The organism is Cellulomonas timonensis, assembly GCF_900046455.1.
Lineage (GTDB): Bacteria > Actinomycetota > Actinomycetes > Actinomycetales > Cellulomonadaceae > Cellulomonas_A > Cellulomonas_A timonensis.
Window position 1 is genome coordinate 57,197 of the sequence record NZ_FCOT01000011.1, and the last position, 56,614, is coordinate 113,810.

At 73.0% G+C, this 56,614-nt stretch carries 50 protein-coding genes, 1 pseudogene and 2 riboswitches (2 of these 53 cut by a window edge); of the genes and pseudogenes, 23 read left to right on the forward strand and 28 right to left on the reverse strand.

Annotated features, from left to right (window positions below; genetic code table 11):
* On the reverse strand, window positions 1-388 hold the 5' portion of the coding sequence (locus BN3788_RS05790) for an ABC transporter ATP-binding protein (protein WP_066582973.1). Its footprint begins 422 nt before the window's first position; the window shows 388 of its 810 coding nt (coding positions 1-388); its start codon is at window positions 386-388; the stop codon falls past the left edge of the window.
* 243 nt (window positions 389-631) lie between these two features.
* Between BN3788_RS05790 and BN3788_RS05795 the strand changes: the two genes are divergently transcribed.
* Window positions 632-1,114 carry a hypothetical protein gene (locus tag BN3788_RS05795; protein ID WP_066582979.1) on the forward strand — a complete coding sequence of 161 codons (483 nt, stop codon included), beginning with the start codon at window positions 632-634 and terminating at the stop codon, window positions 1,112-1,114.
* A gap of 59 nt (window positions 1,115-1,173) precedes the next feature.
* Here BN3788_RS05795 and add read toward each other — a convergent pair.
* The 3 genes and pseudogenes from add to BN3788_RS05810 all read right to left on the reverse strand — a co-directional run bounded on the left by add (window position 1,174) and on the right by BN3788_RS05810 (window position 3,944).
* Window positions 1,174-2,163 (reverse strand): annotated as a pseudogene (gene add / locus BN3788_RS05800) (adenosine deaminase).
* Window positions 2,160-2,900, reverse strand: a complete 741-nt coding sequence (locus BN3788_RS05805; RefSeq protein WP_066582983.1) for a glutamine amidotransferase — start codon at window positions 2,898-2,900, stop codon at window positions 2,160-2,162. Before BN3788_RS05805 ends, add begins: the two are co-directional and overlap by 4 nt.
* 9 nt (window positions 2,901-2,909) lie before the next feature.
* Entirely contained in the window at window positions 2,910-3,944 is a 1,035-nt protein-coding gene (locus BN3788_RS05810) for a LacI family DNA-binding transcriptional regulator (RefSeq protein ID WP_159066858.1), read from the reverse strand.
* A gap of 136 nt (window positions 3,945-4,080) precedes the next feature.
* On the opposite strand from BN3788_RS05810, the gene BN3788_RS05815 reads away from it, so the two are divergent.
* Entirely contained in the window at window positions 4,081-5,010 is a 930-nt protein-coding gene (locus BN3788_RS05815) for a nucleoside hydrolase (protein ID WP_066582985.1), read from the forward strand.
* A gap of 54 nt (window positions 5,011-5,064) precedes the next feature.
* Here the strand turns inward: BN3788_RS05815 and BN3788_RS05820 are convergent, their stop codons facing one another.
* Window positions 5,065-6,081, reverse strand: coding sequence for a LacI family DNA-binding transcriptional regulator (locus BN3788_RS05820; protein ID WP_066582986.1), 1,017 nt, complete (start codon window positions 6,079-6,081; stop codon window positions 5,065-5,067).
* A gap of 275 nt (window positions 6,082-6,356) precedes the next feature.
* Between BN3788_RS05820 and BN3788_RS05825 the strand changes: the two genes are divergently transcribed.
* The 12 genes from BN3788_RS05825 (at window position 6,357) to BN3788_RS05880 (ending at window position 20,274) form a co-directional block, all read left to right on the forward strand.
* On the forward strand, window positions 6,357-7,310 hold the full coding sequence (locus BN3788_RS05825; protein ID WP_066582987.1) for a ribokinase: 954 nt from the start codon (window positions 6,357-6,359) through the stop codon (window positions 7,308-7,310).
* Window positions 7,311-7,358: 48 nt separating this feature from the next.
* A complete protein-coding gene (locus BN3788_RS05830; RefSeq protein ID WP_159066859.1) occupies window positions 7,359-8,399 on the forward strand; it encodes a BMP family lipoprotein in 1,041 nt (346 codons plus the stop codon).
* A 90-nt stretch (window positions 8,400-8,489) separates the two neighbouring features.
* Entirely contained in the window at window positions 8,490-11,396 is a 2,907-nt protein-coding gene (locus tag BN3788_RS18535; protein ID WP_082812635.1) for an ATP-binding cassette domain-containing protein, read from the forward strand.
* On the forward strand, window positions 11,396-12,340 hold the full coding sequence (locus BN3788_RS05840; RefSeq protein WP_066582991.1) for an ABC transporter permease: 945 nt from the start codon (window positions 11,396-11,398) through the stop codon (window positions 12,338-12,340). Before BN3788_RS18535 ends, BN3788_RS05840 begins: the two co-directional genes overlap by 1 nt.
* Window positions 12,341-12,433: 93 nt before the next feature.
* Window positions 12,434-13,381: a nucleoside hydrolase gene (locus BN3788_RS05845; protein WP_066582993.1), complete on the forward strand. Its 948-nt coding sequence runs from the start codon at window positions 12,434-12,436 to the stop codon at window positions 13,379-13,381.
* A 2-nt stretch (window positions 13,382-13,383) separates the two neighbouring features.
* The gene (locus tag BN3788_RS05850; protein WP_066582994.1) at window positions 13,384-14,325 is read left to right on the forward strand and encodes a nucleoside hydrolase; all 942 of its coding nucleotides are present in this window, start codon (window positions 13,384-13,386) and stop codon (window positions 14,323-14,325) included.
* Window positions 14,326-14,380: 55 nt separating this feature from the next.
* Window positions 14,381-15,328: a nucleoside hydrolase gene (locus tag BN3788_RS05855; protein WP_066582996.1), complete on the forward strand. Its 948-nt coding sequence runs from the start codon at window positions 14,381-14,383 to the stop codon at window positions 15,326-15,328.
* A 40-nt stretch (window positions 15,329-15,368) separates the two neighbouring features.
* Window positions 15,369-16,358 (forward strand): nucleoside hydrolase, encoded by a 990-nt coding sequence (locus BN3788_RS05860; RefSeq protein ID WP_066582997.1) that lies wholly within the window; start codon window positions 15,369-15,371, stop codon window positions 16,356-16,358.
* Complete coding sequence (locus BN3788_RS05865; RefSeq protein ID WP_066582998.1) at window positions 16,355-17,164, forward strand: mycofactocin-coupled SDR family oxidoreductase; 810 nt, start codon at window positions 16,355-16,357, stop codon at window positions 17,162-17,164. Before BN3788_RS05860 ends, BN3788_RS05865 begins: the two co-directional genes overlap by 4 nt.
* A gap of 68 nt (window positions 17,165-17,232) precedes the next feature.
* On the forward strand, window positions 17,233-18,420 hold the full coding sequence (locus BN3788_RS05870) for an MFS transporter (protein WP_066582999.1): 1,188 nt from the start codon (window positions 17,233-17,235) through the stop codon (window positions 18,418-18,420).
* Window positions 18,417-19,346, forward strand: coding sequence for a pseudouridine-5'-phosphate glycosidase (locus BN3788_RS05875; protein WP_066583002.1), 930 nt, complete (start codon window positions 18,417-18,419; stop codon window positions 19,344-19,346). The genes BN3788_RS05870 and BN3788_RS05875 overlap by 4 nt, the downstream gene beginning before the upstream one ends.
* Window positions 19,297-20,274, forward strand: a complete 978-nt coding sequence (locus BN3788_RS05880) for a carbohydrate kinase family protein (RefSeq protein ID WP_082812637.1) — start codon at window positions 19,297-19,299, stop codon at window positions 20,272-20,274. Before BN3788_RS05875 ends, BN3788_RS05880 begins: the two co-directional genes overlap by 50 nt.
* An 81-nt stretch (window positions 20,275-20,355) precedes the next feature.
* Here the strand turns inward: BN3788_RS05880 and BN3788_RS05885 are convergent, their stop codons facing one another.
* From BN3788_RS05885 to BN3788_RS05935, 11 genes are all read right to left on the reverse strand, one after another.
* Window positions 20,356-23,475 (reverse strand): AAA family ATPase, encoded by a 3,120-nt coding sequence (locus BN3788_RS05885; protein WP_066583007.1) that lies wholly within the window; start codon window positions 23,473-23,475, stop codon window positions 20,356-20,358.
* Window positions 23,475-24,701, reverse strand: coding sequence for an exonuclease SbcCD subunit D (locus tag BN3788_RS05890; protein ID WP_066583008.1), 1,227 nt, complete (start codon window positions 24,699-24,701; stop codon window positions 23,475-23,477). Before BN3788_RS05890 ends, BN3788_RS05885 begins: the two co-directional genes overlap by 1 nt.
* 57 nt (window positions 24,702-24,758) lie before the next feature.
* Complete coding sequence (locus tag BN3788_RS05895) at window positions 24,759-25,106, reverse strand: STAS domain-containing protein (RefSeq protein WP_066583009.1); 348 nt, start codon at window positions 25,104-25,106, stop codon at window positions 24,759-24,761.
* A 117-nt stretch (window positions 25,107-25,223) separates the two neighbouring features.
* The gene (locus BN3788_RS05900) at window positions 25,224-25,736 is read right to left on the reverse strand and encodes an aminoacyl-tRNA deacylase (RefSeq protein ID WP_066583014.1); all 513 of its coding nucleotides are present in this window, start codon (window positions 25,734-25,736) and stop codon (window positions 25,224-25,226) included.
* 10 nt (window positions 25,737-25,746) lie between these two features.
* Window positions 25,747-26,001: a helix-turn-helix domain-containing protein gene (locus BN3788_RS05905; protein WP_066583015.1), complete on the reverse strand. Its 255-nt coding sequence runs from the start codon at window positions 25,999-26,001 to the stop codon at window positions 25,747-25,749.
* The gene (locus tag BN3788_RS05910; RefSeq protein WP_147525064.1) at window positions 25,998-26,729 is read right to left on the reverse strand and encodes a DUF2975 domain-containing protein; all 732 of its coding nucleotides are present in this window, start codon (window positions 26,727-26,729) and stop codon (window positions 25,998-26,000) included. Before BN3788_RS05910 ends, BN3788_RS05905 begins: the two co-directional genes overlap by 4 nt.
* Before the next feature lie 83 nt (window positions 26,730-26,812).
* Window positions 26,813-28,684, reverse strand: a complete 1,872-nt coding sequence (locus BN3788_RS05915; protein WP_066583023.1) for a hypothetical protein — start codon at window positions 28,682-28,684, stop codon at window positions 26,813-26,815.
* A gap of 137 nt (window positions 28,685-28,821) precedes the next feature.
* Window positions 28,822-29,199 (reverse strand): type II toxin-antitoxin system HicB family antitoxin, encoded by a 378-nt coding sequence (locus BN3788_RS05920; protein WP_066583025.1) that lies wholly within the window; start codon window positions 29,197-29,199, stop codon window positions 28,822-28,824.
* Window positions 29,180-30,817 (reverse strand): ABC-F family ATP-binding cassette domain-containing protein, encoded by a 1,638-nt coding sequence (locus BN3788_RS05925; RefSeq protein ID WP_066584286.1) that lies wholly within the window; start codon window positions 30,815-30,817, stop codon window positions 29,180-29,182. The genes BN3788_RS05920 and BN3788_RS05925 overlap by 20 nt, the downstream gene beginning before the upstream one ends.
* Before the next feature lie 172 nt (window positions 30,818-30,989).
* The gene (locus tag BN3788_RS05930; RefSeq protein ID WP_315969740.1) at window positions 30,990-31,379 is read right to left on the reverse strand and encodes a type II toxin-antitoxin system death-on-curing family toxin; all 390 of its coding nucleotides are present in this window, start codon (window positions 31,377-31,379) and stop codon (window positions 30,990-30,992) included.
* Window positions 31,376-31,570 carry a ribbon-helix-helix domain-containing protein gene (locus BN3788_RS05935; protein WP_066583027.1) on the reverse strand — a complete coding sequence of 65 codons (195 nt, stop codon included), beginning with the start codon at window positions 31,568-31,570 and terminating at the stop codon, window positions 31,376-31,378. The genes BN3788_RS05930 and BN3788_RS05935 overlap by 4 nt, the downstream gene beginning before the upstream one ends.
* Window positions 31,571-31,676: 106 nt before the next feature.
* On the opposite strand from BN3788_RS05935, the gene BN3788_RS05940 reads away from it, so the two are divergent.
* Window positions 31,677-32,471, forward strand: a complete 795-nt coding sequence (locus tag BN3788_RS05940) for a YwiC-like family protein (RefSeq protein ID WP_234346508.1) — start codon at window positions 31,677-31,679, stop codon at window positions 32,469-32,471.
* Between the two features lie 55 nt (window positions 32,472-32,526).
* On the opposite strand, the gene BN3788_RS05945 is transcribed toward BN3788_RS05940, so the two are convergent.
* From BN3788_RS05945 to BN3788_RS05960, 4 genes are read right to left on the reverse strand one after another with little or no spacing between them, the layout of a single operon-like run.
* On the reverse strand, window positions 32,527-33,249 hold the full coding sequence (locus tag BN3788_RS05945; RefSeq protein WP_066583043.1) for a hypothetical protein: 723 nt from the start codon (window positions 33,247-33,249) through the stop codon (window positions 32,527-32,529).
* On the reverse strand, window positions 33,246-33,869 hold the full coding sequence (locus tag BN3788_RS05950; RefSeq protein WP_234346509.1) for a SigE family RNA polymerase sigma factor: 624 nt from the start codon (window positions 33,867-33,869) through the stop codon (window positions 33,246-33,248). The genes BN3788_RS05945 and BN3788_RS05950 overlap by 4 nt, the downstream gene beginning before the upstream one ends.
* The gene (locus tag BN3788_RS05955; RefSeq protein ID WP_066583045.1) at window positions 33,866-34,954 is read right to left on the reverse strand and encodes an amidoligase family protein; all 1,089 of its coding nucleotides are present in this window, start codon (window positions 34,952-34,954) and stop codon (window positions 33,866-33,868) included. The genes BN3788_RS05950 and BN3788_RS05955 overlap by 4 nt, the downstream gene beginning before the upstream one ends.
* Window positions 34,955-35,013: 59 nt before the next feature.
* Window positions 35,014-35,607, reverse strand: a complete 594-nt coding sequence (locus BN3788_RS05960; protein ID WP_066583046.1) for a hypothetical protein — start codon at window positions 35,605-35,607, stop codon at window positions 35,014-35,016.
* A 149-nt stretch (window positions 35,608-35,756) separates the two neighbouring features.
* Between BN3788_RS05960 and BN3788_RS05965 the strand changes: the two genes are divergently transcribed.
* The 4 genes from BN3788_RS05965 to BN3788_RS05980 all read left to right on the forward strand — a co-directional run bounded on the left by BN3788_RS05965 (window position 35,757) and on the right by BN3788_RS05980 (window position 42,761).
* Complete coding sequence (locus tag BN3788_RS05965) at window positions 35,757-36,611, forward strand: alpha/beta fold hydrolase (protein ID WP_066583048.1); 855 nt, start codon at window positions 35,757-35,759, stop codon at window positions 36,609-36,611.
* A gap of 599 nt (window positions 36,612-37,210) precedes the next feature.
* Window positions 37,211-41,752 (forward strand): ATP-dependent RNA helicase HrpA, encoded by a 4,542-nt coding sequence (hrpA, locus tag BN3788_RS05970; RefSeq protein WP_187138363.1) that lies wholly within the window; start codon window positions 37,211-37,213, stop codon window positions 41,750-41,752.
* A gap of 133 nt (window positions 41,753-41,885) precedes the next feature.
* Window positions 41,886-42,098 (forward strand): hypothetical protein, encoded by a 213-nt coding sequence (locus BN3788_RS05975; RefSeq protein ID WP_147525065.1) that lies wholly within the window; start codon window positions 41,886-41,888, stop codon window positions 42,096-42,098.
* A gap of 54 nt (window positions 42,099-42,152) precedes the next feature.
* Entirely contained in the window at window positions 42,153-42,761 is a 609-nt protein-coding gene (locus tag BN3788_RS05980) for a DNA-3-methyladenine glycosylase I (protein ID WP_066583051.1), read from the forward strand.
* A gap of 4 nt (window positions 42,762-42,765) precedes the next feature.
* Here BN3788_RS05980 and BN3788_RS05985 read toward each other — a convergent pair whose 3' ends face one another.
* Entirely contained in the window at window positions 42,766-43,179 is a 414-nt protein-coding gene (locus BN3788_RS05985; protein WP_066583053.1) for an arsenate reductase ArsC, read from the reverse strand.
* Window positions 43,180-43,381: 202 nt separating this feature from the next.
* Window positions 43,382-43,479: riboswitch (SAM riboswitch) on the forward strand.
* A gap of 67 nt (window positions 43,480-43,546) precedes the next feature.
* Between BN3788_RS05985 and BN3788_RS05990 the strand changes: the two genes are divergently transcribed.
* Window positions 43,547-44,596, forward strand: coding sequence for a methylenetetrahydrofolate reductase (locus BN3788_RS05990; protein WP_066583055.1), 1,050 nt, complete (start codon window positions 43,547-43,549; stop codon window positions 44,594-44,596).
* Window positions 44,597-44,598: 2 nt separating this feature from the next.
* Window positions 44,599-46,950, forward strand: a complete 2,352-nt coding sequence (gene metE / locus BN3788_RS05995) for a 5-methyltetrahydropteroyltriglutamate--homocysteine S-methyltransferase (protein WP_187138364.1) — start codon at window positions 44,599-44,601, stop codon at window positions 46,948-46,950.
* A 60-nt stretch (window positions 46,951-47,010) separates the two neighbouring features.
* On the opposite strand, the gene BN3788_RS20055 is transcribed toward metE, so the two are convergent.
* From BN3788_RS20055 to BN3788_RS06010, 3 genes are all read right to left on the reverse strand, one after another.
* Window positions 47,011-47,622, reverse strand: a complete 612-nt coding sequence (locus BN3788_RS20055; RefSeq protein WP_082812640.1) for an Hsp20/alpha crystallin family protein — start codon at window positions 47,620-47,622, stop codon at window positions 47,011-47,013.
* Window positions 47,623-47,799: 177 nt separating this feature from the next.
* A complete protein-coding gene (locus tag BN3788_RS06005; RefSeq protein ID WP_066583061.1) occupies window positions 47,800-48,222 on the reverse strand; it encodes a (deoxy)nucleoside triphosphate pyrophosphohydrolase in 423 nt (140 codons plus the stop codon).
* Between the two features lie 85 nt (window positions 48,223-48,307).
* Complete coding sequence (locus tag BN3788_RS06010; RefSeq protein ID WP_234346510.1) at window positions 48,308-49,339, reverse strand: YeiH family protein; 1,032 nt, start codon at window positions 49,337-49,339, stop codon at window positions 48,308-48,310.
* Window positions 49,340-49,473: 134 nt separating this feature from the next.
* On the opposite strand from BN3788_RS06010, the gene BN3788_RS06015 reads away from it, so the two are divergent.
* Window positions 49,474-50,463 carry a LysR family transcriptional regulator gene (locus BN3788_RS06015; RefSeq protein ID WP_082812641.1) on the forward strand — a complete coding sequence of 330 codons (990 nt, stop codon included), beginning with the start codon at window positions 49,474-49,476 and terminating at the stop codon, window positions 50,461-50,463.
* Here BN3788_RS06015 and BN3788_RS06020 read toward each other — a convergent pair.
* The 4 genes from BN3788_RS06020 to gcvP form a co-directional block, all read right to left on the reverse strand.
* Window positions 50,394-50,627 carry a helix-turn-helix domain-containing protein gene (locus BN3788_RS06020; RefSeq protein ID WP_066583064.1) on the reverse strand — a complete coding sequence of 78 codons (234 nt, stop codon included), beginning with the start codon at window positions 50,625-50,627 and terminating at the stop codon, window positions 50,394-50,396. The two genes, BN3788_RS06015 and BN3788_RS06020, sit on opposite strands and share 70 nt — an antisense overlap.
* 250 nt (window positions 50,628-50,877) lie before the next feature.
* Window positions 50,878-51,249: a glycine cleavage system protein GcvH gene (gene gcvH / locus BN3788_RS06025; protein ID WP_066583066.1), complete on the reverse strand. Its 372-nt coding sequence runs from the start codon at window positions 51,247-51,249 to the stop codon at window positions 50,878-50,880.
* Between the two features lie 79 nt (window positions 51,250-51,328).
* Window positions 51,329-52,471, reverse strand: a complete 1,143-nt coding sequence (gene gcvT, locus BN3788_RS06030; RefSeq protein WP_066583068.1) for a glycine cleavage system aminomethyltransferase GcvT — start codon at window positions 52,469-52,471, stop codon at window positions 51,329-51,331.
* The gene (gcvP, locus tag BN3788_RS06035; protein ID WP_082812642.1) at window positions 52,471-55,578 is read right to left on the reverse strand and encodes an aminomethyl-transferring glycine dehydrogenase; all 3,108 of its coding nucleotides are present in this window, start codon (window positions 55,576-55,578) and stop codon (window positions 52,471-52,473) included. The genes gcvT and gcvP overlap by 1 nt, the downstream gene beginning before the upstream one ends.
* 152 nt (window positions 55,579-55,730) lie before the next feature.
* Window positions 55,731-55,828: riboswitch (glycine riboswitch) on the reverse strand.
* A 150-nt stretch (window positions 55,829-55,978) separates the two neighbouring features.
* On the opposite strand from gcvP, the gene BN3788_RS06040 reads away from it, so the two are divergent.
* Window positions 55,979-56,614 carry the 5' portion of a hypothetical protein gene (locus BN3788_RS06040; RefSeq protein ID WP_066583076.1) on the forward strand. 336 nt of this gene lie beyond the right edge of the window, so 636 of the gene's 972 nt are visible here — the first part of the coding sequence; it begins with the start codon at window positions 55,979-55,981; its stop codon lies off the right edge, out of view.

The following is a 56,614-nucleotide window of genomic DNA, read 5'->3' on the forward strand; positions in this document are numbered from 1 at the left end:
TGTCCAGGGGCAGCGTGATGTTCTCCGCCGCGGTCAGCGTCGGCACCAGGTTGAACGCCTGGAACACGAAGCCCAGCCGGGTGCGCCGCAGCTTGGTGAGCTGGCGCTCGTTCATCTGGCCGACCTGGTCGCCGTCCACCTCGATCGAGCCCTCGGTGGGGCGGTCCAGGCCCGCCATGCAGTGCATGAGCGTCGACTTGCCCGAGCCCGACGGGCCCATGATGGCGGTGAGCTGACCGCGCCCGAACTCCACGTCGACGCCCGCGAGCGCGTGCACCGCCGTCTCGCCCGAGCCGTACGTCTTGACCAGGCCGCGTGCGGTGGCGATCGGCCGGGCTGCGTCATCGTGCGTGACGCTGGCCGTGGCGCCTGTCGGGGCGGAGCTCATGTGACTTCCCATCGTGAGGCTGAAAGGTGTGTGCCATGGGACATCCTTGCTGGTCGCAGGCTTGCGAGGCGATCAGTTATCGCCCTGATCGCACCCCGAGTCGCCTCGGGGGCGAGTGAGGGTCGCCCCTTGGTCCCCTACGTCGGATTCGGGGCCCGCGTGTGGCCCATCTGGCCGAGCGTGCCTAGCCTGAGAGGACACGACGATGTGGCTTTCGCTGGTCTCGGGTAAGAGGTAGCGCTGATGCCGTGGTCGCTTCTGGTCGTCCTCCTGGTCCCCGCAGCGTTCTTCTGCGTGCTGTGGGCCGTGTTCCCCAGCCCTGACGAGCCGCCGCGCTGGCGCAGGCGACTCGGGGCCGCACTGGGACGGATCGGTGAGCGGCTCCATCCACGCCGTCGTCGCGCCCGGCGCCGGGCGCGACGCCTCGCCGCCGAGGTGCGGCTCGACGACGTGGGCGACGGGAAGGTCGCCGTGCCGGACCCGTTCCTCGCGCTGCGCGTGCAGACCCGGTTGGGCAAGGTCGCGGAGCTGGCCCGCACGATCGAGGACGAGCCGCGCTCGATGGCGCGGGCCGAGCGCCTCATCGCCACCCAGCTCGCCTACGACGACCTGCTCGCGGAGGCCTGCGAGCTGGCCGGGGTGCAGCTCCGCAACCGGGCCAAGGGCGACCCGCAGGAGCGTTTCCGCAAGGAGGTCGAGCTCGCCGAGCGCGGCTGGACCTGGTGACGCGCCGCCCACCGCATGCGCCAGGTCCAGCCGTTCCCCCGCTCAGAGGGCGATCGCGCTCACCAGAGGCGGTCGCGCACCAGGTCGCGGTCGGGGCCGGTGAGCCAGGACGCCTCGAGTGCGGCCCGGTTCTGCGCCGTGAAGTCCGCGAGGGTGAACCCGAGCGCGTCGGCGACGGCGACGTAGTCCCCGGCCAGGTCGGTGCCGCCCATGGCCGGGTCGTCGCTGCCCATCGACAGGGACAGCCCCGCATCGCGCAGCAGGCGGAACGGGTGCTCGGCCATCGGGCCGTGGAAGTTGTACGTCGTGGACAACCACGCGTAGGTGACGTGGATGCCCTCGGCCTTGACCCGGGCCGCGAGGCCGGGGTCCCGGGTCAGGGCATACCCGTGGTCCAGCCGGGTGCAGCCCAGCAGGTCCAGGCAGTCGGCGACCTCCTGCGCGTCGAACCGCTCCCCCGCGTGGGCGGTGACGTGCAGCCCGCCGTCCCGGGCGATGGCGTAGGCCTCGACGAAGTCCGCCGGGGGCCCGGCCAGCTCGTCGCCGTCCATGCCGAGCCCGACCACCAGGTCGCGCGGGCCGGCCACGACGTCCCGCGCCATCGCCGCCGCCTGCGCCGGGCTGTGCGCCCGGTACACCGAGGGGATGAGGCGCGCGACGATCCCGGTGTCCGCGCGCGCGTCGTGGACGCCGGCCGTCAACCCGTCCAGCAGCTCGGGGTAGGTGAGCGTGGGGTGCAGGGTCGGGTTGACGAACATCTCCCGGTAGACGACGTTCGAGCCGCGTGCGGCGTCGACGAGCGCCTCGTAGGTGATCCGGGCGACGTCGTCACGGGTCACCACGGCGGCGCACAGGCGCTCGAAGACCTCCATGAAGCTGGCCATGTCGTGTTACGCGTACACCTGGGCCGGATCGTCGGAGGGCAGGTCCACGCCGTGGCGCCGGGCCAGGTCGATGAACGTCTCCGGGCGGACGCAGCCCTCCAGGTGGCAGTGCAGCTCCACCTTGGGCATCTCCCGGAGTTGGCGTGCGAGGACCGCGGCGCTCATCCGGCGAGCCAGGTGACGAGGCGGTCCCACAGCTCGGCGTACCCGTCCCAGTCGAGGAACTCCGGCGGCGCCCAGTGCGGGGCGATGTCGGAGGTGAACGCGCCGGTGCGACCGGCGCCGTAGCCGCCGACGACGAGCAGCGGGTGCTCGGCGCAGGTCGCCAGCACCTGCGCGTCGTCCTTGGCGACGACCTCGTTGAGGCCGAGTAGCACGGGCCAGGTGGGCGCGAGGCCGGCCACGACGTCGTGCTCGGCGATGACCCGGGGCTGCGCGCCGTAGGGCAGCTCGACCCGGTCGTCGCGGTCCAGCACGCTCACGGGCAGCGCCTCGCCCAGCGGCGATCTGCCCCAGCGGGCCTTCGCGTCGATCCCGCTGAACGTCATGTACCCGCCCACCATGAGCAGTCCGGCGCCGCGCTCGACGTGCGCGCGCACCAGCTCCGACTTGTCGGGGGACGGCACGGAGGCCGAGAACGTCTGCGGCGGGAGCTGGAAGCTGTTCGCGCCGACGTCGGAGATGACCACCACGTCGTACGGCGCGTAGCCCTCGACGGTCACGGGCAGCCGCTCGTGGATGGTGTGCGACGGCACGTACGTCACCTCGTGGCCGCGCTCGCGCAGGGCGGCGAGGAAGGCCCCGCCGCCCTCCTCGTACTCGGAGGTGGTGAAGGTGTCGAAGCCCTTCTGGTGGATGGAGTGGACGAACCAGGACTCTCCGATGACGAGCACGTGGGACATGGGGGCCTCTCAGGACGGGACTGTGGACGTGGACCCGCCGACGACGAGCTCGCCGGCCAGGCTCAGGACATGCGGGGCGGAGCGGCTGCGGGGCAGCGGGCTGCCGCTGTCGACGGCGTCGAGCACCAGGGTCACCGCCCGCTGGGCGATCTCCGCGATGGGCTGCGCGTACGTGGTCAGGGTGGGGTGCAGGTAGCGGCCGAGGCGGATGCCGTCGAAGCCGGCCACGCTGATCTCCTCGGGCACGCGCACGCCACGGGCGCGGAACGCGGCGAGCGCGCCGATCGCCATCAGGTCATTCGCCGCGAAGACGGCGGTGGGCCGCTCGGGGCCGTCGAGCAGGCGCAGCGCGGCGGCGTACCCGGACTCCTCGCTGAAGTCGCCCTCGACCTCGAGGCGGGCGTCGAGCCCGAGCTCGAGCAGCGCCCGACGATGGCCGCGGGCGCGCTGGTCGGCGACGTCGAGCCCCCGGGGGCCGCGCAGGTGCGCGATGTGCCGGTGCCCCAGCCCCGCGAGGTGCGTGACGACGGCCCGGGCGCCCGCCGCGTTGTCGCACTGCACCACTGTGGTGCGCAGCGAGGCGGCGGCCCGGTCGAAGGCCACGACGGGGAGGTCCAGATGCGGTGTGCGCTGCCGGGCGCCGCTCCGCTCCATCGCGCCGACCAGCAGGATGCCGTCGGCGAGCCGCGACTGCGCGACCCGCGTCGCCTCGCCCTCCGGGTCGTCGGTGCTGAGCAGCAGCAGCAATGACCCGCGGCGGGTGATCTCCGGGGCCACCCCGGCCACGAGCTCGGGGAAGAACGGGTTGGTGATCGTCGGGACCACGAGGGCGATGTTGCGGGTGCGCTGCTGGCGGAGGTTCTGCGCGGCGGGGGTGGGGCGGAAGCCCAGCTCATCGATGGCGTGCTGCACCCGGTCGAGCGTCTCCTGGGCGACGCGGGCCGTGCCGTTGACCGCACGCGAGACGGTGGCCGTGGAGACGCCCGCGCGCCGCGCCACGTCCTCGACGGTCACCCGACCTGCGGGGAAAAGTCCTGCTGACACCGTGCGACCTCCTTGTCGCCGTGGGATGTAAAGGTTTACATCCCACGGCGCTGTGTCTAGCAGCAGTCGAAAGCCCAGGTCAACGCACACGGAGCGGCGCGTTGCGTACATGGCCTTACATGCCTACGAACTGCACATGGCACAGAAGATGATCATCGACACCGACACTGCCTCCGACGACGCCGTCGCTCTCGTCCTCGCGCTCACCGATGCGCGCGTGGACGTCCTGGCGATCACCGTCGTCTCCGGCAACGTCCCCCTCGACATGGGCGTGCAGAACGCCCTCTACACCCTCGAGCAGTGCGGCTCGAGCGTCCCCGTCCACCTCGGCGCCGACCGGCCGCTGATCCGCGAGCACGTGTTCGCGCACAACGTCCACGGCGCCGACGGCATGGGCGACATCGGGCTGCCCCTTACCGGCCGCACCCCCGCCGACGGCCACGCCGTGGACCGCATCATCGAGCTGGCTCGCCAGAACCCCGGCGAGATCACCCTGGTGACCCTCGGACCGCTGACGAACATCGCACTCGCGCTGCGCAAGGCCCCGGACATCGCCGGGCTCTTCCACCGCGTCGTGATGATGGCGGGCACCGGCGACCACACCGGCAACGTCACCCCCACCGCGGAGTTCAACATCTACGTCGACCCCGACGCCGCGGACATCGTCTTCACCTCCGGCATGCCGCTGGAGATGGTGGGCTGGGATGTGTCCCGCAACGACGCCACGATCACCCCGGCCGACTCGGCGCGGCTCGCGGCGACGGGCCCGCTCGGCGAGTTCTGCACCAGCATCCAGCGCCAGCTCGTGGAGTTCTGCCGCGACGTCACCCACATCGACGGCTTCGACCTGCCGGACCCGGTCACGGTGGCGGTGGCGATCGACCCGACGATCGGCACCCGCTCGATCGACGCCTATGTGCGCGTCGAGACCACCGGCACGCAGACGCTGGGGATGACAGTCGTCGACCACCTCGGCGTCACGCGGCAGCCGGCCAACACGAAGGTGGTGCTGGCCGCCGATCGCGAGCGGTTCGTCGAGATGCTGCTCACGGCCTGCGCCGGCTGACGCGGCGAGGGACGGGCGCCGTGCCGGGAGCGGCTCGGCGCCCGTCAGCGCACGTCAGCGCCCGGTGGACTCCCGCACCACGAGCGACGGCATGAAGATGCTCTTGCGCACCGGCGCGTCGGTCCGGCCGGAGCGGTCGTCGAGCAGCCGCACCGCCTCGGCGGCCATCGCGTCGATGGGCTGGCGCACAGAGGACAACCGCGGCATGGTCAGCCGTCCCAGGAACGAGTCGTCATAGCTGACGACCTTCACCTGGTCGGGAACGACCACTCCGGCCTCGCGCAACGTGCTGAGCACCCCGACGGCGATGATGTCGGCGCCGCAGACGATGCCGTGCGGCAGCACGTCGCCGGCCAGGAGTTGGCGGGTGGCCTCCACGCCCCACTCGAAGCTGAACTCGCCGAGCAGCGCGGACCCGTGGACGCCGGGGCCGTCCGCGCCGCTATCGGGCTCCATGAGCTCGCGGAACGCCTTGTGCCGCTCGTAGGCGGTGCTGGTGCGGGGCTGGGCGCCCACGTAGACGATCGACGAGCAGCCCTGCTCGCGCAGGTGGACGACGCATTGGCGCAGCCCGTCGGCGTTGTCGCCGCCCACGTAGTCCGCCCCGGCGGCGTCCGCCCAGCGGTCGAGGAGCACCACGGGACCCTGTTGGACGGCCTGCTCGATGGCCGGCACGGAGTCGAACGCGGTCACGGGCACCACGATGAGGCCGTCGACCATGCGCTGGACGAGCAGCTCGATGCGCTGGGCCTCGGTCTCCACGGACTCGCGCGCGTCGCACAGGATGAGCGAGCGCCCGCTGTCGGCGAGCTCCTTCTCGACGGCCTCGACGGCCGCGGTGAAGTAGTCGTTGTTGATGGAGGGGACCACCATGCCGATGGTGTCGGTGCGCTGGGTCCGCAGCGCGCGGGCGAAGACGTTGGCGCTGTAGCCGAGGTCGCTGCTGGCCTTGAGCACGCGCCGGGCCATCTCGGGGTTCACGGACGGGCTGTGGGTCAGGGCGCGCGAGGCGGTCGCTGTGGAGACGCCCGCGGCTGCCGCGACGTCGCGCACGGTGACCTTGCGTGCCATCAGCGTTCCTCGTCCCTGCGTGTGGCCGCTTGTGATGCCGGGAATGCTACCGGCGCCGCGTTCGCGGTCTTTCGCCCCTCCGAGGGCGGTCCGGGTGGTGGCATCACTCTCAGTAATGGATTACTGAGACGGAACTGTAACCAGGCCGAGATCGCGGCGCAATGGCGGGAGCGGTCCCACGAGGGAGGCTTGACAAAGGCGAACACAGGGCCTTTGATCAAGCCCACATCGAGAGAACGATCTCTCGTGTGACTCCGAAGTAAAGGGTCGAGGCAATGAAGCCTGAGCGGTTCGACGTCACAGTCGTCGGGAGCGTCAACATCGACCTTGTCGCGTCCGTCGACGACCTCCCCCGACCCGGCGAGACCGTCTCCGCCACCGGCTACGCGCAGTTCCTCGGCGGCAAGGGCAGCAACCAGGCCATCGCCGCCGCCCGCCTCGGTCGTCGCGTCGCCTTCGTCGGCCTCACGGGCGACGACGCGGAGGCCGCAGAGGTCCGCACCGCGATGAGCCGCGAGGGCATCGACACCCGCCACCTCGGCGCCGCGTCCGAGACCCCCACCGGCCGCGCGCTGGTGCTGGTCGACTCCGCCGCCGAGAACAGCATCGTCGTGGTGGCCGGCGCCAACGGGCATGTCTCCGCGCGGCACGTCGAGGACGCCGGGGACACCGTCGCCGACGCCGCAGTCGTCGTCGCCCAGCTCGAGATCCCGCTCGCCGCGGTGCTCGCTGCCAGCCGGGCCGCGCGTGGCGCCTTCGTCCTCAACCCGGCGCCCGCACAAGCCCTCCCGGCCGAGATCCTCGACCAGGTCGACGTGCTCGTCGTCAACGAGATCGAGTACGAGGCCGTCACGGGGCGCCCGCTGCCCGCTGACATCGACGCCCTCGCCCGCGAGCTCGCCGCCGACACGACCCTCACCGCGTCCGTCGTGGTGACCGTCGGCGAGCGCGGCGCTTTCGTCTGGGACGGCCACGAGCTGACCCACGTGACAGCGCCCCGCGTCGCGGTCGTCGACACGACAGGCGCCGGCGACACGTTCATCGGGGCCCTCGCCGACGCGCTCAGCCGCGGCGAGGACCTCGTCACCGCGGCCCGCTGGGCCGCCCACGCTGGCGCGGTCTCGGTGGGATCCCTCGGGGCCACCACCGGGATGCCGCGACCCGAGGCGGTCCACGCCTCGCTCAGCCAGAGCGCGGAGCCGCCCAGCCCGCCGTCCGAGGCGCCCTGAACCACCCGTAATTCCCCCGCAATGAACACCAGTGCAAAGGAGCACGACATGAAGCAGCGACTGATAAGCGGGGTGGCGATCGCCGCAGCGGCCACCCTCACCCTCGCAGCGTGCGGAGGCGGAGGCGAAGCCGCCGAGGAAGGCTCGGGCGGCGTCGACGGCGCGCTTTCCGTGGTGAACGTCATCAACGGCCCCCTGGGCGACCAGGGGTTCTTCGACGACGCCGCCCGTGGCATGGCTGCCATGGAGAAGGCCGGCAGCAAGATCCAGAACATCCAGAGCGACGCCGAGAACCCCGCGCAGTGGCGGTCCAACCTCGAGTCGGTCTCCGGTGGCGACTGGGACGTCGTGATCGTCGGCACCTCGCAGTTCATCGACATCCTGGACGAGACGGCCCCGAAGTACCCCGAGCAGAAGTTCCTCATCTACGACTCCGTCGTGGAGCAGCCGAACGTCGCCTCGATCGTCTACCGCCAGAACGAGGGCGCGTTCCTCGCCGGCGTGCTCGCCGCGCAGGCCACGGTCAACCCGGACAAGTTCCCGCTCGCCACCGGCAGCAAGAAGGTCGGCATCGTCGGCGGCATGGACATCCCGGTGATCAACGACTTCGTCGTCGGGTTCAAGAAGGGCGCGGAGTCCGTGGACCCGGCCATCGAGGTGCTGGTCTCCTACGTTGGCGACTTCGTGGACTCGAACCGCGGATTCGACCAGGCCACCGCCATGTACGAGCAGGGCGCTGACGTCGTGTTCCAGGTCGCGGGCGGCGCCGGCATCGGCGTGCTGCGCGCAGCCGAGGACAGCGGCCGTTACGCCATCGGCGTGGACTCGAACCAGAACCCGCTGCACAAGGGCCACATCCTCGGCTCGATGCTGAAGAACATCGGCGTCTCGCTGCAGGGCGCCGTGGACGCCCACGCGGCCGGCACGCTCAAGTTCGGGGAGACCACCGAGTACGGCCTGCACAACGACGGTGTCAGCCTCACCTTCGAGGACAACGGCGACATCGTCCCGAAGGACATCCAGGACGAGATCGCGGCGTACTCGAAGAAGGTCGTCGACGGCGAGATCAAGGTCCCCACGGCGTACTGACGCCCCCACGGTGGCCGCCGCCCCGCCCCCTGTGGGCGGCGGCCACCGCACCTCCTTGAAGGCCACGACCCGAAGAGAGACGTCCCCCTCATGGCCACACCCCTGCTGGAGCTCCGCCACATCACCAAGGCCTTCGGGCCCAAGGTGGCGAACGATGACATCTCCTTGTCCGTGCTCCCCGGGCGGATTCACGCCCTCGTCGGCGAGAACGGCGCCGGCAAGACGACACTCATGACGATGATCGCGGGGACGGCCCAGCCCGACTCCGGCTCGATCCTGTTCGACGGCCGCGAGGTGCGGATCACCAGCCCCCAGAAGGCCTCCGCCCTGGGCATCGGCATGGTGCACCAGCACTTCAAGCTCGTGCCGTCCCTCACGGTCGCCGCCAACGTCTTCCTCGGGCGCGAGCTGCGCAGCAAGAGCGGCACCCTCGACGCGAAGCGCATGGAGGCCGAGGTCGCCGCGCTGAGCGAGCGCTTCGGGCTGGAGATCGACCCGCAGGCGAAGGTGTCGACGCTGTCCGTCGGGCTGCGCCAGCGGGTCGAGGTCCTCAAGGCGCTCAGCCACGACACCCGGCTGCTCATCCTCGACGAGCCCACCGCCGTGCTCACCCCCGGTGAGTCGGAGGAGATGTTCGCCGTCATCCGGTCGCTGGCCCAGAAGGGCTGCGCCGTCCTGTTCATCTCGCACAAGCTGGGCGAGGTGCTGGAGATCGCGGACACCATCACCGTGATCCGCGACGGCCGGTCCATCGACACCCGCCCGGCGGCGGGGCTCTCCCAGGCCGACATCGCGCAGATGATGGTGGGCCGTGAGGTGCTGCTGCGCATCGCGCACACCCCCGCGAATCCCGGCGCCACAGTGCTGGGCGTCGACGGGCTCACCGTCGTGGACGACCGCGGCGTCACCGTCATCGACGGCCTGTCGCTGCAGGTCCGCTCCGGCGAGATCGTCGGCATCGCCGGCGTGGAGGGCAACGGGCAGTCCGAGCTCGCCGCCGCCGTCGCCGGCATGCAGGGCATCGACGCGGGCCGCATCGCGCTGGCCGGCAAGGACGTCTCCGGCGCCACGGTCGCCGCCCGACGCGCCGCCGGCCTCGCCTACATCCCCGAGGACCGCCACGAGGTCGGCACCGGCCCCTCGTTGTCGGTCACCGAGAACCTCATCCCCACCCACCTCACCGCGCCGGTCGCCACGCACGGCTGGGTCAGCGCCAGCCGGTCCAACGCGTTCGCGCGGCGCATGATCGCCAACTTCGACGTGCGCGGCGCCCAGCCGTCCACGCCGATCCAGACGCTGTCCGGCGGGAACATCCAGAAGGTCGTCATCGCACGCGAGTTCGAGAGCGACCCGAAGCTGCTGATGGTCAGCCAGCCGACCCGCGGCGTCGACGTCGGCGCCATGGAGTTCGTGCACAACGCGATCGTGTCGCAGCGCGACCAGGGCGCCGGCGTGCTGCTGCTGTCCGCCGACCTCAACGAGGTCATGTCGCTGTCCGACCGCCTGCTGGTGATGTTCCGCGGCCAGATCGTCGCGGAGTTCACGCAGGAGAACATGAGCGAGGCGGCGGTGGGCCTCGCGATGGCGGGCATCGCCCCCGACCCGCAGGACATGGCCCGCGCGGAGGCGTCGCATGCCGCGATCGCCGCCGAGCGCGCCCAGGCCGACGCGGCAGCCACCGCGGCACTGGCCGCCGGCGGCGACGCCCCCGCGGCGCCGCATGAGGCGGCGCCCGCGGAGCAGGCTCCGGAGAGCCTCCAGCAGCGCCTGGCCCGAGCGGGCGGGGCAGCCCTGCGGGGATCGGCCCAGCCCGTGATGGCCATCGTGTTGTCGCTGCTCATCGGCGCCATCGTCATCTTGGCGCTCGGGCAGAACCCGATCGCCGCCTACAACGAGCTGTTCTTCTCGAACTTCCGCGCCCCGTTCGGGGTGGCCTCGTTGATCTCGCAGTTCATCCCGCTGGCCGTGCTCTCGGCGGCGGTGATCATCTCGTTCCGCGCCGGCTTCTTCAACATCGGCGGCGAGGGCCAGCTCTTCATCGGCGCGTTCTGCGGCGCCTGGGCGGGCTTCACGTTCACGGACCTGCCGGCGCCGCTGCTCACCGTGGTGATGATGGTGTGCGGGATGCTCGGCGCGATGATCTGGGGCGCGATCCCCGGCGCGCTGCTCGCCTTCTGGCGGGTGGACATCATCGTCACGACGCTCATGATGAGCACCATCGCGACGCTGCTCACCGCCTACCTGGTGACCGGCCCGTTCCGGGACCCGGGCGCCGGCCTGGCCGCCTCGCCGAAGATCCTCCCGGGCGCGCGATTGCCCATGTTCAGCGCGCCGTACGGGCTGGGCATGGACCTCGTGGTGGCGATGCTCATCGTGGTCGCCCTGGGCCTGGTGCTCACGCGCTCGGTGTGGGGCCTGCGGGTCCGCCAGCTCGGCGAGATGAACCGCTTCGCGGAGTACACGGGCGTCAACCCGAAGATGATGAGCATCCAGGTGATGGCCATCTCCGGCGCCGTCGCCGGGCTCGCCGGGACGCTGTTCGTGCTCGGCCCCAACGGCGGCCGGTTCCTGCAGACGTTCTCCCCCGGCTACGGGTTCCTCGGCATCACCGTGGCGCTGCTCGCCCGCCTCAACCCGTGGGCGGCCGTCCTGGCGGCGGCTTTCTACGCCAACATGATGGCCGGCTCGAACGCGATGCAGATCAACACCTCAGTGCCGTTCCCGCTGGTCAACGTCCTGCAGGGCCTGATCATCCTGTCGATCACCGCCGTGTTCCTGGTGGACCGCCGCACCCGTGACCGGATCCTGGCGATGCTGCCGGGCCGCCGCCGCGCGGCCGTGGCCACCGCCGGGGCCGGCTCCGCCGCCGTCGACACGGCCCCGCACAAGGAGCCCGTGCTGGCTGGCAGCCCCAGCGGCGCCACACCGCCAGACCCTGGTGGCACACCCCCCACGTCGCACCGCGGCGCCGACGCCGAGTCCCGAGGAGACCTCTGATGGACGTCCTGGAGCAGATCTTCACCGCGTCCATGCTCTTCGTCATCCTGATGAAGGTGGCCCCGCTGCTGCTCGCCGCGATCGGCGGCGCGTTCACCCAGCAGGGCAACATCCTCAACATCGGGCTCGAGGGCATGATGCTGATCGGCGCGTTCACGTCGATCGCCGTGGGCTCCGCCACGGGCAGCGCCCTGGTCGGGGTCGGCGCGGCAGTGGCCGCCGCACTCGTGCTGGCCATGATCTACGCAGGGGCGACCCTGTGGCTCAAGGCCGACTTCATCGTGGTCGGCATCGGTGTGAACCTGCTGGCCGCGGGTCTGTCGGTGTTCTTGCTGCAGGTCTTCTACGGCAACCCGGGCGTCACGCCGCCGCATGCCAGCATCCGGCTGCCGCGCATCTCCCTTGGCCCGCTCGCGGAGATCCCGGTGCTCGGCCCCGCGCTGCACAACCAGACAGCGCTCGTGTGGTTCGCGCTGCTGGTGGTGCCGATCGCCTCGATCGTGCTGTACCGCACCAAGTACGGCGTGCACCTGCGGGCGGTGGGCGAGGACGAGGCCGCCGCCGAGGCCGCCGGCATCGGGGTCCGCAAGGTCCGGTTCCAGAGCATCCTCATCTCGGGTGTCCTGTGCGGCATCGCCGGCGCACAGCTCGCGATGGCGACGCTCGGCTCGTTCACCGCGAACATGACCTCGGGCCGCGGGTTCATCGCGGTCGCGGCCCTCACCTTCGGACTGGGCAAGCCGGTGCGGACGATGGTCGCGGCGTTCATCTTCGGCGCGGCAGACGCCATCGCCGACCAGCTCGGCATCGCCGGGTTCAACTCCAACCTCGCGTTGATGACGCCGTACGTCATCACGATCATCGCGCTGGTCCTCGTGGGCATCCGGTTCCACAAGGTCCGCACCAAGGCGCCGTCAGCGACGCCGGCCCCGCAAACCGCCTGACCCCACCCCTCGCACCGCACGTCCCCACGGCGACGGCACGGCAGACGCCGTCGCTGTGGGCCCGTGCGCCCAGATCGCGCAAGGAGCACCACCATGACCGAACGCATCATCCTCGACTGCGACCCCGGGCACGACGACGCCCTGGCGATGATCCTCGCGGCGGGCAACCCCGGCATCGAGCTGATCGCCGTGACGACCTGCGCCGGGAACCAGACGCTGGCGAAGGTCACCCGCAACGCCCTGTCGGTGTGCGCCATCGCGGGCATCGACGTGCCCGTCGCGGCCGGCTGCCAGGGCCCGATGGTGCGCCCGCAGATGGTGGCGCCCGACATCCACGGCGACTCGGGCCTCGACGGCCCGGTGCTCCCCGCGCCGGTCCGCGAGCTGGACCCCCGGCACGCGGTGGACCTCATCATCGACGAGGTGATGGCCGCCGAGCCCGGCACCATCACGCTGGTCCCCACGGGCCCGCTGACCAACATCGCCCTGGCGATGAACAAGGAGCCGCGCATCGTCGAGCGGGTCAAGCAGGTCGTCCTCATGGGCGGCGGCTACACCCGGGGCAACCGCACCCCGGCGGCGGAGTTCAACATCATCGCCGACCCGGAGGCCGCACAGGCCGTGTTCGCCGGGGCCTGGAAGGTCGTCATGGTGGGGCTGGACCTCACGCACCAGGCGACCGCCGACGCGGAGGTCGTGGAGCGGATCGCGGCCATCGGCTCGCCGCTCTCGGAGTTCGTGGTGGAGATCCTCAAGTTCTTCGGCAAGACGTACCGCGAGCACCAGGGCTTCGACGCCCCGCCCGTGCACGACCTGTGCTGTGTGGCCTGGCTCGTGGACCCGAACGTGTTCACCACCCGCAGCGCGTTCGTCGCCGTGGAGCTCACCGGGACGTGGACCACCGGTATGACGGTCACCGACTTCGAGTTCCTGCTGGGCCAGGCGCACAACACCGACGTGGCCGTCCAGCTCGACAAGCCGCTGCTGTGGGACATGACCGTCGACGCCATCGCCACGCTCTCCGCCCAGAAGGCCGGCTGACCATGACCGAGATCATCTTCGACTGCGACACCGGCGTCGACGACGCCATGGCGATCATGTACGGCGCCGGCAACGGCGCGCAGTTCGTCGCGTGCACCGTCACGCACGGCAACGTGCCCGTGCACGTGGGCGCCCGCAACACGCTGACCATCCTCGACGCGGTGGGCCTCACCGACGTGCCGGTGCACCAGGGGGCCGCGCGCCCGATGGCGCAGCCGCTGCTCACCGCCGAGTTCGTGCACGGCCACGACGGACTGGGCGACGCCGGGCACCCGCAGTCGTCACGCGAGCTGGCGGGCACGCTGGCCGCCGCGGAGATCGTCCGGCTGGCCCGCAGCCGCCCCGGCGAGCTCACGCTCGTGGCCGTCGGCCCGCTCACCAACATCGGGCTGGCGCTGCTGCTTGAGCCCGAGCTGCCGCGCCTGATCCGCCGCGTGGTGGTGATGGGCGGCGCCGCCGGGGTGCCCGGGAACGCGTCGGAGACCGGCGAGGCGAACATCTGGCACGACCCGGAGGCCGCGCAGCTCGTCCTCGACGCGCCGTGGGACCTGGTGCTGGTGGGCCTCGAGATCACGATGAGCACCGCCATGCCGCCCGAGGTCGTGGCCCGGCTGGAGGCCGTCGACACCCCGCACGGCCGGATGCTGTGGCAGTCGATGCAGCACTACATCGACGTGTACGAGCCGCTGGTGGGCATGCGGACGTGTGTGCTGCACGACCCGCTGGCCATGGCCCTGGCCCTGGACCCGGACCTGGCGACGTACCGCCTGGTGCGGGCCAGCATCGAGCTGCGCGGCGAGAAGACCCGCGGCCAGGTCGTCGCGGACCTGCGCGGCTACGAGGCCGACCCGGTCGACCCGCTTGAGCCCGGCGTGGTGCGCCTCGTCGACACGCTCGACCTCCCCGCCTTCCACGAGAAGTTCCTGCGCGCGCTCGGCGCCTGACCCGCCGACCGCCTGACCGCCTGACCGGCCTCACCGCCGAGACGAAGGAGTGACCATGGCCATCCCCGTCATCATCGACACGGACCCGGGCATCGACGACGCCCTGGCCCTCATGCTCGCCGTGGCGAGCCCCGAGCTGGACCTGCGGGCGGTCACCACCGTCGGCGGCAACACCGGCCTGGCCCACACCACCGAGAACGCGCTGCGGCTCATGCACCTGCTCGGCCGGGACGACGTGCCGGTGGCCGCGGGCGCCGATGTGCCGCTCGTGCGCCGCGACTCCGCCCCCGACCCGAACACCCACGGCGAGGACGGGTTCGGCGGCGTGCGGCTGGCTCCCGCGCCGCGCGGCGTGGACGCCCGATCGGCCGTGCAGCTCATGGTCGACGTGATCGAGGGCTCGGCGGAGCAGGTGACGCTCATCGCGCTGGGCCCGCTGACGAACGTCGCGGTGCTGATCGCCGCGTTCCCGGACGTCGCCGCGAAGCTCGAGCGCATCGTCCTCATGGGCGGCGGCGCCCGGGTGATCGGCAACATGACGCCCGCCGCCGAGTTCAACATCTGGTACGACCCGGACGCCGCGGCGCGGGTCTTCGCTGCGGGCATCCCCGTGACGATGGTCGGCCTGGACGTCACGCACTTCGCGCTCACCGCCCCCGAGGACTGGGACGGCCTGCGCGGCGGCGGGCCCGTCGCCCAGGCGGTGCTGGGGATGGTCGAGTTCTACACCGCCTACCACCTGGCGATGTCGGGCAACCCGTCCACGGCGCAGCACGACTCGCTGGCGGTGGCGGCGGTCATCCAGCCGAGCCTGGTGACGACTCGCAGCCTCTACGTCGATGTGGAGTGCGCCGGGGCCCTCACGCGCGGCATGACGGTCGTGGACGTGGACAACGTCGCCAAGGCCGCCCCCAACGCCGACGTGGCCCTCGAGGTGGACGCCGACGCCTTCAACCGGCTGTTGGTCTCCCGCGTCGTCGAGCTCGACGCCCGCCTGCGCTGACGCCCGGACCAGCACCACCAGCACGACAGGAGAGCACCACATGGCACTGAAGATGATCCTCGACTGCGACACGGGCGTCGACGACACCCTCGCGATCCTCTACGCGTCGCTGCACCCCGAGATCGACCTGATCGGCCTCGGCTCGGTGTGGGGCAACGTCGACGTGGCGACCGCCACCCGCAACTGCCTGCACACCGTGCACATGGCGGGCCGCCCGGACGTTCCCGTGGCCGCCGGCGCCGCGGGCCCCATCGCGGGCGGCGAGGCCGTGTTCGCGTACCACGTGCACGGCGACGACGGCCAGGGCAACGCGGGCTCCGGCCGTGAGGTCGGCGCCGTCGTCCCCGGCAGCGCCGCCGAGCAGATCGTGCGGCTCGTCACCGCGAACCCGGGCGAGGTGGAGATCGTCGCGGTGGGCCCGCTCACCAACCTGGCGATCGCCCTGGGCCTGTGCCCCGAGCTGCCGAGCCTGGTGCGGGGCGTGACCATCATGGGCGGCGCCGCCGACGCCCCCGGCAACGTCACCGAGGTGGCCGAGGCCAACATCTGGTGCGACCCGGAGGCCGCCGCTGCCGTCTTCCACGCCCCGTGGCGGCTGACGATGGTGGGCCTGGACGTCACGATGCGCACCACGCTCGACGACTCGCACCGCGCGCGGCTCGACGCGGGCGGCACCCTCGGCCAGTACGTGTCGCGGATCCTCGACTTCTACTTCGAGTTCTTCGCCGGGGCGGCGTTCGGCGAGCGCCGCAGCTGCATGCACGACGCGCTGGCCGTGGCCATCGCCGCCGGCACGCTCGTGCCGGACCTCGCCCCCACCGTGAACGCCTACGTCGTCACCGGCGACGGCCCCACCCGTGGGCAGACCGTCTGCGACACGCGCGGCAAGTACATGGGCTTCCCCGCCCAGGAGGGCGCGCACTGCCAGGTGGTGCTGGAGAGCGACCCGCACTTCGGCGACCAGGTCGTCGCCCTTATCGCCGCCGCCGGCGACTCCGCCATCCCGCTCGACAAGGAGACCTCCCAGTGATCGATCTGACAGACCAGGTGGCGCTCGTCACCGGAGCCGGCCGGGGCATCGGCCGGTCCATCGCGGTCTCGCTCGCGGAGGCGGGGGCGGCTGTCGTCGTCACCGACCTCGGGCGCCCCGTCGAGGGCCTCACCTATGACCTGGCCTCGAACGACGACCTCGCCGAGACGGTCCGGCTCATCTGCGACGCGGGCGGCCGGGCGGAGAGCGTCTACGCCGATGTCCGCGACCACGCGGCGCTCGAGGCGGCGGTGCGCACGGCCACGGACTCCTACGGGCGGCTCGACCTGGTCGTCGCCAACGCCGGGGTCGCGAGCTGGCCCGAGCTGACGTGGAAGGCCACCCCCGAGCAGTGGCAGACGATGATCGACGTCGTCCTCACCGGCACCTGGAACACCGTGCGGGCCGCCGTCCCGGCGATCCTCGAGGGCGGGCGCGGCGGGTCCCTCGTCTTCGTCGGCTCCACAGCCGCCGTGAAGCCGCTGCCCACCATCGGGCATTACGCGGCGGCGAAGTACGGGACGGTGGGCCTGCTCAAGAGCCTCGCGCTCGAGCTCGCGGGCGACAGCATCCGGGTCAACGCCGTCCACCCGGGCGGCACCGGCACCGACATGACGCAGAACCCGGCGGCCGAGCACTGGCAGGCCACCGCCAAGGGCGTTGGCGGCGCCCTGGAGCTGCCGCTGCCCATCCACCGCATGGAGCCCGTCGACGTGGCGCACGCCGTCCGGTGGCTGTGCTCCTCGGAGGCCAGGTACATGACCGGCGCCGAGCTGGTGCTGGACGCCGGGGCGACGCTGCGTTGAGCCACCACGACAGCGAGCGGCCAGCCCGTCGCGCCGGACCCCGCCACCCGGGGCCACGGCGTGACGGGTTGACCCTCGCTGTCTTCGTGCTCGTCCTGGTCAGCGCGCTGCTGCAGGGCAGCCTGGGCGGCCTGATGCCGTTCCTCCAGGCGGACATCCCGATGTCGCACACCATCGGGAGCCTGCACATCACGGCGCTGGCCGTGGGCGGGCTGCTCGCGGCGACCGTCGCCGAGCGGGTCCGACGACGGCACGGGCGGATGCCGATCCTCATCGGCGCGGCAGTGCTCGGCGCCACGGGGGCCGCGCTGATCTCCACCGCGCAGACCGCCGTGATGAGCGTGGGCGCGCTCGTGCTGGTCGGGTTCGCCATGAGCTCCACCCTCATCGCGGGCCAGGCGCTGCTGGTCGCCCTGCACGGGCGGCATGGCGCGCAGATGATCGGCGAGCTCAACGTGGCCTACAGCATCGGGGCCGTGGCCGCCGCCGCCGCCCTCCCGGTGGTGGCGGCCACGGCCCTGGGCTGGCGCGGGTTCCCCGCTGTGCAGGCCGCGCTGCTGCTCGTGGTGGTGGTGCCCCTGCTGCTGCGGGGGCGCGCCGCCATGGACGCCGACTCCACCGGGGCCGCCGGTCGCCAGGCGGCGTCCACCCTGCGCCGGCCCCGGGCCGCCTACGCGGCCATGTGCCTGAGCGTGGCCGTGGAGTGGTCCTTCATCTTCTGGACGGCCACCCACCTGGTGGACGTCGGCGGCTTCTCGGCGCCCACCGCCGCCGGGGCCGCGTCGGTGATGTGGGCGGCCATCGTGGCCGGCCGCGTGCTCGGCAGCAGGCTCGTCGGGGTGCTCGGCGCGCCGCCTGTGCTGGTGGCCTCGCTGCTGGTGGGCCTGGCGGCAGTCGCCGTCCTCACCTTCGCGACCACCCCGTTCCTCGCCGTGCTCGCCGCCGGCCTGGGCGGGCTCGCCGCCGCCAACCTCTACCCGGCGTCGATCGCCCTGGTCGTCAGCGGATTCCCCCACCGGCCCGATGCGGCCGTCGCGCGGGCCTCGCTGCTCACCTCGGCCACCTCGATCGCCTTCCCGCTGATGCTCGGCGCCCTCGCCGACGTCGCGGGCCTCCAACTCGCGTTCATGGCCGTCCCCGTGACGGCCCTGCTCGCGCTCGGCGCCATCCGGATCGCCGGACCGGCGCCCACCGCGAAACCGAATGTCGCGGCTTCCGACCAGACCGACCAGAACTACCAAGGAGCCACCACATGAGCACCACCCCTGTCGTCCTGTCCGAAGCCGTCGCCGACGCCCTCGCCGAGGGCCGCCCGGTTGTCGCCCTCGAGTCGACGATCATCAGCCACGGCTTCCCGCGCCCGCGGAACCTCGGCGCCGCCCGCCACTTCGAGCAGCTGCTCGTCGACGACGGCGTCACCCCCGCCACCATCGCCGTGATCGACGGCGTGCTGCGGGTGGGCCTCGAGGACGAGCACATCGTCCGCATCGCCGAGGACACCTCCGTCATCAAGGTGTCCAGCCGCGACCTCGGCATCGCCATGGTCAAGAAGGTCACCGGCGCCACCACCGTCGCGGCGACGGCCCTGCTCGCACACGCCGCGGGCATCCGGGTCTTCTCCACCGGCGGCCTGGGCGGCGTGCACCGCGGCGCCCAGGAGTCCTTCGACGAGTCGGCCGACCTGACCATGCTGTCGAAGCTGCCGATCACCGTGATCTCCGCGGGCGCCAAGTCGATCCTCGACATCCCGGCGACCCTCGAGCGGCTCGAGTCCCTCGGCGTCACGGTGCTCGGGTACCGCACCCAGCGGTACCCGGGCTTCTACCTGACCGACTCGGGACACTCCATCGACTGGCAGGTCGAGACCCCGGAGGAGATCGCGGGCGTCATGGCCGCGCACGACTCGATTGGCTCGACGCACGCCGTCCTCGTGGCCAATCCGCTGCCCGTCAGCCAGCAGCTCGACCCCGAGCTGCACGACCGCGTCCTCGCCGCCGCGTTCGAGGCCGCCGAGGCGCAAGGTGTGGGCGGCAAGGAGGTCACCCCGTTCCTCCTCGCGTACCTGGTGCAGCACACCGAGGGCAAGAGCCTGGACGTCAACATCGACATCGCCAGCAACAACATCACCCTCGGTGGCCAGATCGCGACCGCGTGGGCCGGTCGTGGCGCCGCGCAGCGCTGACGGCGCCCCGACGGGCGGGCCGGGAGGTGTCCTCGTCGTCGGGGACGTCATCAACGACATCCTGGTCCGCCCGCTCGCCGGGGTGACGGTCGACTCCGACACGCGTGCGGAGATCGTCCGGAGCCCCGGCGGGTCCGCCGCCAACCAGGCGTGCTGGCTGGGGCGCCTGGGCAACCAGGTCACGTTCGTGGGCCGTGTCGGGGCGTTCGACCACGCGTTCCACACGGACTTCCTGGCGGGGTTCGGGGTCGACGCGCGGCTCGCTGTCGACACAGCAGCCGAGACGGGGACCATCGTCATCATGGTCGACCCCGAGGGCCGGCGGACGATGCTCACGGACCGCGCGGCGAACCTCAACCTCACCGCGGACGACGTCCCCGCCGATCTGCTCGGCTCGGCGTCGATGCTGCATCTCACCGGATACTCGTACTTCGAGACCGGGGTGCGCGGCGCCGCGATGACCCTCATGGACCGGGCCCGGATCCTGGGCACCCCGGTGTCCGTGGACCCGAGCTCGGTGTCGTTCCTGCGCGAGGTGGGGGCGGAGCAGTTCCTGCGCTGGACGGCGGGGGCGCAACTCTGCTTCCCGAACCGGGACGAGGCGGAGGCCCTCACGGGGACTTCCGACCCGATGCTCGGCGCGGCCCGGCTCACTGAGCACTATGGGACGGCGGTGGTCACCCTCGACGGCGACGGCTGCGTCGGGGCGAGCGCCGGGTCCGAGCCGGTGCACGTCCCGGCGGACCGGGTCGCCGCCGTGGACACCACCGGCGCCGGCGACGCGTTCTGCGCCGGGTTCCTGGACCACTGGTCCCGGGAGCCGGAGCCGGTTGAGGCTGCCCGGGCGGGGGCCCGGGTGGCGCGGGAGGCGGTCGCCAAGATGGGCGCCCGTCCGTCCCGCGTCGAGGTCAGCGGCTCCACGCCATAGCCGTTGACCAGACGCCGGGCCGGCCCTGCGGGGGTCGGCCCGGCGTCACGTCATCGGTCACACCGTCCCCCGAGGGCGCTGTCAGCCCGCGCGCACCGACAGCGTGCTGGCGCCGTCGGGCAGCCGCCGCACCTCGATCCGCTCCGCGATGGACGCCTTGAGCGCCTCGACGTGCGAGACCACGCCCACCACCCGGCCACCGGCGCGCAGCCGGCCCAGCTCGGCGAGCACCGCGTCGAGGGTGTGCGGGTCCAGTGAGCCGAAGCCCTCGTCGACGAACAGCGTCCCCAGGTCGATGCCGCCCGCCTCGGCGGTGACCACGTCGGCCATGCCCAGGGCCAGGCACAACGACACGTAGAACGTCTCCCCTCCGGAGAGCGTCCGCGGGTCGCGCGTCGTCTCGGTGCGGTGGTCGATCACGCGCATCGACAGGCCGGTGCGCCGGGTGCGGACGTCCTCGCGCTCGTCGCTGCGCACCAGCTCGAACCGGCCGTCGGACATCACGGCCAGGCGGTCGTTCGCCGCCGCCACCACATCCTCGAATCGTCGGACCAGCACGAACGTCGCCAGGGTGAGCGCCCGGGCGTTGTCCCCGCCCGATGCGGCGGCGAGGCCGGCCACCCGGGTCACGGGCGCCGCGCCGGCCAGCGCGCCCTCCAGCGCCTTCGACGCCTCCGCCACCTGCGCCAGCGACGTCCGCGCCGCCGCGGCACGCTCGGCGGCGAGCGCGGCGGCGCCCGCCAGGCGGGTGGCCTCGGCGGCGCGGGCGGTGTGCTCGGCGCGGGCCGCGGCGACCCGGGCCTCCAACTCGGCCGGGTCGGGGCCGGGATCGGGCAGGCTCGCGAGGGCCGGGTCCGCGAGCTCGGCGCGCACGCGCTCGACGGCCGCCTCATGCTGGCGCACGGCCTCCTCCAGCGCGGTCAGCGCCTCCGGGGCCAGCAACGAAGCCCGTGCGTCCTCCGCGTCGAGGAAGCCGTGCTCGGCGAGTCCCTGCTCGAGCTCGGCGGTGCGCGTCAGGCGGTCACGGGTGGCCCGCTCCACGTCTCCGAGGGCGTCCAGGACGGCGGTGGCCGCCGTGATCCTGGCCCGGAGCGCGTCCTGCCGGGCCTGGACCGTGGGGCTGCCGGCGCGGGCCTCGTCGACGTCCCGCTCATCGCGAACCAGTGCCGCGTCGAGCGCTGTGGCCCGCGCCTGCTCCGCGGCGCAGAGCTGCTCGAGCTCGCCGCGGCGGCCGCGCGCGATCTCCGTCTCCTCGTCATGCGCGGCCAGGGCCGCCTGCGCGGCCAAGCGGTCCGCCTCGCCCGACTCCGCCATGCCCACGAGCATCTGCGCCTGGGCCAGCCTGCCCTTGGCCTGCTCGACGCTGAGCCCCTCGGCTGCCTCCTGCGCGGCGGCGAGGCGCTCGGTCAGCGCGGCCACCTCGGCGGCCTGCTCGGCGAGGACCGTCTCGGCATGGGCCCGCTCCTGTGACGCGCGCTCGACGTCCTCGGCGGTGATGCCCGCCGCGTCGACCGGCGCCTTGGCGGGGTGCTCGCGCGCCCCGCACACCGGGCACGGATCCCCCGAGGCCAGCCCACCGGCCAGCTCCCCGGCGATCCCGGCGATGCGCGCGTCACGCGCCTGCGCCTCATGCTCCACCGCCCGGTGCGCGGCGATGGCCGCCGCGCCCTGGATCCGGGTCGCCTCGTCGAGCTCCTGGGCGGTGCGCTCCGCCACGCCCGCCGCCGCCAGCAGAGCCTCGGCGGCCTTCTCCTCGGCGCGGCGCCCGCTGAGCTCGCTCATCAGCTCGGTGGCCGTCGCGAGCTGGGACACGATCTCCGCCCGCTCGGCTGGCCGCGTGGTGAGCACGTCCGCGAGCCGGTCCGCCTCGCTGCGCGCGGTGGCCAGCGACGTGTGCAGGTCCCGCGCCTCGCGGCGCCGCTCCGGCAGATCTGCCTCGAGCGCGACCAGGCGGGTCAGGGTCGCCGCCGTCTGCTCGTCCCGACGGCGGGGGGCGTCCGGCGCGGCGGTGAGCTGCGCGACCAGGTGCGTCGGGTCCACGGGCTCGTCGCCGGGCAACTCCTGCGGATGCCGCCCCAGCAGCCCGAACACGCGCGAGGTGGCCGGCAACAGCCCTGTTGGCGCCGCGGCGACGGCGGCGTGCACGGCGGACTCGGCGCTGGCCTGCGCGCGCACGGCGCCGTCCAGGCCGTTCATCAACGAGCGGACGGCAAGCGCCCGGCGCCCCCGGTCGCGGCGCTCCACGTCCTGCGCGTGGGCGCCGGCCAGGGCCTCCAGCTCGTCCCGCTCGGCGCGCAGACGGCTGCGGCGGGCCAGCGCGGCAGCCACCGTGGTGAGGCTGTCGAGCGTCGCGGCCGCCTCCGTGGCGCCGAGCTCACCCCGCGCCTGGTCGGCCTGGGCCTGCCGGGAGTGCTCCATCAGCCGCTCCACGTGGCCCTGGGCGAGCGCCACCGCCTGCCCGGCCTCATCGGCGGCGGCGACCTCGAGCTCGTGGGCGGCCGCGTCGTCGAGGGCCGCCGCGCCGGCGAAATGCGCGGCGGCGCTGCGCAGCGATCCCCGGGCCTCGGTGACGGCCCGCTGCGCCTCCCGGCGCATCTCCTCGAGCCGCTGCTGCATCTTCTCGTACACCTCGGTGCCGAAGATCTTCTGCAGCAGGCTGCGCCGATGCTCCGGGTCAGCGCGCAGGAAGCTCGCGAACTCACCCTGCGGCAGCACGATCGTCTGGACGAACTGCGCCCGGTCCAACCCGATGATCCGCTGCAACTCGGCCCCGGCCTCGTCGAGCCGGGTCGAGAGGATCTCGCCGTCGGACGCGTCCGCGTCGTCCAGGACCTCCACCGGCAGCCGCCACAACTTCACCGTCGACTGCTGCCGCGCGGTGCCCGTCCCCCGCTTCTTGGGCCGGTCATAGGCCGGGGTGCGGCGCACCCGGAAGACGCCCGCGCCGGTCTCGAAGACCAGGTCGACCACGCTCTCCACGTCCTCGGCGGCGAACGCCGAGCGCAGACGCTCCTCACTGGCGGCCGGTGAGGCGACCTTGCCGTACAGCGCGAACACGATCGCGTCGATGATCGTCGACTTGCCGGCGCCCGTGGGGCCCTCCAACAGGAACAGCCCGGAGGCGCCCACCGCCGTGAAGTCGATGACATGCCGGCCCGCGAACGGCCCGATGGCCTGGAGCTCGAGTGTGCGCAGATACATCAGGCGCTCCGCTCGGCGGCCGTGACCTGCTCATACGCCTGGCGCAGCACCGCGGCCTCGGCCACCGTGGGCGCCTGCCCGCTGACATGCTCGACGAACTCCGCCGCGACCTCCAGCACGTCATGCGCCTGCGTGACGGCCCCGGCGCGCACGGCGCCGCCCACCCGCTCGGGCGGGCGGTGCTGGATCACCAGGGCGTGCGGGAACCGGTCCTTGACCCGGCGGTACAGATCCTCGGGCCGATGCGCGTCGGTCACTGTCACCCGCAGCCAGTCGTCGGTGTGGCCCTCGCCCGCGGCGCCCAGCAGCTCGTCGATCGGCCCGGTGAGCTCGGCCAGGCGGCGCGGCACCGGCGCCGGGATGAGCCGCGCGGCGGAGGCGTCGGGCAGGGCGTCCACGTCGAGCAACACCGTGGACTTGACCTGCCGCAGCTCGGAGAACGAGTAGGCCAGCGGGGAGCCGGAGTACCGCAGCAGCGGGCTCGGCCCGGGGCTGGCAGCAGCCTCAAGGCCGGGATCGGCCCCGACGCGCTGCGCCCCGTGCAGGTGCCCCAGCGCCACGTAGTCGACCCCCCGGAACACGCCCGAGGGCACCACGTCCACGCCGCCCACCCGGATGTCCCGCTCGGAGTCGCTCGGCAGCCCGCCCACCACGAAGGCGTGCGCGACCACGACCGCGCGCGGCCGCGGGGACCCGGCGCGCGCGGCGTCCGCGACCCGTCGGGCTAGATCGGCCCGCACGCGGTCCATCGCCGCGCCCATCACCGCCTCATGCGATCGCGCCAACGGCTCGGCGGCGCCGTCCTCCGCGAGGTCGCGGCGCACCACGTCGGGGTCCAGGTACGGCAGCGCGTACACGAGCACGTCCCCGCGCTCGTCGGGCAGCATGACCGGCTCGGCCAGGCCCGACACGCGGCTGCGGACCCGCACGCGCTCCCGCATGAGTGCCGCCCCGAAGCCCAGCCGGGCCGCGGAGTCGTGGTTGCCGGGGGTGAGGATGACAGTGGTGTGCTCGGCGAGGCGCGCGAGCGTCTCGGACAGGAGCATCACGGCCTCGACGGGCGGCACGGCGCGGTCGTACACGTCGCCGGCGACGAGCACCGCGTCGACCTGCTCATCCCGGGCGACCTCGACGAGGTGGTCGAGGTGGGCCGCCTGATGGTCGAGCAGGTCCACCCCGTGCAGGGTGCGGCCCAGATGCCAGTCAGAGGTGTGCAGGAGCCGCATGTCGCGAACCTAGTCGAGACCTCCGACGGGTGCGGAACCAGGCGTGGCCCTCAGGGCTCAGGCGCTGACGGACTCGTCCTCGAGGTCGAGCTCCCCGCCCATGCCGATCATGTCCAGCAGGCCTGTGACCGTGCGGTTCGGATCCCGCAACGTGACCCGTCGGCCCTGCTCGCCCGCCGCGAGGTGCACCTGCAGGATGAACGCGAGCCCCGTGGAGTCGATGAACGTGACGTCCGTGGCATCGACCACCACCCGGGCTGGGCTGGTGAGGGTGTGGGCCATCGACTGGCTCGCCTGCTCCCGCAGTGCCGCGTCGACCTCGCCCCAGAGTCGTACCGTGACGACTCCGTCGGCCTCAGCAACCTCGATCCCGCCCGCTGCGGCGGTCTTCTCGATCAGGTACATCTCTCCCCAGCCATGTCTCTCGCCCACCCCCGGCGCGCCGGAGGTCTGTGGGCCCGCACGGACCGGTCCATCACATTACCGAGCAGGTCCGACGCGCGCTCGTCCGGCGGCGGGTTCTCACCCCGCGGGCTCGGGGTCCGTCACGTCGGCCACCTGCGCGCCCAGCGCCTCCACCAGCGCGTTCCCGTCCACCGTGGCGCCGACGCCGTGGCCACCGGCGCCGATGGACACCTCGTGCCCCAGCACATGCTCGTCGGCCACCACCGGCCAGGCGCGCAGCGAGCCGAACGGCGTGATGGTGCCGCGCTCGTAGCCGGTGACGTCCTTGGCAGTGGCCGCGTCGGGCATCGACAACCGGTTCACGCCCAGCAGGGCGCGCAGCTTGGGCCAGGAGATCGCCCGCCCGCCGGGGACGAGGACGAACAGGTAGTCGCCCTCGCCGCGCCGCACCACGATCGTCTTGATGAGGGCCCCGGGCTCGACCCCGCGGGCCGCCGCGGCCTCCACCAGGGAGGACACCCGGCCGTGCCGGACGATGACGTGGTCGATCCCCGAGGCCGCGAGCGCCTGGGCGGCCCGCTCCTCGCCTGACACGTCGACAGGTCCGGGCTGCGCGTCTGTGTCGCTCATGGCGCCAGCGTCACACATGTCCCTGTCGAGGGGCGCCCTCGGGCGCCGTGACCGCGAACAGGTCGCCCGGCTGGCAGTCGAGCGCGTCGCAGATCGCGGTGAGGGTGCTGAACCTCACGGCCCGCGCCCGGTCGTTCTTCAGCACCGACAGGTTCGCCACCGTCACGCCGGTCAGGGCGGCGAGCTGGACCAGGGTCAGGCTGCGCGCGTCGAGCAGGTCGCCGAGGCGGCAGGTGACGCGGTGGGCTGCGGCGTCGTCGGTCACACGAGGCCTTCGACGTCGGCGGCCAGGCGCGCGCCCCGCTGGGTGGCGGCGGCGAGGACGGCGAGGAGTGCGGCGATGACCACTGGCCACCAGGCGACCTGGAGTGCCGGCTCGAGCCAACCGTCGGGCATGTCGAAGGCGCCGTGGGCGGAGGGGATCGTCAGGGCCTCGATCGCGGCGATGGCGCTGGGCGCCGCCAGCATCGGCCCCGCGGTGGCAAGCAGGCCGCCCACCAGGGCGAGCGCGGCGGCAACGGCCAGCCCGCGCGCGTTGCCGCGGGCGAAGGGGCGACCGTGGGCGGTCGCGCGCAGCACCGGGATCAGCACGAGTCCCATCGCGCCCCCGACGACGAAGCCCACCCACATCGGCATCGCGCCCAGGAGCGAGGCCGTCGCGCCGAGGTCGTGCGTCTCGGCCAGGAGGCCGCCAGCGCTGCGCACCGGGAGGGCGGCGCCACCGTGCCACTGCTCGGGCGACGCTGCTGGACCGCAACTTCCGCCATCCAGGGCCCACCCCTCGACGCAGGGCAGGACGACGTCCTGGTGCGCGGGCGCCTCGGCGGTGAGGCGCACCGGCACAGGGGTGCTCACGCTGCCGCCCATCGACATGAACGCCAGGACCACGCCCACGGTGATGGCCAGCCACGCGGCCACCGTCAGGGCGCCCACCCCGAGGGCCGATGTGAGCGTCCGCGTCCTGCGCGGTGGCGCGTCCAGTGCTGTCGTCATCGACCTGCTCCGTCTCGATCGTCGGGGCACTGCTTCCTGGAGGGGCATATCGACAATCGAGATGCCCACCTTGAGCGCCTCCGTCAGAACGGCATCGTGACGGTCCGCTCCGGACCTCGCACGACGCCCATCGCGTTCATCGCGACCACGCGGTAGGCATACGTCGTCCCGGGGCGCAGGCCACGTAGCGATACCGACACCGACTTCTCGAACATCGCGTCGACCTGCGTCCACCCCGACCAGGCGGGCCACTGGCCCGTCGGAGCCCACTCGAACCACACCTGCGTGGGCAGCCGGTGCGGATGCACCAGCGCCCGCAGCGTGATCGAGGTCGAGGTGCGGTCCTCCCACCAGGTCGAGGACGTGGTCGGAGGGCCGGCCGTGCCGAACGCCCGGCTCAGCGTCGAGGTCCCAGCCTCCGTCGACGCCGTCACCGTCCACGTGTACGACGTGCCCGGCAGCAGGTCGACGAGGCTGTGGGTGAGCGCCCGCGAGTACGTGACAGGTGGGACGGTCAGCCAGGCCTCCCCCGTCCCGCCCGGGCCGCCGTCCCCGCCAGCGGTGGGCGCCCACGCGATGCGCACCGTCGCCTCATACCCCTGCGGCGACACCCACGCCTTAAGTTCCGCGCTCGTGGCGTCGACGACGCCCTCGGCCATGCTCACCTTCGGCTCGGGCGCCGAGGTCACGGTGAGGACGTCGGAGGCCATCGCGCCGCTGGCGTCCATGACCGTCAGACGCGCCTCGAAGCTCCCCGCGGCATAGGTGTGCGCGTGCGCCGCAGGAGGGGCGCCGACACCCTGGACGACAGGCGAGCCGTCACCCGGGTCCAGGCTCCACGACGTGATCCCGGCGCCGCTCACCGACCCCGAGCCGGTGCTGCGCGAGCCGTCGAACGTGACGCCCAGCGGCGCCGAGCCGTGGGTGGTGGACGGCATGAGCCACGCCGACGGGCGCCCGTGGGTCTCTGCCGCCCGGACCGCCTGCAAGTACCCCGCGAGCGACTCGGCCGACGAGTCCACCCACCACGCGCACGTGCCGTGCTGGTGGAAGATCGACACCGCCTTGACCTCCGGCCACGTGCCCAGCGTCTGGAGCGCCTCCGTGTACCAGCGGGCCTTGCGCGTGGGATCGGCCGGGTCCTCGACCGAGCCCCACTCCGCAAGCATCAGCGGCTTGCCGTGGTCCTGGGACCAGCGGCGGAACGGGCCCGCCACGTCGGCGAGGGTGCGCCACGCGGGCGGCTTCGACGGCGCGCAGCCATGCCAGTTATACGGGTCGAGGGCCAGCCAGTCGACCACGTCGTCACCCGGGTAGAACGCGTCGGCCCCCGCCGTCGACGGCGCCGACCCGAAACTGCCCGGCGTCACCACCCACGTCCACGCCACGTTCGTCACCCCGGCGTCCCTCATCACGCCGACGTAGTGCCGCCACGCCGCCCGGAACTCCGCAGGCGAGCCATGCCCCGTGGCGATATCCGCCTCGTGGTGGAACACCAGGAAGAGTGGCTCGGCCAACCCGGCGATCCCCGCCGCCCGCGCCGCGATCTCCCCGTCATGCTCACCCGCCGCGATCGACGACCACGAGATCTTGCCGCCGTCGAGCCGTCGCGGCTCGATCGACAACACCGGCGTCCGCCCCCGCCGCAGCGTCGTCACCACCTGCGCGGGCGGCATCGGCTCATCCCACCGCGCGAACCAGCGCTGCAGGTCCAACTTGCGGCCCGTCGCCTCCTCGAACGCCGACACCGCGGCCTCCGAGCCCCGGTCGTCACGCGGCTGCACGAACGCGCCCACCAGCATCCCGGTCGCGGGGGTGAGCAGTTCCGAGGCGGTGGCCGCGCGCTCGACAGCAGGCGTCGGGGCCTCCGCGGCGCTGCCCACCCCCAGCGTCAGGCAGGCCGCGACCAGCACGGCGGGCAGGGGGATCGAGGTGCGGCGACGATGCAGCGGCATGACGGCTCCCGGGGGGTGGAGACTCCTACCCTCCCGGTCGGCAGCCCAACGCGCACATGAAGGAAACAGGGACGCCGTGTCGATATCGACCCGGCCGTCACCGCGGACGACACGTCGTTGTGCGCGCGGCCCTCTGGTCAGCTAGCGAGCCGGGACATCACGAGGCGATTGAGTGAGACGCCCTGCTCGGCAGCTTCCGTCACCAGCCTGCGGTGCACCTCGGGGGGAACCCGAACCTGGAAGCGGCCAGAGTACGAGCGATCCGCAAGGGGCGGCGGTACCGCTTCACCGTTGGCGCGCAGATCGTTCAGCACGCTGCTCAGAAGCGCCTCGACACCGTGCAGCGCACCCTCACGGTCGCTGTCGAGCCATGACAACGAAGGAAACTCGACGACGGTCGCGACGTAGGCGTCATCCTCGCCGGACCATGTGATGCGTACGTGTAGTGAGAACGAGGTGCCGACGATCGGCTCGTCTAGTGCGGGCTGCCAGCGGTCAGCGCACCAGGCGCCCATCTTCGATGGCCACGGTGTCGGCGTCCCAGCCGCGCCGCAGCCACCGGTCGTGGGTGGCGACGACCACCGCCCCGGGCCAGGCGCCCAGCGCGTCGGCGAGCTCCTCGGCGAGGGTCAGCGAGATGTGGTTCGTGGGCTCGTCGAGCAGCAGCACCCCGGGCGCCCGGGCCACCAGCAGCGCGAGCACGACGCGTCGACGCTGCCCGACGCTGAGCTCCCGCAGCGGCCGGTCGAGGTCGCGCGGCGCCACCAGCCCCAGGTCGGTGAGCGGCGGGGCGCCCGGCAGGTCGGCTGTCACGAGCTCGTAGACCTGGCGGGGCGTCCGGGCGTCGTCGGCCAGCCCGACGTCCTGCTCCAGCAGGGCGACCTCCACGCCGCGCGCCCGGTGGACTGCGCCCTCGGCCGGGTTCAGGTCGCCGGCCAGCAGGTGCAGCAGCGTGGACTTGCCGGACCCGTTGGCCCCGGTCACCAAGAGCCGCGCGTCGGACGCCAGGTCCAACGCGTCGACACGCAACCGACCGGGCACCACGGCGCCGCGCACCTGGACGGCGAGCGATCCGCCGCCAGCGCCATCGGGCCGGCGGGGCATGGCAAGCCGCAGCGGTGTCGGCGGCCGTCGCACCTGCGAGGCCTCCAACTCGTCGAGCCGGCGTTGCGCGTCGCGGACCCGGCGGGCCACCTGCTGCTCCACGCGGTCGCCGATCATGCCGAAGGACATCTTGTTGTTGTCCCGCCGGGGCGCGTGGTGCCCGACGGCGCGGGACGTCACGCGCACCGACTGCCGCAGCGCGGCGCGCTCCTCCCGCTCGGCCAGCCAGCGCTCCTCCCACCGCTCGCGCTCGATCCGCCGGGCGTCGAGGTAGTTGCTGTACGTGCCGCCGTACAGCGTCGGCCCGTCGATCGAGGGGTCGAGGTCGAAGATCTCAGTGCACACCTCATCGAGGAACACGCGGTCGTGGCTCGCGAGCACCACGGCGCCGGGCAGGTCCCGCAGCGCGGCGGCCAGGAACTCCGCGGCCTCGTCGTCCAGGTGGTTCGTGGGCTCGTCCAGCACCACCGCGGACGGTCGCCGCACCAGCACCGCCGCAAGCGCGAGCCGGCTCCGCTGACCGCCCGACATCCGCCCGGACGCCCGGTCCCGTGGCACCTCGGCCAGTCCTAGCCCGGCGAGCACCACCTCGGCCCGCCGATCGGCGCCCCACACGTCCACGGCCTCAGCGCGGGCCAGGGCGCGCTCGTAGGCCCGGGCGCCCACACCATCGGGATCGTCGGCGAGCGCGGCGGCGGCCGCTTCGAGCTCCGCCTCCACCGCTCGCACGTCGGCCAGGGCGTCAGCCATCACCTCCACCACGGTCGCGGACGGGCCGAATGACGACTCCTGCCCCAGGAACACCAGGTCGGGCGGGCGGGAGACGGACCCTGAGTCGGGCTCCTCCACCCCGGCCAGCAGCCGCAGCAGCGTGGACTTGCCGATGCCGTTCTCGCCGACGACGCCGACTCGGCGCCCGGGATCGACGGACAGGCTCACACCGTCCAGCACGCGATGCGCGCCGTAGAAACGGGTCAGGGACTCGGCCCGCAGCACGGGGCCGGAGAGCCCAGCGGGACCGGAGAACACAGCGGGACCGGAGAACACAGCGGGGAAGGACGCAGAAGACAAGTGATCACCACCAGCGCGCCGCGGCCGGGGCGGGCGCGACGCAGAGAGTCGGGAACGGACTCGGGGCGGATCACAGGCGCATGTCGAGGACCTTAAGCAGGCCGCGCCTCCGGCGTCCAGGCGTTTTCCCTCACGCGGGCAGCGGCCGGAGCCAGCCTCTGAGCGTCTCGGCGAGCTTCGCGACATCGTCGAGCTCCCCGGCGGCGATGCTCAGCACCAGGTCGATCGCCTCGGCATGGGGCGCCTCGATGAGGCGCCCGTTCATCTCGTAGAAGACTGCCGTCGACACCCAGCCGAGCCGCTTGTTGCCATCGACCAGCCCGTGGTTGTGCACGACCGAGAGCAGCAGGGCGGCCGCCTTCTCGTCGAGAGTCGCGTACGCGTCCTCTCCGAACACTGTGGCCCGGGGGCGCGCGAGCGCCGACTCCAGGAGCCCGTAGTCCCGCACCTCGGGGTCGTGCCCGAGGATCGCCGCCCCGAAGAGCAGGAGATCCTGCAGCTCGAGGTAGGTCGGGATCACGCGAGGGCGTCCAGGATCGCCTTGTCGCGCTCGAGCACCCGCGCGAGGGCGGCGTCACGACGTCGGTCCCGGTCGGACGTGTACCGCTCGACCGCCTCGACGATCACCGCGTGCTCGGAACGGTGCTCCCGGGCAGCGGTCTCCTTGACGCGCGCCTGGAGCTCGGGCGAGAGACGGAGCGTGGTAGCCATCCCCACATGCTACCGACCGACATCACGCGGTAGCACACACGGAGGGTCACGCACGCGAGGACCCATGTCCCGCCGGGCGCTCAGGCCCCGCCGCTACCGTCGAGCCGTGCCCACCATCGATCGCGCCCGCCCTGCGCCCCGATCCCGCCGCCGGTCGCCGGGATGGGTCCCGAACCAGCACGGCGCGTGGGCGATGCTGCTCGTGCCGTTCGTCGTGGGCGCCCTGCACTCTGGCATCGCGTGGCGGCAGCTCCCGCTGCTGGGGGTGTGGCTCGTCGGGTACTTCGCGTTCTTCGCGGCAGGGCTGTGGCTGAAGTCCCGGCGCAAGGCCCGCTACCTGCCGCCTGTGCGCGCCTACGGCATCGCGACTGCGGCGCTCGGCCTGCTGGTGGTGGCGGTCGCGCCCGAGCTGCTGCGCTGGGTCCCGGTGTACGCGCCGCTGATGGCGGTCAGCCTGTGGTGCTCCTGGCGGCGCCAGGACCGCTCGTACCTGAACGACGGCGTCACGATCGTCGCGGCCTGCCTGATGACCGTCGTCGCGGCGGGCGTCGGCGCCAACGCGGGAGGCAGTGACGCGTGGCTGCCGGGGGCCGATCAGCCGGGGATCTGGCTGCTCACCGCGCTGCTGCTCGCGTACTTCGGCGGGACGGTGCTGTACGTGAAGTCGCTGATCCGCGAGCGCGGCAACCGGGCCGTCTACGCCGCGTCCGTCGGGTATCACGCGCTGGCCACCGTGGCGGCGGCTGTCGCGCAGCCGTGGCTCGGCCTGGTGTTCGCGCTGTTCACCGTCCGGGCGGCGCTGGTGCCGCGGCTGTGGCCCGGCGTCACGGCCCGATGGATCGGCATCGGCGAGGTCGTCGCCAGCCTCGTCCTGACGACGGCGTTGCTGGCGCTCGTCTGACCGCTGGACCGCCCGACGCCGCCACCGAGAGTGCCGCCGATCGCAGCCCGTCTTCTCAGGGAGTCGGGCTCATGCTCGCCGGCGTGCCGCCCGGAGAGATCGGCAGGGCCTCCCCCGCGAGGAGCTTCTCTCCGCCGGCCACCTTGGCCTCCCACGGCTCGTTGTCCCACAACGCGGCGAGCACCTCCGCGTCCTCATATCCGTAGCCCGCGTCGGAGAAGGCGTTGGCCGCCTGGACCTCAGGCTCGAGGGGCACGGGATCCTGCATGGGCGGCGGCACGATCTCACCGTCCAGGACCTTCTGGCCGATCAGCGCCTTGGTCTCGGTGACGTCTGTGCCCCAGAGCTCGCCGATCTGCTCGGCGTCGGTGAAGGTGTAGCCCGCCCCCGCGAAGGCCTCCCACTGCGCCCGGCTGAACCCGTCGGGCATGGGCGACCAGTTGACCCCGACCGCCTGCACGGCGTTCTCGACCACCCGCGCGACGTTCGAGTAGGGATCGGCGGCGGCCGCGGCGCCCGCGCCCACCACGGCCAGCGTCGAGGTCACGACGCCCGCGACGACGATCTTGGCGCCGCGACGAGCGGTGTCGCCGGTGGGCCGGGTGGTGGCGAGCCGGTCCTCGATGCGCGCGGCCACAACAGCGGCATCGGGTGCCGCGACCTCGCGTGAGCGCAGGGCCCGGTCGATCCGATCCATCAAGTCGGCGTCCGGTCCGAGTGGGCTCTGGGGGACGTCACCGTCGTCTGAGCCATCGATGGCTCGCAGGTGGGTGCTCATGGCTGCTCCGTGGTGGTCGAGTGATCGGTGGCGCGCAGGGTGGCCAACGCCCGGGAGGCGTGCGAGCGGACGGTGGCGGCGGAGGTGCCCAGGACCCTGGCGATCTCCAGGTCGGCGAGGCCCTCGTAGAAGCGGAGCACGAGCACTGCGCGCTGGCGCGGGGGCAGCGCGGCCAGGCGCCTCCACATCGCGTCGTCCTCAACCACGCGCCGGGCGTGATCCTGCGCCGGGTCGGCGTGGGCTGCGAGGACGTCGTCGGCCGCGACGTGAATGGTGCGCACGTGCCAGCGGCGACGCCAGGACAGATGCTCGTTGGTGACCATCCGTCGCAGGTACAGGTCGGGGCGGTCCATCATCGCGATGCGGTTCCACCGGACGTGGGCGCGCAGCAGCACCTCCTGCACCAGGTCGGCGGCGGTGTGGCCGTCTCCGGTGAGCACCGTGGCGTAACGGAGCAGCCCAGGGAGGTGGGCGTGCACCACGTCGTCGAGCCGCTGTCCGGAGCTCGCCGCGCCATGTCCGTCGTCACCCTCGACGGGCTCCTCCCGCATGGACCGCCACGGCAGCACACGGGGGATCGCCGCACTGTCTGGCCGGGCCGATTGAGTCCACGTGCTCATCGGCGCACCCCCAGAAGGTCGTCGAGCGCGCCCTGCGGGTCGCGCGCTGCCGAGCGGTCCGGGCGCGGGATCGGGCGGGGGTCGAGGCACCGGGTCAGCAGCGCCTCCACCAGGGCCGCGCGCCGCACGATGGAGTGGCCGTCCAGGTCACCGGGCAGGATGCGCACCTCCAGGGTGTCGCGCACTGGCCGGTCGGTCAGCAGCTGCTTGAGGTTCACGTCGGCGAACTTGGTCACGCCCGCCCCCTGCGCCGCGTCCCGCATGAGAGCCCACGCGCTGCGATCGCCCGCCTCCTGCCACGGGAGCTCGACCAGGTCCACCAGCTCCTGCGTCAGCGGCGCCACCCGGCGGCAGTCGGGGTTCGCGCCAAGCGCCGTCCACAGCTCTTCGCGCCAGTGGCCGAACAGGCGCACCACGTTGGCGAACGACTCCGGGCGCCGGAAGGGCGCGCCGTCCACATGCAGGTGCACCGCGGCCTCGCGCGGGACGGTGAAGCCGAGCTCGCGCGCGGGGCCGAGCAGCCGCTCCAGCGACAAGGCGTGGTGGGACTCGAGCGGTGGCGTGACGATCTCGCAGGGGCGCTCGCGCCCTGGCGGCAGGGTCATGGCCACCGCCACGGTGGCGCCGGCGGAGTCGTTCACGCGGGCCGCCCCGGGGAGCCCGTCCACGCGGGCGCCGAACAGCTCGGCCAGCGGTTCGAGCACTGTGGCCAGCGGCGCGTATGGGTCGGTGTGCCGCTCGATCAAGCGCAGCAGACGCCCCTCGTCGCACAGGATGCGGTACCAGTCCCGACGCCCGGGCGCCCCCGGATGCCCGGGCGTCGGAACGAGGTCCCGCTGGATGGTGATGTCGTCCACCAGGCGCGCGACCGGGCCGCCGCGCTCGTCGACCACGTCGAACGCCGGGGACAGGTGCCGGAACACCCCCACGCCCGGCACCGCTGACGGCTCGCTGTCGACGTGGAAGGACCGCCGCACCCGCCCAGCGCACCGCGCCGCGAGCTCATCCGCCAACGTCTGCCGGTCGGCCCCGGCGGGCGCCAGCAGCTCGATCTCGAAGCCTGTGCGCAACAGCAGTTCTTCCACGTCGATGTCATCTCCTCGCGAGCAGTTCAGGGGCGCCGGGGTGGGTCAGGAGGTTGCGGTCACTCCGCGACGCCCGGCTGCCCGCTGGGCGGCACGGGCAGGGTCTCGCCCGCGAGGAGCTTCTCGCCCGCGGCGACCTTGGCCTCGTAGGTGTCCTCCGAGCTCCACAGCGCGGCGAGCTCCTCAGCGTCCTCGTAGGTGTAGCCGGCATCCCAGAACGCGGCGGCCGCTGTGGTCGCCGGGTCCTCGACCTCGGGGGTCGGGGCGCCCAGCTCCGCCTGCTTGCCGTCCAGGATCAACTGGCCCGCCCGGGCCTTGACCTCGAACGTGTCCTCGAGCTGCCACAGGTCGCCGAGCCTCGCGAGGTCCGTCGTGGAGTAGCCCGCGGCCCAGAACGCGTCGGCGGCCGCGGAGCGGTCGTCCTCGAGAGTCGAGGCTGCCGCGATGTCCTGCTCGCCGGCGACCTCCTCGCTGATGACCGTCTCGCCGCCAGGCTGGGCGCCGCCGCCCGAGTTCAGCCCGGCGGCCATCGCGACGCCGCCTCCGGCGAGCGACAGGCCAGCGGCGACGACACCAACGGTCATCCAGCGGCGGCGCGGGCGGGCCTCGCCCTCGGCAAGGGCGGGCGTCGGGGTCGTGGTGGTGTCGTTCATCGATCCTCCAGGTGTGTCGCGAACGTGCTGACCCTCTGAAGACGCGGCTCGACGCCCAGGTGTGCAGTCCTCTTCGCACGTCTTGCGATCGGCCAATGTACGAGGCTCGCATCCCGCGAGGTGGGGCGATCCGGGCATAGCGTCTCGGCATGGCCACGTCGATCGGGTCCGCGCACGACATCCGGCTGCGCGACGGGCGGACCCTGCGCGCCTATGACGCGGCGTCTGGCCACCCCGATCACTCCGACCGCGTGACAGTGGTCTGGCACCACGGCTCACCACAGAGCGGCGAGCTGCTCGGGCCGCTCGTGACCACGGCGGCAACCCTCGGCGTCCGGCTCGTGTCCTACGCCCGCCCCGGGTACGGCGGGTCCACCCCCGCTCCAGGCCGGGACGTCGCCGCGGCGGCCGATGACGTGGCACAGCTCGCCGACGCGCTCGGCGTCGAGCGGTTCGCGGTGATGGGCGCCTCGGGTGGCGGCCCGCATGCGCTGGCCTGTGCGGCGCTGCTGCCGGAGCGGGTCACCGCCGTCGCCTGCCTCGCCGCCATCGCCCCGCCGACCGGGGGCGAGGCCTGGTACGCAGGGATGGCGAGCCCGGAGGGCCTCCGGGCGGCCGCCGCTGGAGGCCGGGAGGCCCGCGCGCGGCATGCGGAGGATGCGGAGTTCGACCCGGCGTCCTTCACCGACGCCGACTGGGCCGCACTAGCCGGGGAGTGGGCGGCACTGGGTGACGACGCCGCGCATGCCGGCCAGGCATGGCCGGGCGGCCTGGTGGACGACGACGTGGCGTTCGCGCGGCCCTGGGGGTTCGACGCGGCGCAGGTCCGTGCGCCCGTGCTCCTGGTGCAGGGCGGCCGGGACCGCGTGGTCCCCACCCGGCACGTCGACCTCCTCGCGGCCGCGCTGCCCGCTGCCGAGGTCTGGCGGCGGCCCGACGACGGCCACATCTCGGTGCTCGGCGCCTGCCCGGACGCCATGGCCTGGCTCGTGGCGCGGACCTGACACCGGCGGCGCATTCATGGGCCGAATATGTTCTGCATCAACCGAGGCGATATTCATCCCCTGACTTTTCCATCCGTTGACGAATGGCCGCGCATTTCCGTCGGCGCTCCCGGCGCAGACAGCACAATGCCCAGCAGTCTTCGCGGACTGCTGGGCAGAGGTGGTCTCGTTCGGGCCGCCAGACGGCCCCGCGCATCAGCGCACCAGCGGCGTCATCCCTGAGAGGGCGATCAGATGGGCCATGTCGCGGCGTTGCGCGGCGGTGAGAGCCCGGCTCGAAGGGACGGATGGACGGCGGCGTGCGCGGCGGACAGGGGTGGCGTCCGACTTTCGCGAGGTGAGGGTGTTCACGCTCCGAACAATACTGATTCCCCACCCTGCCGGCGATTGTATTTCTTCTTCCCGAATGTGTTCTCGGGCACATTCGCTACGGGCGCCGGTGGCGCATGGGCGGCGCGGCCCCCGACCAATGACAGTCCCGCACCGGGCTGCGCGTGGCCCAGCTCGCCGTGAGGCCCGCGCACGCGAACCCCGTCACGGGCACGCGCCGGAGATATGTGGGCGACGGCCCGCAGGTTCACCTGGGAGAATGGGTCGTCGTGAGCACCGCCGGAGAGGACCAGCCGAGGCCTGAGGGCGCCGACCCCGGTTCCCGCCCGGCTCGGCGGCGTCGCCCTCCCCGTCGGCGGCCCGGCTCCGACAAGCGCACCGCTGTAGCCGAGGGCCACACCCCGCAGGCAGGCGCTCGCACCGATCGGCCTCGGCGCACCGACACGTCCCGCGACGACACGCACCGTCGCGAGCGCCGCGCCGCCGCCCGACGCGCCGCCGTCGTCCCGCCCATCAAGTACCCCGAGCAACTCCCGGTCTCGGCACGCCGCGAGGACATCGCGGCGGCGATCCGCGACCACCAGGTGGTGATCGTCGCGGGCGAGACCGGCTCGGGGAAGACGACGCAGCTGCCGAAGATCGTGCTCGACCTGGGTCGGGGCCGCGAGGGGCAGATCGGGCACACGCAGCCGCGGCGGATCGCGGCGCGCACTGTCGCGGAGCGCATCGCCGACGAGTTGGGCACGTCGATCGGCGAGCTCGTGGGCTACCAGGTGCGGTTCACCGACGAGTCGAGCGAGCGGACGCTCGTCAAGGTGATGACGGACGGCATCCTGCTGGCGCAGATCCAACGGGACCCGATGCTGCGCGGCTACGACACGCTGATCATCGACGAGGCGCATGAGCGCTCGCTCAACATCGACTTCCTGTTGGGGTATCTGACGCGGCTGCTGCCGCAGCGCCCGGACCTCAAGCTCATCATCACGTCGGCGACGATCGACTCGGAGCGGTTCGCGCGGCACTTCGCCGGCCCGCCGACTCCCGAGCACCCGGAGGGCGTGCCGGCCCCGGTCATCGAGGTCACGGGCCGCACCTACCCGGTGGAGGTCCGCTACCGCCCGCTGACGCCTGACCCCGAGCCGGAGCCGGAGCCTGGGGCGTCGGGTGCGCTCAAGGCAGCGCCCCGTGGCGCCAAGAAGCGCGAGGTCGAGGACCGCGACCCGCTCACCGCCATCTGCGAGGCCTTCGACGAGCTTGCCGCCGAGGGCCCGGGCGACATCCTGGTGTTCTTCTCAGGCGAGCGCGAGATCCGCGACGCGGAGGAGGCGCTGCGCTCGCACCTGGGCGAGCGGGCCACCGACCTGCGCCGGCCCGACGCCGTGGAGATCCTGCCGCTGTACGGGCGGCTGTCGGCGGCCGAGCAGCACCGGGTGTTCCAGCCGCACGGCAACCGCCGCGTGGTGCTGGCCACCAACGTCGCCGAGACGTCGCTGACCGTGCCGGGCATCCGGTACGTGATCGACCCGGGCACGGCGCGCATCTCGCGGTACTCGAAGGCCACGAAGGTGCAGCGGCTGCCCATCGAGCCGATCTCGCAGGCGTCGGCGAACCAGCGCTCGGGCCGGTGCGGGCGCGTCGCGGACGGCATCGCGATCCGGCTGTACTCGCATGAGGACTTCGAGTCGCGGCCGGAGTTCACCGAGCCGGAGATCCTGCGCACGTCGCTCGCGTCGGTGATCCTGCAGATGATCGCGGTGGGTGTGGCGACCACGCCCGACGACATCGCGAAGTTCCCGTTCGTGGACCCGCCGGACACGCGCGCCGTGCGCGACGGCACGCAGCTCCTCACCGAGCTCGGGGCTCTCGGCGCGGACGACGAGGTGGGCAAGGGGCTCACGAAGGTGGGCCGCGACCTGGCCCAGTTGCCGATGGACCCGCGCCTGGGCCGGATGATCGTCGAGGCGGGCCGCCGCGGGGTCGCCCGCGAGGTCATGATCATCGCCGCGGCGCTGTCCATTCAGGACCCGCGCGAGCGCCCGATGGAGCAGCGCGCCCAGGCCGACCAGCAGCATGCGCGATTCGCCGACCCCACGTCGGACTTCCTCACGTACCTGAACCTGTGGCAGTACCTCAAGGAGCAGCAGCGCGAGCTGTCCGGCTCGGCGTTCCGCCGCATGTGCAAGGCCGAGCACCTCAACTACCTGCGCATCCGCGAGTGGCAGGACGTGGTGACGCAGCTCCGCGAGCTGGCCAAGCCGCTGGGCATCGTGGTGAACCCGCCGCCGCAGCGCACCCCGCCGCCAGCCGCCGCGGCATCGGGCATGGCCGCTGCCGCCGCTGGACCCCGACGTCGCACCGCCCCCGGCGCGGCCCAGACGGTGCTCGACTCCGACACCGCCGACGGCCCCGGCACGCTGCGCCTCGACTGGGATGCCGACCGGATCCACATGAGCCTGCTCGCGGGCCTGCTCAGCCAGATCGGCATGCAGGAGGCCACTGAGGTCCCCCCGCCCGCCGCCCAGCGCGGCAGGAAGCCCGCCGGCCGCCCGGACCGCCGGGGCCGCAACGAGTACATCGGCGCGCGCGGCGCCCGGTTCGCCATCTTCCCGGGATCGGCCCTGGCCAAGCGCCCCCCGGCGTGGATCATGGCCGGCGAGCTCGTGGAGACGTCCCGGTTGTGGGCCCGCGACGCGGCGCGCATCCAGCCCGAGTGGGCCGAGGAGCTCGCCTCGCACCTGGTCAAGCGCGTGTACTCCGAGCCGTCGTGGTCCACGAAGCAGGGCGCGGCGATGGCGATGGAGCGCGTGCTGCTCTACGGCGTGCCGATCGTGGCCGGGCGCCGGGTGCTGTACGCGAAGCACGACCCCGAGCACGCGCGCGAGCTGTTCATCCGGCACGCGCTGGTCGAGGGCGAGTGGACCACGCACCACGAGTTCTTCCACGAGAACCGCCGCCTGCTCAAGGAGGCGGAGAGCCTCGAGGCCCGGGCCCGCCGCCGTGACCTGGTGGTGGACGACGAGGTGCTGTTCGCCTTCTACGACGAGCGGATCCCCGCTGACGTGGTCTCCGCCCGGCACTTCGACACCTGGTGGAAGACGGCCCGGCGCACCGACCCCGATCTGCTGACCTTCACCCGTGAGCTGCTCGTCGCCGACGACGGCGCCGTGGTGAGCGAGGCGGACTTCCCCGCGACGTGGCCGCAGGGCGACCTGGAGTTGCCGCTGACCTACCAGTTCGAGCCCGGCACGGACGCGGATGGCGTCACCGTCCACATCCCGCTGGTGCTGCTGGCCCGCGTGCGGCCCGACGGCTTCGGCTGGATGGTGCCGGGCCTGCGCGAGGGGCTGGTGACGGCCACGATCCGCGCCCTGCCGAAGCCGGTGCGCGTGCAGCTGGTGCCGGCGCCAGACGTCGCGCGCGGTGTGGTCGCGTGGTTCGACGAGCATCTGGCGAGCTGGGAGGACACGGTCCGCGCCGCCGACCTGGCGCCGTCCTTCCATGAGGCGTTCGCCCAGGCGGTCCGCGCGTTGCGCGACGTCGAGGTGCCCGAGGACGCGTTCGACGACGAGCGGCTGCCCGCCCATCTGCGCATGACGTTCCGGGTGGAGGCGGAGCGCGGGCAGGTGGTCGAGGAGGGCAAGGACCTCATCGGGTTGCAGCGCCGGTTGGCGCACCGCACCCAGGACGCGGTGAGCAGCGCCGTGCGCACCGCGGTGCGCGATGCGATGCGCGAGGTGGGCGGGGCCGGGCGCCGGGGCGCGAAGGGCGCCGCGTCGGCCGACAGCGCGATGTCCGACACCGCAGCCATCGGCGGCGGCCGTGCGCCTGCCGCACCCGGCTCCACTGCTGGGGCGCCCGCGACCCCGGCCGCCCCGCTCTCCCCGGGCATTCCGGAGCGCACGGGCCTGACGACCTGGCCCGACGACCTGCCCAACGGCGCCCTGCCGCTGACCGTCGAGACGTCCGGCCCCGGCGGCCTGCGCGTGCGCGGCTATCCGGCGCTGGTCGAGGAGCCCGGCGGCGGCGTGGCGCTGCGCGTCATGGCCGATCCGGCCACCCAGGTCGTCGAGCACCGCCGTGGCCTGCGGCGGCTCCTGCTGCGCGAGGTCGGGCTGGCGACGCCCCGCGTGACCACGCGCTGGTCGGGGCAGCAGGCGCTCACCCTGGCCGCGAGCCCGTATCCGAGCACGGAGGCGCTGGTGGCGGATGTGCAGCTCGCCGCCGTCGACCATCTCCTGGCCGAGCATCTGGCCGGGCGGCCCGCCACGGAGATCCGCACGTCAGACGCGTATGCCGCGCTGCGGGCGTTCGTGCGGGACCGGCTCGAGGACACGGTGCACCGGATCGTCACCGACCTGGTGGCGGTGCTGGGCGCGTCGCGTGAGCTCGACGCGGAGGTCCGCGCGTCGACGAGCATGGCCCTGCTGGCCACGTTGCAGGACGTCCGCGAGCAGGCGGCCCGGCTGGTGCACGTCGGCTTCGTCTCCGAGGTGGGAGCCTCGCGGCTGCCGCATCTGGCCCGGTACCTGCGCGCGGCCCGGCACCGGCTCACCAAGGCCGCCGCCAACCCGGACCGTGACGCGTCCATGGCGTGGACGGTCGCCGAGCTGACCCGCGAGCACGCGACGGCCGTGGCGCGGGCCGAGGCGACGGCGACCCACGCCCAGGCCGTCGACCCCGATCAGCGCGCGGCGCTGGACGCGGTGCGCTGGATGATCGAGGAGCTGCGCGTGTCCCTGTTCGCGCAGCAACTCGGCACCGACGGCCCCGTCAGCGAGAAGCGCATCCGCAAGGCCCTCGCCGAAGCCTGACGGGCCCGTTCGGGCGGCCGTGCCACGCCACCGGGCGCACCGCGCCACGCCACCGGGCGAAACTCGGCGACACACCGGGTGAGGTTGCGTGGTGGCGCTCCCACGCCTGTGGGCCCCGCACTACAGTGCCCGCATGAACACCCGGCCCGACCGCGACGACGCGGACCGCGAGGCGATCGACGGCGCCACCGGGGCGAGCTCTGCGCCGCCCACGGAGGAGATCCTCATCGCGGTGCACCAGGGCCTGGCCAGCGTCCCGGCGGGCTCGCCGCACTCGTGGTTCGAGGTCCCGCGCCAGCGCACACCTGCTGCCGCACCGAAGATCGGCCGTCGCCGCACCTCGTGAGCGAGGCGCCGCGGTGAGGGCCGGCATGTCAGCCGACGGCAGCACAATGACCCCATGCCGTCCGACGCCGAAGCCGCCCCACTGACAGCCGCACCCCTCGCACCGGCTGACGCGCGCTGCTTCGGTGACGGGAACCCGTTGTATGAGGAGTACCACGACACCGAGTGGGGCCGCCCGGTGCACGGCGAGCGCGACCTGTTCGAGCGGATCGCCCTCGAGAGCTTCCAGTCCGGCTTGGCGTGGATCACGGTGCTGCGCAAGCGTCCGGCGTTCCGGGCGGCGTTCGCCGACTTCGACGCGGCTGCTGTGGCCAGGTACGACGAGTCCGATGTGGCGCGGCTGCTCGCCGACGCGGGGATCATCCGGAACCGGGCCAAGGTCGAGGCGACCATCGCCAACGCGCGGGCGGTCCTGGACCTCGCGGAGCAGGGTCGGTCCCTCGACGAGGTCTTCTGGTCCCACGCCCCGGATCGCGCCGCGCATGTGCGGCCTGCCACCTGGGCGGACGTCCCCGCGGTGACGCCTGAGTCGCGCGCCCTGGCCCGGGAGCTCAAGTCGCTGGGCTTCCGCTTCATCGGCCCGACCACCGCCTACGCGGCGATGCAGGCGTGCGGCCTGGTGGACGACCACCTGGCGACCTGCCCGGTGGTGCTGGCCTCGTAGGCCGTCAGCGCACCGGCTCGACGCCCAGCTCGTCGAGCAGCGTGAGCACGCGCGCGCGGATCTCGTCGCGGATGGGGCGCACCGCCTCGATGCCCTGGCCGGCCGGGTCCGCCAGCGCCCAGTCCTCGTAGCGCTTGCCGGGGAAGATCGGGCACGCGTCGCCGCAGCCCATGGTGATGACGACGTCGGAGGCCTGCACCGCGTCGGTGGTGAGCACCTTGGGCTGCTCGGAGCGGATGTCGACGCCGTCTTCGAGCATGGCCTCGACGGCCACGGCGTTGATCTGGTCCGCCGGCGCGGATCCCGCGGAGCGGACTTCCACCGCCCCGCCCGACAGCGCGCGCAGGTATCCGGCGGCCATCTGGGAGCGGCCGGCGTTGTGCACGCACACGAACAGGGCGGAGGGACGTATCGACATGGCTCTATGTTCGCGCCGGTCAGCGCGCAGGCACAAGGCGCGCATCGATCCTGGTCGATTCCACAGACCTGCCGCGAAGCCGGATGGCGCGCGATAATCAGGAGGTAGTGGGACGACTCATCCGAAGCGGCCGCTCCACGAACGGCAGAATCTCGACCCGTGAGAACTGTTGCCCATATGGCGATATGGGCCTAGCATTGCGTCACCATCCAGAGCGGCCGAGAGACCTGGCTCGACGACGCCGCAGCAACCCCCCTCGTTCAACGCGGGTGTGGGTGCTTCCGCCAGGGTCGATGGAGCTGACCATGACCTGCATGGATCGTCGTCGTCCCGCGGCTGCGCCGCGCCCGGGCTGTCGAGCGCCCCGATGAGCGCCGCAGCGGAGAGCTGGCATGACGACATCGAGGTCGCCACGCGGGAGCACCTCGCGCTCATGGACCGCCCCACCGTGTCCTTCGAGCTCTACCCACCGCGCAACCCCGACGCCGCGCCCCGGCTCTGGGAGACCATCCAGGCGCTGAGCTCGGCCCGCCCCGACTTCGTCTCGGTGACCTACGGCGTCGAGGGCAAGACCCGTGACACCACACGCCGGCTCGTGCGCCGACTGCTGCGCGAGACGGCCCTGAACCCCATCGCGCATCTGACCTGCGTCGGAACTTCCCGGGCGGAGGTCGTCGAGGTCGTCGAGGAGTTCCTCGACGAGGGCGTGCGCTCCTTCCTCGCCCTGCGCGGCGACCCGCCGGCCGACCAGTCCGGCTGGCATCCCCACCCCGACGGGCTGCGCACCGCGGCCGAGCTGGTCGCGCTGCTGCGGCAGATCGAGGCCCGGCGCCGCGCGCAGAGCCCCGCGCAGGCCGTGCGGGCCACCGTCCGCCCGCTGTCGGTGGCGGTCGCGGCGTTCCCCCGTGGCAACGCGCCCGTGGGCAGCACCCGCGAGCAGGACATCGCCGCGCTGCTCGACAAGCAGTGCGCCGGCGCCGACTTCGCCATCTCGCAGGTCTTCTACGACCCGGCGTCCTACCTGGGCATGGTCGCGGAGGCCCGACGGGCCGGCGTCACCATCCCGATCATCCCGGGCATCATCCCCGCCACCGACCCGGGCCGCCTGCTCCGGCTCGAGTCGCTCACGGGCGTGCAGGTCCCGCGTGACCTGCTGGCCCGCCTGGAGTCCGTGGACGACGAGGTGGCGCGCCACCGGATCGGCATCCGAGCGGGCGTCGACCTGGTGAACGCCGTGCTCGACGGCGGGGCTCCGGGCGTCCACATCTACACGTTCAACACCCACCACGCCGCACTCGACCTGCTCGAGGGCGCACACCTCGGCGGCGGGGCCAGCACCGGCCCCCTCGCCCGACCGGCTGCCGGCGCGCCGCAGGTCACCCCCACCCAAGCCGATCACCAGACCTCGAGGGGCTGAGCATGACCACGAATGACACGACCGCCACGCCGGAGTTCCCGGCAGGCACCGTTCTCGGCTACCCGCGCATCGGGCCGCGCCGCGAGCTCAAGAAGGCCATCGAGGGCTTCTGGGCCGGACGCTCCGACGCCGCCGAGGTCGAGGCCGTCGCGGCCGACCTACGCCGTCGCACCCGCACCCGCCTGGCCGAGCTGGGCCTGCGCACCGACGTGCCCGCGATCCCATCCGCCTTCTCGTTCTACGACCAAGTGCTCGACGCGACGGCCCTGCTGGGCGCCGTGCCGGCCCGGTTCGCGGACCTGGCCGACGCCGACGGGCGCCTCGACCTGGCCGGGTACTCGACGGTCGCACGCGGCCGCGGCGAGGACCTGCCGCTCGAGATGACCAAGTGGTTCGACACGAACTACCACTACCTGGTGCCCGAGATCGGCCCCGAGACGGAGTTCCGCTACGCGAGCGACCGCCCGGTGCGCGAGTTCGCCGAGGGCCTCGCCGACGGCGTGCTGACCCGGCCCGTCATCGTCGGCCCGGTGACCTACCTGGCGCTGGCGAAGGCGACCGAGGGCTCCCCGGAGGGCTTCTCCCCCATCGACCGGCTCGCCGATGTGCTGCCCGTGTACGCCACGCTGCTGCGCGAGCTGCGCGCGGCCGGCGCCACCTGGGTGCAGCTCGACGAGCCCGCCCTCGTCTCCGACTCCGTGGACGTCCCCACCGAGCGGCTGCACGCGGCGGTCGCCGAGGCGTACCGCACGCTGGCCACGCAGATCCCCGCCGACGAGCGCCCCGCGATCCTCGTGGCCGCGCCCTACGGCGACCTCGACGAGGCGCTGCCGCTGCTGGCCGCCACGGATGTCGACGGCATCGCGCTCGACCTGGTGCGCGGCGGGCTCCCCGCCGAGGACGTGCCAGGCCTGGCGGGCAAGGTCGTCGTCGGCGGCGTCATCGACGGCCACAACGTGTGGCGCGCCGACCTGGGCGCCGCCCTCGACCGCCTCGAGGCGCTGCGCGTGGCCGTCGGCCCGGAGGCCACCGTCGCCGCCGGCACGTCGACGTCGCTGTTCCACGTGCCGCATGACGTCGAGGACGAGCCGGCGCTCGACCCGACGCTGCGCTCGTGGCTCGCCTTCGCCGACCAGAAGGTCAGCGAGATCGCGACGCTCGCCACCGGCCTCACCGAGGGCGGCCTCGCGGTGAAGGACCAGATCCTCGCCGCCGACGCCGCGCTCGCCACCCGGCGCAACGCCCCCGGCGTCGTCCGCCCCGAGGTCCGCGAGCGCGTGGCGGCCCTCGACGAGGACGCGTTCCGCCGTGGCGACTTCGCCGACCGCAAGGCCGCCCAGGCGGATCGCCTGCAGCTCCCGCCGCTGCCCACCACGACCATCGGCTCGTTCCCGCAGACCCCCGACATCCGCAAGGCCCGCGCGGCGCACGACCGCGGGGACCTCAGCACCGAGCAGTACGAGGAGGAGATGCGCGCGGAGATCCGCCGCGTCGTCGAGCTGCAGGAGTCCATCGGCCTGGACGTGCTGGTGCACGGCGAGCCCGAGCGCAACGACATGGTGCAGTACTTCGCGGAGAACCTCGACGGGTTCGCGGTGACGCAGAACGGCTGGGTGCAGTCCTACGGATCACGCTGCACGCGCCCGTCGATCCTGTGGGGCGACGTGTCGCGCCCGGCGCCCATCACGGTGGGCTGGACGCAGTACACGCAGTCGCTCACGAGCAAGCCGGTCAAGGGCATGCTCACCGGCCCGGTGACGATCCTCGCGTGGTCGTTCGTGCGGGACGACCAGCCGCTGGGCGACACGGCCAACCAGGTCGCGCTGGCCCTGCGGGACGAGATCGCGGACCTGGAGTCGGCGGGCATCGCCATCGTGCAGGTCGACGAGCCGGCGCTGCGCGAGCTGCTCCCGCTGCGCGCGGCCGACCACGCCGCGTACCTCGACTGGTCGGTGCGCTCGTTCCGGCTCGCGACCTCGGGGGTGCGCCCGGACACGCAGATCCACACGCACCTGTGCTACTCGGAGTTCGGCGAGGTCATCGGCGCCATCGACGGCCTGGACGCCGACGTGACGTCCATCGAGGCCGCCCGCTCGAAGATGGAGATCCTGGCCGACATCGCCGACGCCGGCTACCCGCGCGCGGTGGGCCCGGGCGTCTACGACATCCACTCGCCGCGGGTTCCCGGCGAGGCCGAGGTCACCGAGCTGCTGGAGGCGGCGGTCAAGTCCATCGCCGTCGACCAGTTGTGGGTCAACCCGGACTGCGGCCTCAAGACCCGCCGCTACGCCGAGGTCACGCCCTCCCTGGAGAGCATCCTCGCTGCGACCCGGACGGTGCGCGCGACGCTCTGACCTCCGCATGACATGAGCGTGGGCCCCAGTCACCGACCGGGGCCCACGCTCATGCGCGCGTCATTCAGCGCTGCCGGACGTGCCCTCCTGTGACGACGGGTACTGGCTCCCCGGGGACGACGACGGGTACTGGCCGCCCGAGGAGGACGACGGGTACTGGCCGCCCGAGGAGGACGTCGAGCCCGAGGTGGTCGCGGCATGCTCGCCCTGCGCCGACGAGCCCGCCGAGCCACTGCTGCTGCCCGAGGTCTCGATCGTCGGGTGGGACTCGTGGGAGCCCCGCTGCACCTCGACACGGCGCGGCTTGGCCGACTCCGCCACCGGGATGGTGAGCGCGAGCACGCCATCGGCGTAGGTCGCCGCGATGTTCTGCAGGTCGAGGCCCCGGCTGACCGTGAGCTGGCGCGCATAGGTGCCGCTGGGCCGCTCGCGGGCGAGCCACTGCACGTCCGTGTCGGTGCGGGGCGTGCGCTGAGCCCGGATGGTCAACGTCCGGTCCTCCACGCTGACGTCGATGGTGCCCGGGTCGGCGCCCGGCAGGTCGACGAGCAGCACGTAGTGGTCGCCGGATCGGTAGAGATCCATCGGCATCGTCGCCGCCGCTCGGGCACTGCCGAACATCTGGCCGACGAGCCTGTCCATCTCTTGGAACGGGTCGTATGCAGTCACCACAGCCGAACACCCCCTCGTCACGAGGCCCTGGACCGCCCGGGGCCTGGCGCCCGCATCCGCCACCGTGTCCGGGGGTCGGACGAGGCACTCTTCGACAGTGACCCCGCAGGGGCCGCTGCGCCACGGGAAGGGCTCCGGTTCGCGGAGGGAGGAACCTCGGGGCCGATCAGAGGCCGATCAGACCCGGGTGACTGCCGACATCAGCGACTTCACGATGTGGACATCGGCGTCCAGCCACGGGACGGACAGCCATTGCCCGACGGGCAGCCAGCGCAACTCGTCATGCTCGACCAGCGGCTCGGGGGTGCCGTGCGTGACCTCGGCGAGCCACAACCGCATCGCGTAGGTGGGCGACAGCGTCCAGGCGCCGTCATTCGGCCCGGGGACCTCGGGGCCCAGCTCGACCCGCACTCCGAGCTCTTCGCGCAGCTCGCGGTGCAAGCCGTCCTCGGGGGACTCCCCGGGCTCGACCTTGCCGCCGGGGAACTCCCAGCGTCCGGCGAGGCTCGCGGGCACCGCCCGGCGCGCGGCGAGGAGGCGCCGCGGCGAGTCGAGGTCGTCGACGATGGCCGCGGCGACGACGAGCGCGGGTGAGGTCATGCGGGAATTCTGCCAGCCCGCGTCCCGTGCCCGCGCAGCGAGCGGCCTGCCTGGCGCCTCGCACGCCCCTGGCCTGCGCCTGCGCTCAGCCGATGAGCAGCAGGCCGCCCAGGCTCACGGACATCGCGATCGCCGTGGCGACGCCGCCGAGGGCCAGCGCCCTGCCGCCGCCGCGTACCAACTTGCCCACCCGCACCTGGCTGCCGAGCGCCACCATGGCCGCCCCGAGCGCGAGGGTGGTCGCGGTGCGGGCCATCGACGACACCGCGTCGGGCAGGAGCCCGGAGGTCCGGATCAGGACGGCGGCCAGGAAGCCCACCACGAACAGGGGCACGATCGGCGGGCGCTTGCCGGTGGTGTCGGCGCCGCTGCGCCGGTGCTGCAGGCCCACCACCGCGACGAGCGGGGCGAGCAGCACCACGCGGGCCAGCTTGGCGACCACTGCCACGGTGAGCGCCACCGCGGAGATGGCGCCCGCCGCCGCCACCACCTGCGCGACCTCGTGCACGGACATGCCCGCCCACAGCCCCGCCGTCCTCTCGTCCAGGCCCACCAGGTGGGAGAGCACGGGGATCAGCACGATCGCGAGGCTGCCGTAGAGGGTCACCAGCGCGACGGCGGTGGCGACGTCGTCCTCATCCGCGTCGGCCACGGGGCTCATCGCGGCGACGGCCGCGGCGCCGCAGATGGAGAAGCCGGTGGCGATCAGCAGGCTCAGCGCTCGCCCCACGCCCAGTCGCCGCCCGAGCCAGCGGGTCGCGCTGAACGTGACGGCCACCGTCACCCCCAGCACCAGCAACTCGCCCACGCCCAGCGACAGCACCTCCGCGCCGGAGACCTGCAGGCCGAGCGGCACGACGCCGGCGCGCAGCACGTGCCGCGCGGTCCAGGCCAGGCCCGGCTCGAGCACCGGGTGCACCAGGTGCAGCATCCGTGCGAGGAGCCCGGCGCCGATGGCGACGAGCAGCACCGGGAACGTCGGCGACCAGGCGGTGAACGCCAGGCAGAGGGCCGACACGGCCATCGCGACGAGGGCGCCCGGCAGGACGGCCCGCAGCCCGGCAGGGGGTGCGGCGGGCCGCGGGGAGGGCCGGGCGGGGGCCCGCCTCTTATACACACCCGACGCCGCCGGCGCGCCTACGCGGGCGATAGCCAGTGGGGTGGACGTGCTGGTGGTTCACGGTCCTACGGTGCCGTGCCAGGCGCGCGCCGCAGAAGGCCGTCCTGGCTAGGGGGACCTAGCCTGAGGCTATGGCCCCGGATCTCATCGGCAGCGCGCGGACACCACTCGGACCGCTCGAGCTGCTCGTCGCCGTCGATGAGCATGGGTCGATCTCCGCTGCGGCCCGCGCCCTCGCGCTCGCTCAGCCGTCCGTCAGCGCGGGCCTGCGCCGGCTCGAACGACAGACCGGGCTCGGCCTGGTGGTGCGGTCCCACGGCGGCACCACACTCACCGACGCGGGTCGCGCGCTCGTCGGGCGGGCCCGTGACGTGCTCGCCGCCTCCGACGCCTTCGACCACGAGGTCGCCGCCATGCGCGCTGAGCGCGGTGGCCGGCTGTCCGTCGCCGCGAGCCTCACCATCGCCGAGTACCTGGTCCCCCGCTGGCTCGCCGCCCGGCCCGCCGGGGCTGCTGTCCTCGACCTGCACGTCGCGAACTCGCGCGACGTCATGCAGGCCGTGCTGCACGGGCGCGCCGACCTCGGGTTCGTCGAGGGGCCCGACGTCGACAGCGGCCTGCACGCGCGCGCCATCGGGCATGACGAGCTGTTGGCCGTCGTGGCGCCCGAGCACCCCTGGGCAGCGCTGAACCGCCCTGTCACCGCGGCCGAGCTGGCCGCTGGCCCGCTCGCGCTCCGCGAGGCGGGATCCGGCACGCGCGCCACCCTGGAGCAGGCGCTCGAGGCCGCCGGGCACCCGCTGGCCAGCGCCCCCGCGCAACTCGGCTCGACGGCAGCCGTCAAGAACGTGGTGCGGGGCGGGCGGACAGCCGCGGTGCTGTCCGCCCTGACCGTGCAGGACGAGCTCGACAGGGGAACGCTGCGCCGCGTCCGCATCGACGGTGTCGACCTGCGCCGGGAACTGCGCATGGTGTGGTCACGGGGGCGCGAGCCCGCCGCCGTGGCCCGTGAGTTCGCGGCGACGGTGGTCGCCGCGACCAAGGAGCAACGTCAGCGCAAGCCCGCGGCCTCAGCCCAGGCCACGGCCTCAGCCCGCGTCGAGACGCCGATCTTGCGGTAGACCGAGCGCACCTGGGACTTCACGGTGTTGCGCGTGACGAAGAGCCGCGTGGCGATCTCCTCCAGGGTGACGTCCTCCGCCAGCTCTCCGAGCACGACACGCTCACGGCGCGTCAGCGGCTCCGCGAGCTGAGCTGCGGGACGTGCGATCTCGATCGTGCTCATCTCGTCCTCCTGGAGTACTGCGGCGCCCCGGGCTGGCCGGTGCGGTGATGCGGGCTGTCACTGATGAGATCGGCAACTTGCGCACTGATGACGCAGAAATCACCCATCAATCACCCGCGTCGCCGCCCGCTCCCCGTCACCAACCCTCCAAGTTGGACAAACGTGCAGGTCAGGCCGTTACGCGCGATACGACCGTATTTTTAGGTTCATCCGAAAGAGGTCATCCGGACGGCCTAACCCGCAACGCCGCTCAGGGGGCGGTGAGCGCCTGGTACTCGGCCGCCGTGAGCAGCGGGCCGGCTCCCGTGACCTCGACCTTGAGCAGCCAGCCCTCGCCATACGGGTCGGAGTTCACCACGGACGGGTCAGCCACAGCTGCGTCGTTCACCGCGATGACCGTCCCGGAGACCGGGGAGTACAACTCGGACACGGACTTGGTGGACTCGATCTCCCCCACCACAGTGCCCGCGCTCAGCACGTCGCCGACGGCCGGGAGCTCCAGGTAGACGACATCGCCGAGCGCGTCGGCAGCCGTCGCGGTGACGCCCACCGTGGACGGGTCGCCCTCCAGCACCCACTCGTGCTCGGCGGTGTACTTCAGGTTCTCGGGAATGCTCGACATGGGTGTCTCCTGGGGTCGCTCGGGCCGGACGGCTCGGGTGGGCGGTCGGTGCTGCTCGCGTGCTGGCGGTGAGGCTGGTCTACCGCGCGCGACGGTAGAAGGGAAGCGCCACGACGCGCACGGGCTCACGGCGCCCGCGCACATCCACGGCCAGCTCCGTGCCCTCGGCGCTGAGCTCGGGGGTCACGTACGCCATCGCGATCGGGTGGCCGAGCGTCGGCGACGGGGCTCCCGAGGTCACGTGGCCCACCACCGGGCTGTCGGGCGCCGTGCTGGCGAGCACGTCGTAGCCATGGCGCGCGGCGCGGCGCCCCTCGGTGGCGAGGCCCACCAGCACCCGCGCCGGCGGTGACGCCTTGCGGGCCGCGAGCGCCGCGCGGCCGACGAACGGCAGCGGCTCGCCATCGGGCAGGGTCTTGTCGAGCCGGACCACACGGCCCAGCCCGGCCTCATACGGGGTGGTGGTCCGGTCCAGCTCGTTGCCGTACAGCGGCATCCCGGCCTCCAGGCGCAGGCTGTCCCGCGCCGAGAGCCCGGCCGGGACCAGCCCGTGCGGGGCGCCGGCGTCGAGCAACGCACGCCACAGCGCCGGCGCGTCGTCCGACGGCACGAACAACTCGAAGCCGTCCTCCCCCGTGTAGCCGGTGCGGGCCACCAGCGCGGGCAGCCCGGCCACCGTGGCCTCCACCGAGGCGTAGTACTTGAGCCCGATCACCGCGTCCACGTCCTGCGGGGCGGTGAGCGAGCTGACGATCTTCTCCGCCGCAGGGCCCTGCACGGCGACCAGGGCGGTGGCGAGCGAGAGGTCCGCGAGTCCCGCGTCGAATCCGTCGAGCCGCTCGACCAGCGCGTCCCGCACCACCTCGACATTCGAGGCGTTGGCGACCACAAGGAACCGCTCCTCCGCGAGCCGGTAGACGACCAGGTCGTCGAGCACGCTGCCGTCCTCGGCGGTGAGCATCGTGTACCGGGCGCGCCCCACTGCCAGCGCGGTCAGGTCGCCGACCAGCGCGTGGTCGAGGGCCGTCGCAGCCTGCGGGCCGGTGATCTCGAGCTCGCCCATGTGGGACAGGTCGAACAGCCCCGCCGCCGATCGCACCGCCTGGTGCTCGGCGAGGTCCGAGGTGTACCGCAGCGGCATCTGCCAGCCCGCGAAGGAGGTGAGGGCGGCGCCGAGCGCGACGTGCTCGGCGTGCAGCGGGGACAGGATGTCGTCGGCCATCAGAGGGCGCCTTCCGTGGGGGTGAACGACTCGTCGAAGGCCTCCGGCGGGGGGCAGGAGCAGACGAGGTGGCGGTCGCCATGAGCGTTGTCGATGCGCCGCACCGGCGGCCAGTACTTGTCGGCCCGCAGGCTCGGCAGCGGGTACGCGGCCCGCTCACGGCCGTAAGGCGCGTCCCATGTGTCGGCGGTGACCGATGCCGCGGTGTGCGGGGCGTTGCGCAGCGGCGACTCGGCCAGCGGCCACGTCCCCGCGGCGACCTCGTCGATCTCCCGGCGGATCGCCACCATCGCGTCGACGAACCGGTCCAGCTCGCCGAGGTCCTCGCTCTCGGTGGGCTCCACCATGAGGGTGCCCGCCACCGGGAAGGACAGCGTCGGGGCGTGGAACCCGTAGTCCTGGAGCCGCTTCGCGACGTCCTCCGCGGTGACGCCCGTCTGCTTGGTGAGCTCGCGCAAGTCGAGGATGCACTCATGCGCGACGAGCCCTGCCGGGCCCGTGTACAACACCGGGAAGTGCTCGTTCAGGCGCGCGGCCAGGTAGTTCGCGCTCAGCACCGCCGTCTCGGTGGCCCGGCGCAGGCCCTCGCCGCCCATCAGCGCCACATACGCCCAGGAGATCGGCAGGATGCCCGCCGAGCCGAACGGCGCCGCCGACACCGGCGCCGTCACGTGCTCGCCGTCCGTCGTTCCGCTGGGGCCGGTGAGCCGCGGGTCGGTGGGGTCGCCCGGCAGGAATGGCAGCAGGTGCTCCCCCACGCCGATCGGGCCGACGCCCGGGCCGCCACCGCCATGCGGGATGCAGAACGTCTTGTGCAGGTTGAGGTGTGAGACGTCGCCGCCGAACTCGCCGGGCCGCGCCAGGCCGACCAGCGCGTTGAGGTTCGCGCCGTCGATGTACACCTGCCCGCCGGCCGCATGCACCAGGTCGCACACCGTGCGCACCTGCTCCTCGTAGACGCCATGCGTCGAGGGGTACGTGATCATGATCGCCGCGACCTGCGGGCCGTGCGTCTCGAGCTTGGCGCGCAGGTCGTCGAGGTTCACCGACCCGTCCTCGGCCGTCGCCACGACCACCACGCGCATGCCCGCGAGTGCCGCCGACGCCGCGTTCGTGCCGTGCGCCGAGGCCGGGATGAGGCAGACGTCGCGCACCGGGTCGCCCTCGGCGCGGCGGCTCGCGTGGAAGTCGCGGATGGCCAGCAGCCCCGCGAGCTCGCCCTGCGACCCGGCGTTCGGCTGCACCGAGACGCCCGCGTAGCCGGTCACCTCTCCGAGCCAGGCCTGCAGCGTGTCGATCAGCTCGGTGTACCCGGCGGCCTGCTCGCGTGGCACGAACGGGTGCAGCCCGGCGAACTCCGGCCAGGAGATCGGTTCCATCTCGACCGTCGCGTTGAGCTTCATGGTGCAGGAGCCCAGCGGGATCATCGTGCGGTCCAGCGCGAGGTCCTTGTCGGAGAGCCGGCGCAGGTAGCGCAGCATCGCCGTCTCCGAACGATTCACGTGAAACACCGGGTGCGTCAGGTAGTCGCTGGTGCGGAGCAGGGCGGCGGGGAGCAGTGCGATGGGGAGCGCCGACGCGCTGGCGTCCGGGGCCCGGCCGTCGTGGGCCGCGGACGGGAGGTCCAGCGCCGCCACGAATGCCGAGAGCACCCGCTCGAGGTCCTCGGGCGTCGTGGTCTCGTCACAGGCGGCCTGCACGTGGTCCGCGTCAGGCGCCCAGAGGTTGACGCCCCGCTCCGCGGCCGCCGCGACAACCGCGTGAGCCGCGCCCGGGACAACGGCCCGCACCGTGTCGAAGAACGCGTCGTGCTCCACGCCGACGCCCATCGCGCGCAACCCGTCGGCAAGCCCCACCGCCCGGGAGTGCACCCGCTCCGCGATCTCCCGCAGCCCATCGGGCCCGTGGTAGACCGCGTACATCGACGCGACGATCGCCAGTAGCGCCTGCGCCGTGCAGATGTTGCTCGTCGCCTTCTCGCGGCGGATGTGCTGCTCACGGGTCTGCAGCGCGAGCCGGTACGCCGGGGCGCCATCGGCGTCCACCGACACCCCCACCAGGCGGCCCGGCAGCATCCGCTCCAGGCCCGGGCGCACTGCCATGTACGCGGCGTGCGGGCCGCCGTAGAACAACGGCACCCCGAACCGCTGCGACGAGCCGACGGCGATGTCCGCCCGGAGCTCCCCGGGCGGCGTCAGCAGCGTCAACGACAGCAGGTCCGCGGCGACCGTCACCAGGGCGCCCGCGTCCTTCGCCGCGGCGATCAGCGGAGCCAGGTCACGCACCACGCCCGACGCCCCCGGCGCCTGCAGCACCACGCCCACCAGGTCCGCGCCGCCCAGGTCCGGCAGCCCCTCGCCCAGGTCCGCCACCACGATCGGCAGGCCCATCGCCTCCGCGCGACCCCGGGTCACCGCGATCGACTGCGGGAAGCACTCGGCGTCGAGCACCACCACCCCGTCGTCCTTGCCGCGCACCGCCCGGCGCATCAACGCCACCGCCTCCGCCACCGCCGTCGCCTCGTCCAGCAGCGACGCGTTGGCCGTGGGCAGCGCCGTGAGGTCGGCGATCACAGTCTGGAAGTTCAGCAGCGCCTCGAGCCGGCCCTGCGAGATCTCCGGCTGATACGGCGTGTACGCGGTGTACCAGGCCGGCGACTCGAGCACGTTGCGGCGGATCACCGCCGGGGTGACCGTGTCCGAGTAGCCCTGCCCGATCATCTGCGTGAGCACGGTGTTCTTCGCCGCGATGGCGCGCAGGTCGGCCAGGACCTCCTCCTCGCTGCGGGCGGCCGGGAGGGCCAGCGGGCGGTCCGTGCGGATCGACTGCGGCACCGCCGCGTCGATCAGCGCGTCGAGGGAGTCGTAGCCGAGGGTGGCGAGCATCGTCGCCAGCGCCGACGCGCGAGGCCCGACATGCCGGTCCGCGAAGTCGCGGGCGGCGTCAGTGCGGTGCGCGAGGTCGTCGCGGGTCAGGGATGTCTGCGCAGTCTGGGCGCTGGCCTGCTCGGCATGCGCTGTCACTGCGTCGTGGAGATCGGTCACGGTGGCTCCTCCGGGGGCGCCCGGCGATGCCGGGACGGGCGGTTGGCCTCCCCGCTCTGTCATCCGACGCGCACCACCCGAAGATGGGGTCGCCGACCTGAGAGTTTTGCCGGTCCGCCAGCGGGTCACGCCACCCGAAGATGGTCGGACCCCGGGGCGCGCCGACTTGCACCGTCGGTGAGCCGCCCTCGCGGGCGGCTGCTTTCCAGAGTTGCCTCGCCGCGGCGGTACAGGGGCCTGAGAGTTTCCCGGGGAGGGTTTGCTCCTTCGGCGCCTCGACGCTGACGCGGGAGGACTCTCCCGCCACGGTTCGAGCAGCGTGTTCAGTTGTCGTGCTCCCGTCAGCCTAAGGGCATGTGGCCGCCGTCACGCAGGCATCTCACCGATCCGCGACGCGGAGCCATTCGGGTGCTTCAGGTCCACGGACACTCAAGTCCACGTCCCACGCCACCGATCCCCCGGCATGTCAGACGCCGCGCCGCAGACTCCCGCTGCCGAGCTCGTCCGCCGCGCCACCAGCGCGGCGCCTCTGACCGTGACGGGTCTGCTCGCCGCAACGGGAGCCGGGCTGTCCGCAGCCCAGTGGCATGCGCACCTGTGGCAGGACTACCGCACGAGCCTCGAGATGTTCTCCACGATGCGGGCGCGGGCTGCCGAACTCGGACTCCCCGTGCTCGACGCGTCATTCACCCCGACCCCACCCGGCGTGTGGGGATCGACAGTCAGTGGGCTCTCCGACGCGCTGGTGATGGCCGCGGTCGCCCTGCTCGGCGTCGCACTCGTCACCGCGGGCCACCGGCTCTGGGGGCTCACCGTCCCGATGCTGCTCAACGTGTTGCCACTCTGGGCCGGCTGGCCCCTCCTCAGCGCAGTGGCGCTTCCCGGCGCGAACGATCCGTCCACCGGACCCCTGCTGTGGTGGGCAAGCTCGCTCCTGATCGGCGTGGCGATGACGTTGCCCGCGGCCATCGCCGCACGTGGCCCCGCTGCCGAGGTGGTCGCCCGCGTCCCCAGCCGCACAGCGCTGCTGCGCTCGGGCGCCGTCGCGGTGATCGCCCTCGGGGGCGCCCTCCTCTGGACGTGGTCGCTGTACCCAGGG

What these genes read in the sequence shown, in the direction of transcription:
- BN3788_RS05980 (WP_066583051.1), top strand. Translation starts at nt 42,153, where the DNA reads ATGCCGTCCGACGCCGAAGCCGCCCCACTGACAGCCGCACCCCTCGCA.
- metE (WP_187138364.1), top strand. Translation starts at nt 44,599, where the DNA reads ATGACCACGAATGACACGACCGCCACGCCGGAGTTCCCGGCAGGCACC.
- BN3788_RS05910 (WP_147525064.1), bottom strand. Translation starts at nt 26,729, where the DNA reads ATGACGACAGCACTGGACGCGCCACCGCGCAGGACGCGGACGCTCACA.
- BN3788_RS05960 (WP_066583046.1), bottom strand. Translation starts at nt 35,607, where the DNA reads ATGAACGACACCACCACGACCCCGACGCCCGCCCTTGCCGAGGGCGAG.
- BN3788_RS05805 (WP_066582983.1), bottom strand. Translation starts at nt 2,900, where the DNA reads ATGTCCCACGTGCTCGTCATCGGAGAGTCCTGGTTCGTCCACTCCATC.
- BN3788_RS05900 (WP_066583014.1), bottom strand. Translation starts at nt 25,736, where the DNA reads ATGAGCGACACAGACGCGCAGCCCGGACCTGTCGACGTGTCAGGCGAG.
- gcvH (WP_066583066.1), bottom strand. Translation starts at nt 51,249, where the DNA reads ATGTCGAGCATTCCCGAGAACCTGAAGTACACCGCCGAGCACGAGTGG.
- BN3788_RS05795 (WP_066582979.1), top strand. Translation starts at nt 632, where the DNA reads ATGCCGTGGTCGCTTCTGGTCGTCCTCCTGGTCCCCGCAGCGTTCTTC.
- BN3788_RS05825 (WP_066582987.1), top strand. Translation starts at nt 6,357, where the DNA reads ATGAAGCCTGAGCGGTTCGACGTCACAGTCGTCGGGAGCGTCAACATC.
- BN3788_RS05890 (WP_066583008.1), bottom strand. Translation starts at nt 24,701, where the DNA reads ATGCGGCTCCTGCACACCTCTGACTGGCATCTGGGCCGCACCCTGCAC.
- BN3788_RS05990 (WP_066583055.1), top strand. Translation starts at nt 43,547, where the DNA reads ATGAGCGCCGCAGCGGAGAGCTGGCATGACGACATCGAGGTCGCCACG.
- BN3788_RS05850 (WP_066582994.1), top strand. Translation starts at nt 13,384, where the DNA reads ATGACCGAGATCATCTTCGACTGCGACACCGGCGTCGACGACGCCATG.
- BN3788_RS05830 (WP_159066859.1), top strand. Translation starts at nt 7,359, where the DNA reads ATGAAGCAGCGACTGATAAGCGGGGTGGCGATCGCCGCAGCGGCCACC.
- BN3788_RS05895 (WP_066583009.1), bottom strand. Translation starts at nt 25,106, where the DNA reads ATGTACCTGATCGAGAAGACCGCCGCAGCGGGCGGGATCGAGGTTGCT.
- BN3788_RS05965 (WP_066583048.1), top strand. Translation starts at nt 35,757, where the DNA reads ATGGCCACGTCGATCGGGTCCGCGCACGACATCCGGCTGCGCGACGGG.
- BN3788_RS05855 (WP_066582996.1), top strand. Translation starts at nt 14,381, where the DNA reads ATGGCCATCCCCGTCATCATCGACACGGACCCGGGCATCGACGACGCC.
- BN3788_RS05920 (WP_066583025.1), bottom strand. Translation starts at nt 29,199, where the DNA reads ATGGGCGCCTGGTGCGCTGACCGCTGGCAGCCCGCACTAGACGAGCCG.
- BN3788_RS05975 (WP_147525065.1), top strand. Translation starts at nt 41,886, where the DNA reads ATGAACACCCGGCCCGACCGCGACGACGCGGACCGCGAGGCGATCGAC.
- BN3788_RS06005 (WP_066583061.1), bottom strand. Translation starts at nt 48,222, where the DNA reads ATGACCTCACCCGCGCTCGTCGTCGCCGCGGCCATCGTCGACGACCTC.
- gcvT (WP_066583068.1), bottom strand. Translation starts at nt 52,471, where the DNA reads ATGGCCGACGACATCCTGTCCCCGCTGCACGCCGAGCACGTCGCGCTC.
- BN3788_RS05815 (WP_066582985.1), top strand. Translation starts at nt 4,081, where the DNA reads ATGGCACAGAAGATGATCATCGACACCGACACTGCCTCCGACGACGCC.
- BN3788_RS05945 (WP_066583043.1), bottom strand. Translation starts at nt 33,249, where the DNA reads ATGAGCACCCACCTGCGAGCCATCGATGGCTCAGACGACGGTGACGTC.
- BN3788_RS05935 (WP_066583027.1), bottom strand. Translation starts at nt 31,570, where the DNA reads ATGGCTACCACGCTCCGTCTCTCGCCCGAGCTCCAGGCGCGCGTCAAG.
- BN3788_RS05915 (WP_066583023.1), bottom strand. Translation starts at nt 28,684, where the DNA reads ATGCCGCTGCATCGTCGCCGCACCTCGATCCCCCTGCCCGCCGTGCTG.
- BN3788_RS05885 (WP_066583007.1), bottom strand. Translation starts at nt 23,475, where the DNA reads ATGTATCTGCGCACACTCGAGCTCCAGGCCATCGGGCCGTTCGCGGGC.
- BN3788_RS05820 (WP_066582986.1), bottom strand. Translation starts at nt 6,081, where the DNA reads ATGGCACGCAAGGTCACCGTGCGCGACGTCGCGGCAGCCGCGGGCGTC.
- BN3788_RS05875 (WP_066583002.1), top strand. Translation starts at nt 18,417, where the DNA reads ATGAGCACCACCCCTGTCGTCCTGTCCGAAGCCGTCGCCGACGCCCTC.
- BN3788_RS05985 (WP_066583053.1), bottom strand. Translation starts at nt 43,179, where the DNA reads ATGTCGATACGTCCCTCCGCCCTGTTCGTGTGCGTGCACAACGCCGGC.
- BN3788_RS18535 (WP_082812635.1), top strand. Translation starts at nt 8,490, where the DNA reads ATGGCCACACCCCTGCTGGAGCTCCGCCACATCACCAAGGCCTTCGGG.
- gcvP (WP_082812642.1), bottom strand. Translation starts at nt 55,578, where the DNA reads ATGACAGAGCGGGGAGGCCAACCGCCCGTCCCGGCATCGCCGGGCGCC.
- BN3788_RS05845 (WP_066582993.1), top strand. Translation starts at nt 12,434, where the DNA reads ATGACCGAACGCATCATCCTCGACTGCGACCCCGGGCACGACGACGCC.
- BN3788_RS05840 (WP_066582991.1), top strand. Translation starts at nt 11,396, where the DNA reads ATGGACGTCCTGGAGCAGATCTTCACCGCGTCCATGCTCTTCGTCATC.
- BN3788_RS06015 (WP_082812641.1), top strand. Translation starts at nt 49,474, where the DNA reads ATGGCCCCGGATCTCATCGGCAGCGCGCGGACACCACTCGGACCGCTC.
- BN3788_RS06020 (WP_066583064.1), bottom strand. Translation starts at nt 50,627, where the DNA reads ATGAGCACGATCGAGATCGCACGTCCCGCAGCTCAGCTCGCGGAGCCG.
- BN3788_RS05950 (WP_234346509.1), bottom strand. Translation starts at nt 33,869, where the DNA reads ATGAGCACGTGGACTCAATCGGCCCGGCCAGACAGTGCGGCGATCCCC.
- BN3788_RS05860 (WP_066582997.1), top strand. Translation starts at nt 15,369, where the DNA reads ATGGCACTGAAGATGATCCTCGACTGCGACACGGGCGTCGACGACACC.